Source organism: Streptomyces sp. NPDC029169 (assembly GCF_055563935.1).
In genome coordinates this window covers 57672-113303 of the sequence record NZ_JBVHXA010000001.1, presented here as the reverse complement: position 1 = coordinate 113303, position 55632 = coordinate 57672, and the positions used below count along the sequence as shown (strand labels likewise).

General features: G+C 71.9%; 52 protein-coding genes and 1 pseudogene (2 of these 53 running past the window's edge). 24 read left to right on the top strand and 29 right to left on the bottom strand.

The window, feature by feature from the left end:
• On the top strand, positions 1-509 hold the 3' portion of the coding sequence (locus ACZ4VI_RS00495) for a LysR family transcriptional regulator (protein WP_467996245.1). The gene continues 391 nt to the left of window position 1, outside the view; 509 of the gene's 900 nt are visible here — the last part of the coding sequence; the start codon falls outside the window, past its left edge; it ends in the stop codon at positions 507-509.
• A 59-nt stretch (positions 510-568) separates the two neighbouring features.
• The gene (locus ACZ4VI_RS00490; protein ID WP_467995272.1) at positions 569-1450 is read left to right on the top strand and encodes a DMT family transporter; all 882 of its coding nucleotides are present in this window, start codon (positions 569-571) and stop codon (positions 1448-1450) included.
• On the opposite strand, the gene ACZ4VI_RS00485 is transcribed toward ACZ4VI_RS00490, so the two are convergent.
• Positions 1447-2742, bottom strand: a complete 1296-nt coding sequence (locus ACZ4VI_RS00485; protein ID WP_467995270.1) for a M20 metallopeptidase family protein — start codon at positions 2740-2742, stop codon at positions 1447-1449. The genes ACZ4VI_RS00490 and ACZ4VI_RS00485 overlap by 4 nt on opposite strands.
• A gap of 151 nt (positions 2743-2893) precedes the next feature.
• On the opposite strand from ACZ4VI_RS00485, the pseudogene ACZ4VI_RS00480 reads away from it, so the two are divergent.
• Positions 2894-2998 (top strand): annotated as a pseudogene (locus ACZ4VI_RS00480) (DUF5713 family protein); the annotation flags it as partial.
• A gap of 95 nt (positions 2999-3093) precedes the next feature.
• On the opposite strand, the gene ACZ4VI_RS00475 reads toward ACZ4VI_RS00480, so the two are convergent.
• From ACZ4VI_RS00475 to ACZ4VI_RS00465, 3 genes are all read right to left on the bottom strand, one after another.
• Positions 3094-4752, bottom strand: coding sequence for an acyl-CoA dehydrogenase family protein (locus ACZ4VI_RS00475; RefSeq protein WP_467995268.1), 1659 nt, complete (start codon positions 4750-4752; stop codon positions 3094-3096).
• Positions 4736-5353 (bottom strand): TetR family transcriptional regulator, encoded by a 618-nt coding sequence (locus ACZ4VI_RS00470; RefSeq protein WP_467995266.1) that lies wholly within the window; start codon positions 5351-5353, stop codon positions 4736-4738. Before ACZ4VI_RS00470 ends, ACZ4VI_RS00475 begins: the two co-directional genes overlap by 17 nt.
• A 113-nt stretch (positions 5354-5466) precedes the next feature.
• Positions 5467-6054 carry a TMEM165/GDT1 family protein gene (locus ACZ4VI_RS00465; protein ID WP_467995265.1) on the bottom strand — a complete coding sequence of 196 codons (588 nt, stop codon included), beginning with the start codon at positions 6052-6054 and terminating at the stop codon, positions 5467-5469.
• A gap of 298 nt (positions 6055-6352) precedes the next feature.
• On the opposite strand from ACZ4VI_RS00465, the gene ACZ4VI_RS00460 reads away from it, so the two are divergent.
• The 3 genes from ACZ4VI_RS00460 (at position 6353) to ACZ4VI_RS00450 (ending at position 9814) form a co-directional block, all read left to right on the top strand.
• Positions 6353-6955 (top strand): TetR/AcrR family transcriptional regulator, encoded by a 603-nt coding sequence (locus ACZ4VI_RS00460; RefSeq protein WP_467995263.1) that lies wholly within the window; start codon positions 6353-6355, stop codon positions 6953-6955.
• Positions 6956-7032: 77 nt separating this feature from the next.
• On the top strand, positions 7033-8724 hold the full coding sequence (locus ACZ4VI_RS00455) for an MFS transporter (RefSeq protein WP_467995261.1): 1692 nt from the start codon (positions 7033-7035) through the stop codon (positions 8722-8724).
• The gene (locus ACZ4VI_RS00450; protein WP_467995260.1) at positions 8711-9814 is read left to right on the top strand and encodes a PP2C family protein-serine/threonine phosphatase; all 1104 of its coding nucleotides are present in this window, start codon (positions 8711-8713) and stop codon (positions 9812-9814) included. Before ACZ4VI_RS00455 ends, ACZ4VI_RS00450 begins: the two co-directional genes overlap by 14 nt.
• Positions 9815-9823: 9 nt before the next feature.
• Here ACZ4VI_RS00450 and ACZ4VI_RS00445 read toward each other — a convergent pair whose 3' ends face one another.
• Together ACZ4VI_RS00445 and ACZ4VI_RS00440 are read right to left on the bottom strand one after the other, a co-directional pair.
• Positions 9824-10642, bottom strand: a complete 819-nt coding sequence (locus tag ACZ4VI_RS00445; RefSeq protein WP_467995259.1) for a hypothetical protein — start codon at positions 10640-10642, stop codon at positions 9824-9826.
• Positions 10643-10889: 247 nt separating this feature from the next.
• Positions 10890-11312: a cupin domain-containing protein gene (locus tag ACZ4VI_RS00440; protein WP_467995258.1), complete on the bottom strand. Its 423-nt coding sequence runs from the start codon at positions 11310-11312 to the stop codon at positions 10890-10892.
• A gap of 52 nt (positions 11313-11364) precedes the next feature.
• Between ACZ4VI_RS00440 and ACZ4VI_RS00435 the strand changes: the two genes are divergently transcribed.
• On the top strand, positions 11365-12351 hold the full coding sequence (locus tag ACZ4VI_RS00435) for a helix-turn-helix domain-containing protein (protein WP_467995257.1): 987 nt from the start codon (positions 11365-11367) through the stop codon (positions 12349-12351).
• Positions 12352-12379: 28 nt separating this feature from the next.
• Here ACZ4VI_RS00435 and ACZ4VI_RS00430 read toward each other — a convergent pair whose 3' ends face one another.
• Positions 12380-12964: a nucleosidase gene (locus ACZ4VI_RS00430; protein WP_467995255.1), complete on the bottom strand. Its 585-nt coding sequence runs from the start codon at positions 12962-12964 to the stop codon at positions 12380-12382.
• A gap of 78 nt (positions 12965-13042) precedes the next feature.
• On the opposite strand from ACZ4VI_RS00430, the gene ACZ4VI_RS00425 reads away from it, so the two are divergent.
• Positions 13043-13246 carry a cold-shock protein gene (locus ACZ4VI_RS00425; RefSeq protein ID WP_467995254.1) on the top strand — a complete coding sequence of 68 codons (204 nt, stop codon included), beginning with the start codon at positions 13043-13045 and terminating at the stop codon, positions 13244-13246.
• A gap of 99 nt (positions 13247-13345) precedes the next feature.
• On the opposite strand, the gene ACZ4VI_RS00420 is transcribed toward ACZ4VI_RS00425, so the two are convergent.
• The gene (locus tag ACZ4VI_RS00420; RefSeq protein WP_467995252.1) at positions 13346-14494 is read right to left on the bottom strand and encodes a baeRF2 domain-containing protein; all 1149 of its coding nucleotides are present in this window, start codon (positions 14492-14494) and stop codon (positions 13346-13348) included.
• A 100-nt stretch (positions 14495-14594) separates the two neighbouring features.
• Positions 14595-14969 (bottom strand): hypothetical protein, encoded by a 375-nt coding sequence (locus ACZ4VI_RS00415; protein WP_467995250.1) that lies wholly within the window; start codon positions 14967-14969, stop codon positions 14595-14597.
• Between the two features lie 107 nt (positions 14970-15076).
• Between ACZ4VI_RS00415 and dnaK the strand changes: the two genes are divergently transcribed.
• Positions 15077-16957, top strand: coding sequence for a molecular chaperone DnaK (gene dnaK / locus ACZ4VI_RS00410; protein WP_467995248.1), 1881 nt, complete (start codon positions 15077-15079; stop codon positions 16955-16957).
• 39 nt (positions 16958-16996) lie between these two features.
• Here dnaK and ACZ4VI_RS00405 read toward each other — a convergent pair whose 3' ends face one another.
• Both ACZ4VI_RS00405 and ACZ4VI_RS00400 read right to left on the bottom strand, forming a co-directional pair.
• The gene (locus ACZ4VI_RS00405; protein WP_467995246.1) at positions 16997-18373 is read right to left on the bottom strand and encodes a vWA domain-containing protein; all 1377 of its coding nucleotides are present in this window, start codon (positions 18371-18373) and stop codon (positions 16997-16999) included.
• Positions 18370-19239 carry an AAA family ATPase gene (locus ACZ4VI_RS00400; RefSeq protein ID WP_467995245.1) on the bottom strand — a complete coding sequence of 290 codons (870 nt, stop codon included), beginning with the start codon at positions 19237-19239 and terminating at the stop codon, positions 18370-18372. Before ACZ4VI_RS00400 ends, ACZ4VI_RS00405 begins: the two co-directional genes overlap by 4 nt.
• Before the next feature lie 310 nt (positions 19240-19549).
• Between ACZ4VI_RS00400 and ACZ4VI_RS00395 the strand changes: the two genes are divergently transcribed.
• The 5 genes from ACZ4VI_RS00395 (at position 19550) to ACZ4VI_RS00375 (ending at position 23611) form a co-directional block, all read left to right on the top strand.
• Complete coding sequence (locus ACZ4VI_RS00395) at positions 19550-20746, top strand: PP2C family protein-serine/threonine phosphatase (RefSeq protein WP_467995243.1); 1197 nt, start codon at positions 19550-19552, stop codon at positions 20744-20746.
• A gap of 148 nt (positions 20747-20894) precedes the next feature.
• Positions 20895-21506 carry a hypothetical protein gene (locus tag ACZ4VI_RS00390; protein WP_467995242.1) on the top strand — a complete coding sequence of 204 codons (612 nt, stop codon included), beginning with the start codon at positions 20895-20897 and terminating at the stop codon, positions 21504-21506.
• Between the two features lie 163 nt (positions 21507-21669).
• Positions 21670-22038 carry a luciferase domain-containing protein gene (locus ACZ4VI_RS00385; RefSeq protein ID WP_467995240.1) on the top strand — a complete coding sequence of 123 codons (369 nt, stop codon included), beginning with the start codon at positions 21670-21672 and terminating at the stop codon, positions 22036-22038.
• Positions 22039-22114: 76 nt separating this feature from the next.
• Positions 22115-22999, top strand: coding sequence for a YhjD/YihY/BrkB family envelope integrity protein (locus tag ACZ4VI_RS00380; RefSeq protein ID WP_467995239.1), 885 nt, complete (start codon positions 22115-22117; stop codon positions 22997-22999).
• A 111-nt stretch (positions 23000-23110) separates the two neighbouring features.
• Positions 23111-23611 carry an NUDIX domain-containing protein gene (locus tag ACZ4VI_RS00375; RefSeq protein ID WP_467995238.1) on the top strand — a complete coding sequence of 167 codons (501 nt, stop codon included), beginning with the start codon at positions 23111-23113 and terminating at the stop codon, positions 23609-23611.
• Between the two features lie 55 nt (positions 23612-23666).
• Here ACZ4VI_RS00375 and ACZ4VI_RS00370 read toward each other — a convergent pair whose 3' ends face one another.
• Positions 23667-24185: an AMIN-like domain-containing (lipo)protein gene (locus ACZ4VI_RS00370; RefSeq protein WP_467995236.1), complete on the bottom strand. Its 519-nt coding sequence runs from the start codon at positions 24183-24185 to the stop codon at positions 23667-23669.
• A 172-nt stretch (positions 24186-24357) separates the two neighbouring features.
• On the opposite strand from ACZ4VI_RS00370, the gene ACZ4VI_RS00365 reads away from it, so the two are divergent.
• On the top strand, positions 24358-24576 hold the full coding sequence (locus ACZ4VI_RS00365) for a hypothetical protein (protein WP_467995235.1): 219 nt from the start codon (positions 24358-24360) through the stop codon (positions 24574-24576).
• A gap of 58 nt (positions 24577-24634) precedes the next feature.
• On the top strand, positions 24635-25132 hold the full coding sequence (locus ACZ4VI_RS00360) for a peptidylprolyl isomerase (protein WP_467995234.1): 498 nt from the start codon (positions 24635-24637) through the stop codon (positions 25130-25132).
• A 137-nt stretch (positions 25133-25269) separates the two neighbouring features.
• Here ACZ4VI_RS00360 and ACZ4VI_RS00355 read toward each other — a convergent pair whose 3' ends face one another.
• A complete protein-coding gene (locus ACZ4VI_RS00355) occupies positions 25270-27765 on the bottom strand; it encodes a SpoIIE family protein phosphatase (protein ID WP_467995232.1) in 2496 nt (831 codons plus the stop codon).
• A 138-nt stretch (positions 27766-27903) separates the two neighbouring features.
• Between ACZ4VI_RS00355 and ACZ4VI_RS00350 the strand changes: the two genes are divergently transcribed.
• The 4 genes from ACZ4VI_RS00350 to ACZ4VI_RS00335 all read left to right on the top strand — a co-directional run bounded on the left by ACZ4VI_RS00350 (position 27904) and on the right by ACZ4VI_RS00335 (position 30834).
• The gene (locus tag ACZ4VI_RS00350) at positions 27904-28668 is read left to right on the top strand and encodes an alpha/beta fold hydrolase (protein ID WP_467995231.1); all 765 of its coding nucleotides are present in this window, start codon (positions 27904-27906) and stop codon (positions 28666-28668) included.
• Positions 28669-28737: 69 nt separating this feature from the next.
• Positions 28738-29010, top strand: a complete 273-nt coding sequence (locus ACZ4VI_RS00345; protein ID WP_467995230.1) for a hypothetical protein — start codon at positions 28738-28740, stop codon at positions 29008-29010.
• A gap of 101 nt (positions 29011-29111) precedes the next feature.
• The gene (locus ACZ4VI_RS00340; protein WP_467995228.1) at positions 29112-30515 is read left to right on the top strand and encodes an FAD-binding oxidoreductase; all 1404 of its coding nucleotides are present in this window, start codon (positions 29112-29114) and stop codon (positions 30513-30515) included.
• A 52-nt stretch (positions 30516-30567) separates the two neighbouring features.
• Positions 30568-30834 (top strand): hypothetical protein, encoded by a 267-nt coding sequence (locus ACZ4VI_RS00335; protein ID WP_467995226.1) that lies wholly within the window; start codon positions 30568-30570, stop codon positions 30832-30834.
• Positions 30835-30904: 70 nt separating this feature from the next.
• On the opposite strand, the gene ACZ4VI_RS00330 is transcribed toward ACZ4VI_RS00335, so the two are convergent.
• On the bottom strand, positions 30905-32668 hold the full coding sequence (locus tag ACZ4VI_RS00330) for a glycoside hydrolase family 6 protein (protein ID WP_467995225.1): 1764 nt from the start codon (positions 32666-32668) through the stop codon (positions 30905-30907).
• A 15-nt stretch (positions 32669-32683) separates the two neighbouring features.
• A complete protein-coding gene (locus tag ACZ4VI_RS00325; protein ID WP_467995223.1) occupies positions 32684-34204 on the bottom strand; it encodes a cellulase family glycosylhydrolase in 1521 nt (506 codons plus the stop codon).
• 263 nt (positions 34205-34467) lie between these two features.
• Between ACZ4VI_RS00325 and ACZ4VI_RS00320 the strand changes: the two genes are divergently transcribed.
• The 4 genes from ACZ4VI_RS00320 (at position 34468) to ACZ4VI_RS00305 (ending at position 39792) form a co-directional block, all read left to right on the top strand.
• A complete protein-coding gene (locus ACZ4VI_RS00320; RefSeq protein WP_467995221.1) occupies positions 34468-37368 on the top strand; it encodes a glycoside hydrolase family 48 protein in 2901 nt (966 codons plus the stop codon).
• Positions 37369-37536: 168 nt separating this feature from the next.
• Positions 37537-38601 carry a LacI family DNA-binding transcriptional regulator gene (locus tag ACZ4VI_RS00315; protein WP_467995220.1) on the top strand — a complete coding sequence of 355 codons (1065 nt, stop codon included), beginning with the start codon at positions 37537-37539 and terminating at the stop codon, positions 38599-38601.
• Positions 38582-39112, top strand: a complete 531-nt coding sequence (locus tag ACZ4VI_RS00310; RefSeq protein WP_467995218.1) for a SigE family RNA polymerase sigma factor — start codon at positions 38582-38584, stop codon at positions 39110-39112. Before ACZ4VI_RS00315 ends, ACZ4VI_RS00310 begins: the two co-directional genes overlap by 20 nt.
• Positions 39112-39792: a hypothetical protein gene (locus ACZ4VI_RS00305; RefSeq protein WP_467995216.1), complete on the top strand. Its 681-nt coding sequence runs from the start codon at positions 39112-39114 to the stop codon at positions 39790-39792. The genes ACZ4VI_RS00310 and ACZ4VI_RS00305 overlap by 1 nt, the downstream gene beginning before the upstream one ends.
• 11 nt (positions 39793-39803) lie before the next feature.
• Here the strand turns inward: ACZ4VI_RS00305 and ACZ4VI_RS00300 are convergent, their stop codons facing one another.
• From ACZ4VI_RS00300 to xylA, 14 genes are all read right to left on the bottom strand, one after another.
• Positions 39804-40934: a right-handed parallel beta-helix repeat-containing protein gene (locus ACZ4VI_RS00300; RefSeq protein WP_467995214.1), complete on the bottom strand. Its 1131-nt coding sequence runs from the start codon at positions 40932-40934 to the stop codon at positions 39804-39806.
• A gap of 22 nt (positions 40935-40956) precedes the next feature.
• A complete protein-coding gene (locus ACZ4VI_RS00295) occupies positions 40957-42066 on the bottom strand; it encodes a pectinesterase family protein (protein WP_467995212.1) in 1110 nt (369 codons plus the stop codon).
• 105 nt (positions 42067-42171) lie between these two features.
• On the bottom strand, positions 42172-43464 hold the full coding sequence (locus ACZ4VI_RS00290) for a pectate lyase family protein (protein ID WP_467995210.1): 1293 nt from the start codon (positions 43462-43464) through the stop codon (positions 42172-42174).
• Positions 43461-44234: a rhamnogalacturonan acetylesterase gene (locus ACZ4VI_RS00285; protein ID WP_467996243.1), complete on the bottom strand. Its 774-nt coding sequence runs from the start codon at positions 44232-44234 to the stop codon at positions 43461-43463. The genes ACZ4VI_RS00290 and ACZ4VI_RS00285 overlap by 4 nt, the downstream gene beginning before the upstream one ends.
• 56 nt (positions 44235-44290) lie before the next feature.
• The gene (locus ACZ4VI_RS00280; protein ID WP_467995209.1) at positions 44291-45631 is read right to left on the bottom strand and encodes an ABC transporter substrate-binding protein; all 1341 of its coding nucleotides are present in this window, start codon (positions 45629-45631) and stop codon (positions 44291-44293) included.
• Positions 45628-47238 (bottom strand): glycoside hydrolase family 43 protein, encoded by a 1611-nt coding sequence (locus ACZ4VI_RS00275; protein WP_467996241.1) that lies wholly within the window; start codon positions 47236-47238, stop codon positions 45628-45630. The genes ACZ4VI_RS00280 and ACZ4VI_RS00275 overlap by 4 nt, the downstream gene beginning before the upstream one ends.
• Before the next feature lie 38 nt (positions 47239-47276).
• Positions 47277-48116 carry a DUF6807 domain-containing protein gene (locus tag ACZ4VI_RS00270; RefSeq protein ID WP_467995208.1) on the bottom strand — a complete coding sequence of 280 codons (840 nt, stop codon included), beginning with the start codon at positions 48114-48116 and terminating at the stop codon, positions 47277-47279.
• Positions 48113-49291: a Gfo/Idh/MocA family protein gene (locus ACZ4VI_RS00265; RefSeq protein WP_467995206.1), complete on the bottom strand. Its 1179-nt coding sequence runs from the start codon at positions 49289-49291 to the stop codon at positions 48113-48115. Before ACZ4VI_RS00265 ends, ACZ4VI_RS00270 begins: the two co-directional genes overlap by 4 nt.
• Positions 49288-50214: a carbohydrate ABC transporter permease gene (locus tag ACZ4VI_RS00260; protein ID WP_467995205.1), complete on the bottom strand. Its 927-nt coding sequence runs from the start codon at positions 50212-50214 to the stop codon at positions 49288-49290. The genes ACZ4VI_RS00265 and ACZ4VI_RS00260 overlap by 4 nt, the downstream gene beginning before the upstream one ends.
• Complete coding sequence (locus ACZ4VI_RS00255; RefSeq protein WP_467995203.1) at positions 50211-51170, bottom strand: carbohydrate ABC transporter permease; 960 nt, start codon at positions 51168-51170, stop codon at positions 50211-50213. The genes ACZ4VI_RS00260 and ACZ4VI_RS00255 overlap by 4 nt, the downstream gene beginning before the upstream one ends.
• Positions 51171-51259: 89 nt before the next feature.
• Entirely contained in the window at positions 51260-53002 is a 1743-nt protein-coding gene (araD, locus tag ACZ4VI_RS00250; RefSeq protein ID WP_467995201.1) for an L-arabinonate dehydratase, read from the bottom strand.
• Positions 52999-53907 (bottom strand): dihydrodipicolinate synthase family protein, encoded by a 909-nt coding sequence (locus ACZ4VI_RS00245; RefSeq protein WP_467995200.1) that lies wholly within the window; start codon positions 53905-53907, stop codon positions 52999-53001. Before ACZ4VI_RS00245 ends, araD begins: the two co-directional genes overlap by 4 nt.
• A gap of 4 nt (positions 53908-53911) precedes the next feature.
• Entirely contained in the window at positions 53912-54553 is a 642-nt protein-coding gene (locus ACZ4VI_RS00240; RefSeq protein WP_467995198.1) for a GntR family transcriptional regulator, read from the bottom strand.
• 156 nt (positions 54554-54709) lie between these two features.
• Positions 54710-55632, bottom strand: partial view of a xylose isomerase gene (gene xylA / locus ACZ4VI_RS00235; protein ID WP_467995195.1) — the 3' portion only. It continues 247 nt past the right edge of the window; only the last 923 of its 1170 coding nucleotides appear in the window; the start codon falls outside the window, past its right edge; the stop codon is at positions 54710-54712.

The window sequence follows — 55632 nt, the reverse complement described above, 5'->3', positions numbered from 1 at the left end:
ACGGCGGGTTCCGGCTCCTCCTCGACGGCGTACTCGACCTCCAGTTCACCGCCTTTCCCGTCCGCGAACCCGGGCTCACGACCGGCCCGGTCCTCGTCGCCGAACCCCAGGTCCTTCTCGTACCCGCCGCGCATCCCCTGGCCCGCCGGGAGGCGGTCTGCCTCGACGATCTCGCCGGCGTCCCGATGGTCACCACGGCGGGCGCCAACCCCGGTTACTGGCTGGACGCCCACTACCCCCGGCGCACCCCGTCCGGCGCCGTCATCCCGCGCGGACCGGTCGCCGCCACCTGGCAGGAGGTCCTCTCCCACGTGAGCGCGGGACGCGGAGTCTCCTCGGGTGCCGCACGGGGCGCCGACTACCACCCGCGCCCCGGCATCGCCTACGTACCGCTGCGGGACGCCCCGCGGATCGAGTACGGGCTCGTCTGGCCGACGGCCGCCGAGAACGCGCTGATCCGGGCCTTCGCCGCGGCGGTCGCCGAACAGCGCTTCGCCGAACGGCGCTGAGGCGCCGGGGCGGTGTGTCCCGGACGGCCGCGGGGAAGGGGCGCGGCTACGGTGAACCGGTGCAGCCTGCCACCGACCGCGCGACGCTCGTCGCCTTCCTGGCCGCATCGGTGCTCGCGGGCGGGAACGCGGTCGGCGTTCGCTTCAGCAACCGCGAACTCGATCCGCTGTGGGGCGCGGCCGTGCGGTTCGGTGCCGCCTCGCTGCTCCTGCTGGCCGTGATGGCCGTCCGCAGACTGGAGTTCCCGCGCGGCAGGGCGCTCGCCGGGTCGGTCCTCTTCGGCGTCCTGAACTTCGGCGTGACCTTCGCGCTCGCGTACTACGCCCTGGTCCGCATCCACGCCGGGCTCGGCCAGACGGTCCTGTCCCTCGTACCGCTCGCGACGCTGCTGCTCGCCGTGGCGCAGCGCCTCGAGCGCTTCCGGCTCATGGCCGCCGTGGGCACCGTCCTCGCCACCGCCGGGGTCGCCGTCATCTCGCGCGCACCCCTGGAGGGCGGCGTACCCGTGCTGTCCTTCCTGGCGATCCTGGGCAGCGTGCTGGCGTTCGCCCAGGCGACCGTGCTGGTGCGGCGGCTGCCGAAGGTGCACGCGGTCACGATGAACGCGGTGGGCATGACGGCCGCCTCCGTCCTGCTGTTCGCCGGCTCGCTCGCGGCCGGCGACACCTGGCGGCTGCCGGACCGCGCCGCGACCTGGTGGGCTCTGGCCTACCTGGTGGTGGCCGGCTCCGTGCTGACCTTCGTCCTCTTCCTGTTCGTGGTCCACCGCTGGGACGCGTCGCGGGCCGCGTACGTCTTCGTCATCGTGCCCATCGTCACGATCATGCTGTCCGCCTGGCTCGACGACGAACCCCTCACGGCCTCGCTGCTCATCGGCGCCCCGCTGATCCTCGTCGGCGTGTACCTCGGCGCCCTGCGCAAACCACCCGAACTGCCCTAGACAGTCAGCGCTCCGGCCAGATGGTCGTACGCCACGTGCGCGTGCAGCCGGACGCCGGTGACGAGCGTGTCGTCGTCGGCGTAGAAGTGCGGATTGTGGTTGGTGACCAGGCCGCGCCCGCCCGGCAGCGGGACCGGGTGGCCGTCCGCGTCCAGCGTGGCGTCCTGGACGCCCAGCATCACGTACAGGCCGCCGAAGCGGTTCACGAACTCGGACACGTCGTCGTAGCCGAGCGTCGCCCCGGTCTCCACCGTCCGCTCCTCGCCGACCACACGGCGGATCGTCGGAAGGCCCGCCGCGACCCACTCCGCGCTGTTGTGCACGGGCGGGACGGGCTGCAGATACTCGACCGTGGCCGTGGCGTTGTACGCCCGCGCCGTGTGCTCGGCGAGGATGGCCAGGCGGCCTTTGACCTCGGCCATGTCCGACTCGACCGCGCAGCGGACGGTGCCCCACAGGGTGACGGTCTGGCCGATGATGTTGAACCGCCCGACGTCCTCGATGTGGCCGATGGACACCGTGACCGGGTCGAACGCGGAGACCTGCCTGTAGAGCTGTCCGATGCCGGTCAGGACCGCGCCCACGGCCGGCATCGGGTCGACGCCCTGCCAGGGCGTGGAGCCGTGCGTCTGCTTGCCGGTGACCACGATCTTCACCAGCGTCGAGGCGCCGTACAGGTTGCCCACCCGGTACCCGACGTACCCCTTGGGGTAGGGCGTGACATGCATCCCGAACGTCATCGTGGGCACCGGAGCGTCGCACGCGCCCTCGTCGAGCATCGCCCGCGCCCCGCCCCGCTCGGTGACCGGCGGGCCCTCCTCGGCGGGCTGGAAGACGAACAGCACGGTCCCCGGAAGCCGTTCGCGCACGCCGGCGAGCACGGTGGCGGCGCCCATGAGCATGGCGGTGTGGCAGTCGTGACCGCAGGCGTGCGAGACGGGGAACGGGCCGCCGGCGTAGTCGGCGTCCACGACCCGCGAGGCGAAGTCCGTACCGCACAGGTCCTCGACAGGCAGCGCGTCGGTGTCCGCCCGCAGTGCCGCGACCCGCTCGCCCGGCGCGCCGCCGCGCAACACCCCCACCACGCCGTGCCCGGCGATGCCGGTACGGACCTCGTCCAGGTCCAGGGAGCGCAGATGGTCGGCGATCAGGCGCGCGGTCCCGGCCTCGCGGTTGGAGAGCTCCGGGTGCCGGTGCAGATGCCGCCGCCAGGCGACCACCTGAGCCGCCGCCTTCTCGGCGCGCCGGTCCAGCTCCCTGTGGATCGGATCGTGGATCGGATCGGTGCTCAAGGGCCACCCACTCCTGGTCGGAACGCACGTCCCTCCAGGGTGGCATCCGAACGGCGTTGTCAGTGGCTTTGTGCACGATGGACACGTCCGGTGATCACGAGGGGAAGAGGACCAGGTGACGATCACGAACGAGCAGGTGGTGGGGTACGCGACCGTCGCCCGCGAGGAGATCGCCGAGAACTTCTGGTTTGTCGCCACGGCCTACGGCTTCGCCGACGCCGACGTGGAGGAGCTGATAGCCGTCCGTGAGTGGTGACGGCTCCCGCCGGTGGACGGTGGCGCCGCCGCGGGCCGTGGCGTGGGGCGCGGACCGTGCCGGGCGCCACGGTCCGCGCGTACCGAGGGGTGGGATCAGGCCGGCGGGGCCGCAGGCTCCGGGGTGGCGCGGGCGATGATCGACGTCGTGTCCAGGCCCGGCGGCAGGGTGCCGAAGGCGATGCCCCAGTCGCTGTCCAGGCGGGAGGCGCAGAAGGCGTCGGCGACCGACGGGTGGCCGTGGCGGACGAGCAGCGAGCCCTGGAGGACCAGGGCCATGCGCTCGACCAGCCGCCGCGCGCGGTACTCGACGGCGGCGGGGTCGCCGAGGTCGCTCAGGTCCTTGCGCAGCCGCGCCGCCGCCGCGTCGAGCCGGTGGTCGGCGCCCGCCGCGAGGCCGACCTCCGCGAAGAACGCCTCGACCGCCTGCGGCTGACGCCCCATCGCCCGCAGCACGTCCAGCGCGGCCACGTTGCCCGAGCCCTCCCAGATCGAGGGCAGCGGCGACTCGCGGTAGAGCCGGGGAAGTCCCGAGTCCTCGACGTAACCGTTCCCGCCCAGGCACTCCAGCGCCTCGGCCGCGTGCGCGGGAGCCCGCTTGCACACCCAGTACTTGGTCACTGCGAGCCCGATCCGGCGCAGCAGCTCCTCGTCCGCGTCACCCGCGGCCGCCCGGTCCACCGCCCCGGCGAGCCGCAGACCGGCGATGATCGCCGCCTCCGCCTCCACCGCGAGGTCGGCCAGGACGTTCGTCATCAGCGGCTGGTCGATCAGCCGCGCCCCGAACGCGCTGCGGTACGTGGCGTGATGCACCGCCTGCACCAGACCCTGGCGCATCCCGGACGCCGAACTGACCGCGCAGTCGAGCCGGGTCATGTTCACCATCCTGATGATGGTCGCCACGCCCCGGCCCTCCTCGCCCACGAGACGGCCGAGCGCGCCCTCGTACTCGATCTCGGACGACGCGTTGGAACGGTTGCCGAGCTTGTCCTTCAAGCGCTGCAGCCGGATCGCGTTCCGCGTGCCGTCGGGCAGCACCCGGGGCACGAGGAAGCAGGACAGTCCTCCCGGCGCCTGGGCCAGGGTGAGGAACACGTCGGACATCGGCGCCGAGGTGAACCACTTGTGACCGGTGAGCGCGTAGAAGCCGTCCTCGCCGGTCGGCACCGCCCGCGTCGTGTTCGCCCGGACGTCCGAGCCGCCCTGCTTCTCGGTCATCGACATCCCGGCGATGATGCCGCGCTTCGAGGTCGGCTCACGCAGCCCGAAGTCGTAGACGGGGGAGGAGAGCAGCGGCTCGTACACCTCGGCGAGGTCGGGCTGCGCGCGGAGCGCGGGCACCGCCGCGTACGTCATCGAGATCGGGCACAGATGTCCGGGGTCGGCCTGCCCCCAGACGAACACCTTCGCCGCCCGCGCCACATGGGCGCCGGGCCGATCGTCGCGCCACGGCGCCCCGTGCAGTCCGTGCCGCACGGCGACGGTCATCAGCTCGTGCCAGTACGGGTGGAACTCGACCTCGTCGACGCGGTGGCCGTAGCGGTCGTGCGTGTGGAGCACCGGCGAGTGGCGCTCGGCGAGCCGCCCCCACTCCTGGGCCTCCTCGCCACCGGCCCGTACACCCAGTTCGCGCACCTCGGCCTCGGCCCAGCCCGCGCCCTCGCGGTGCAGCCCCTCCAGGAGGGCCGGGTCGGCGGACACGTCGTAACCGGTCAGCGGCGGGACTTGGTTGGTGACCTCATGCGTGATCGGCATCGGGAACTCCCAGGGCTCTCAGAGTGAAGGTGACCAGCTCGGATACGGTCTCGGGCCCCACCGTCCCCTCCGCCAGCGGTCCGACGAGCGCCTCCGCGCCCGCCCCGACCAGCGCAGAGGCCGTCAACGAGGCGTTCTGCGGCGGCAGTTGTCCGGACCGCACCCCCTCGGCGATCCGCTCGGCGAACACGTCGCGGAACGCCCTCCGGAAGACGAGCCGTTCGGCGTCCACGGCCGGGTCGACGGGCTCGGCGAGCAGGGCGTACGCGAGCCGCGGCGACTTCAGGGCGCGGTGGGCGAACGTCTCGATGACTGCGACGACCCGCTCGGCGGCCCCCGCGTGCCCGGGGCGGGCCGCCGCCTCGGACACGGCGGCCACCTCGCGCGAGACGACCGTCCGGAAGAGCTCCACGGCGAGCTCGGCCTTGCTGGGGAAGTGCCGGTAGACGCTGCCGGTCGCGATCCCGGCGCGCGCGGCGACGGCGGCCATCGTGCAGCCGGCGTACCCGTGCTCGGCGAGCAGCCCGAGCGCCGCGTCGACGACGGTGGCGCGCCGGCCGTCGAGCCGGGCCTGGACGGCGGGAGTGCGTCGGTAGGGCATAGAAGAAGTGAAGCAGTGATTCAGTGCTTCAACAAGGGTCCGAGAGGGTCCGGGAACGCGACAGCGCCCCCGGATCGGACCGATCCGGGGGCGCTGGGCGATGTGCCGACGTGTCAGCCGACGAAGATCTCCGTGAGCGACCAGATCGCCAGGCCCGCCATGCACAGGCCGCCGATGCGCTGGACGGTCTTCAGCGGGACGCGCTTGGCGATGAAGCGGCCGGCGACCAGGGCGAGGGCCGAGACGCTCATCAGGGCGGCGGCGGAGCCGATCGCCGTGGGCCAGGTGCCGTTGGTGGCGGCCAGGTTGGCCGTGGTGATCTGCGTCAGATCGCCCCACTCGCTGATGAAGACGGCCATGAACGCGGTCGAGTAGACCGGCCAGAAGCCCGTCACCGTCCTGCCGCCCGCCTCGTCCTGCTCGTCGTCGTCGCCCCCGCCGCGCAGCAGCATGAACGCGCCGAAGCCGAACAGCACGGCCGAGACGAGCTTGACGACCCAGTCGGGCAGCAGGCCGATGAGGCTGCCGGCGCCCACGGCAATGGCCACGTGCGTGACGAACGCGGTCGAGGTGCCGAACCAGACGTACAGCGGACGCATGCGCGTGCCCATCGCGAGGGACGCGAACATCGTCTTGTCGGGAAGCTCGGCGAGGAAGATCAGCCCGAAGGCGGTGAGGATCGCCAAGGGGTCGAGGTGCATACCGGGGGCTCTCTGCTCGGTCCGGGCCCGGGATCCGCACGGCACCACGGTGGGCGACGGGAAGAACCACTCGGCCCGGCATGACGGACCACGCCCACGGAACGCGGACATGGTGAATGCCTGGCCGAAGGTCTCGCCCGTCCGCGCTTCCGCGTGGACCCGGCCACCGGGAACCCGAGGGCTCCAGTGTGTCGACGACCGGTTCGCGGGGCTACTCCCCTTCGCTGTCGAAGAGTGTAGCGGAGCGGCTCGTCGATCTTGGTAGACACTGTCTACCGAGTGCTGGTAGACAGTGTCTATGACAGAAGAGACCGAGGCCGGACTGCGCGGCCGACTCATCGACGCAGGGGTCGAACTGGTGCACGTGGAAGGGGCGCAGGCCCTGTCCCTGCGGGAGATCGCACGGCGCGCCGGGGTCTCCCACGGGGCGCCACGCCGGTACTTCCCGACCCATCTCGATCTGCTGTCGGCCATCGCCCGCGAGGGCTTCGCGGAACTCGCGGCACGCGTCGGGGCCGCCGTGGGGGAGGAGGCGGAGGGGCGCGACGGTGCCCGTGCCCAGCTCGACGCCCTCGCCCGCGTCCATCTCGACTTCGCCCTGACCCGGCGCGGCATGTACGAGCTGATGTTCCGGCACGACCTGCTGGAGAGCGGCCGGCTCGGGCTGCGCGAGACGAGCCTGCCGCTCTTCGGCCTCCTGACCCGGCTCGTCGCCCGCGCCCGCCCCGGGGACACCCCCGAGCCGGCCGTCGCCGCCGCCGCGCTCTGGGCGAACCTGCACGGCATCGCCCAGCTCTGGGCCTGGGGCAGCCTCCAGCTCGCCGCGGGCACCGACGAGGCGGAGCCGCTGCTCCGGGCCACCCTCGACGCGCACCTCGGCCGCGATGGGCGGGCGCGGTGATACGGCGCCGGTGGGCGGGCGTGGTGGCACGGCGCCGGTGGGCGGGCGTGGTGGCACGGCGCCGACGGGCGGGCACGGTGATACGGCCGCGGTGGGCGACCCTCGCCTGCAGCGTCGTGGGCGCCGCTGTCGTGGCCCTCGACGGCACGGTGCTCACGATCGCCCAGCCCGCGCTCCAGCGCGATCTCGACGCCGACCTCGGCCAGGTCCAGTGGACCAGCACCGGGTACCTCGTCGCGGTCGCGAGCCTCCTCGTCTTCGCGGGCCGGCTCGGCGACACCTACGGGCACCGGCGGCTCTTCGCCCTCGGCACGCTCGGCTTCGCCGCCACCTCGGCCGCGATCGCCCTCGCGCCGGGGATCGGCTGGGTGATCGCCCTGCGGGTCCTCCAGGGGGTGTCGGGGGCGCTCCTCCAGCCGGCCACCCTGGGCATGCTCCGCGCGGCCTTCCCGCCCGACCGCCTGGCCATGCCGATAGCCCTGCGCATGAGCGCGATCGGCCTCGCGGCCGCCGCGGGCCCCCTGGTGGGCGGCGCCCTGGTCACGGCCTACGGCTGGCGCTCGGTCTTCGCCCTCACAGCGCTCGCGTCCCTCCCCGTCGCCCTCCTGTCCGCCGCGCTTCCGAGGCGGACGACGGGGCTGCCCGCGGGGGCGGGGGGTGGATCGGCGTGGGCCGCGAAGGCGCTGCGCGCTTCGACGTCGATCTCCGCCGTGCAGGGAGATCCACGGCAGATCCAGACCGCCTCTGACACCTCGATGACAGCCCCGCCCGCACCGAGCATCGGCCCGCCGGCCGCCTCCGCGTCGAGCGCCACCGCTTCGGCCGTCACCGGGCCCACCGCCTCCGCGTCAGGCGCCCCCGGGTCGACCGCCCCCGCGTCGCGCGGCGGTGGATCGGCCGCCACGTCCGTGCGCCCCGTGGCGAGTCCGGCAACCGCTGACTCCCGGGAGTCGCTCGATCTGCCCGGCGCCCTGCTGCTCGCCCTGACGCTCGGCTCGCTCGTCCACGTGCTCGTCGCGGTGCCGGAGGCGGGGTGGACCATGGCGAACGGCCTTGGGGTCGCCGTCGCCGTCGCGGCCGGAGCGGGATTCGGGTGGCATGAGCGGTGTACGGACCGGCCGCTCCTGCCGCCGGCCCTCCTGCGGTCACGGCCCGTCGTGGCGGGCCTCGCCGCCCTGCTCGCCGCGTCCGCCGCCCTCTTCGGCACGCTCTTCGGGGCGACGTACCACCTCCAGGACGTGCGCGGACTCGACCCCCTCACCAGCGCCCTGTGGGTGCTGCCCCTCGCCGTCCTCATGGTCGTCGCCGCGCCCGCCGCCGCTCTGCTGCAACGCCGGTTCGGCCCCCGTCGTACGACCGTCGCGGGCGGCGCCCTGCTCGCCCTGGGCGTCCTCGACGGCTCCGCGGCCGCGCTGCCGACCGGTGTCCGCTTCGCCCTCGTGGGTGCCGGGTTCGGCACGGTCATGGCGACCGCCACCGCCGTCGTCGTGCACCGGGCCTCCGTGGCCGACGCCGGAGTCGCCGGGGGACTCCAGCAGACCGCCATGAACATCGGTCCCGCGCTCGGCGTCGCCACCGCGACCCTGATGATGACGCTCGACGCGTCCGCCGGTTTCGTCCTGGCCGTCGTCGCCGCGCTCGGCGTCGCCGCCGCGCTCGGACTGCCCGGCCGCGCCGCATCCACGACCCCCGTGCCCCCCGGACACGCCCCGCCGCCGCCCCGGCCCCGCCGCCCCCGCTGCGTACGATCACGAGATGCCCTCTGGTGATCACCGCGGCCGCACGCTGACGCGGCGGCGTACGCAGATCAACATCGGCCGGGCGCTTCCGGTCCTGGTCATGGTCCTGACGGTGCTCGCCGACGTCCTCACCGCCGACGAGGAACGCTACGACCGGCTCCTGGCCGCCGCCCCCGCCCTCGCCGCCGTCACCTGGAGCGTCCGGGGCACCGTCCTCATCGGCCTGATCGCCATGGCGGTGGGCGGGCTGCTCGGGGCGAGCAGCGGTGAGCCGTTCACTCCCGACATCCTCGCCAACGAGGCGGCCCTGGCCGCGGTGACCGGGGTCGCCGCCTGGGTGAGCCGGGCCCGGCTCCGCTACGAGCGGGACCTGCGCGAGGTCACCGCCGTCGCCGAGGTCGCCCAGCGCGTCGTGCTGCGTCCCCTCCCGCCCCGGCTCGGCCGGGTCGACCTCCATCTGCTGTACGTCGCGGCCGCCGCCAAGGCCCGGATCGGCGGCGACTTCTACGAGGCCGTGCGCGTCCCCGGAGCCGTACGCCTGATGCTCGGCGACGTCCAGGGCAAGGGCCTCGGCGCCGTGGAGACCGCGTCCGTCCTGCTCGGCTCCTTCCGCGCCGCCGTCAACGACGCCCCCGACCTGGCCGCCCTCGCCGACCGCCTGGAGGAGGGCCTCAGCCGCTACGGCGCCTGGGACCCCGACTCCGACGCGGCCGAACGCTTCGCCACCGTCGTCCTCGTCGAGATCCCCGACGTCGGAGGCGTCGCACGTCTCCTCAGCTGCGGCCACCCGGCTCCCCTGCTCCAGCACGGCACCCGGGTGCGGCCCGTCCCCTTCGCCGACCCGTCGCTGCCGGTCAACCTGTCCGGCCTCCTGGACGCCCGCCATCACGTGGAGGAGGTCCCCTTCGTGGCGGGGGACCGGCTGCTGCTCTACACCGACGGGGTGAGCGAGACCCGCGACCGGGCCGGCACCTTCTACCCGCTTCAGGAGCGGCTGAGCCACTGGGTGGACGAGCCGGGCGCGCGCGTCCCCGACCTCCTCCACCGCGACCTGGACGCCTACGCCGCCCACGGCCTCGACGACGACGTGGCCGCGGTGCTCGTCGTACGGCAGCCGTAGACCCGGCCCCTACACCTCCGGAACCGACTCGTACAGCACCGTGTGGAACCGGCCCGCCGACTCCCGCCCCGCCGGGTCCGCCCCCAGCGCCCGTACCGCCTCGACCGCGAAGCGCTGCTCGGCCGCGTCGGTGAACAGCCGCTGCGGATACGTCCGCGCGGGGTCGGCCACGGTCCGCAGACCGTACTCCGCGAGACACTCGGCGATCGGCTGGTACGAAACCGTCCGCAGGACGAACGCGCTCACCCGCACCGGCCGCCGGGCCCATTCGAGGAGCGCCGCGAACGTGCGCCGGGTGAGATAGCTGCCCCCGCCCGTCAGCGTGATCAGGCCGACATCGGCCATCGCGGCCCGCAGCCGCGGACTCGGCGACGCGCCCTCCTCCAGGTTCTCCGCGAACGCGTCGTCCAGCAGCCCGACCTCCCGCGCATACCGCAGGGCGTTGCCCGCGACGTCGAGACCGATGACCGGGGCGGCGTCCGGGCGGCGCCGGGCCGCGTAGAACTCCTTGTCCCGTACGGCCAGTTCGGCGGCGGTCAGCCCGCCCACCGCCGGGTCGGTGTAGCGCTCGTACAGTTCGGCCAGCGTGACGTCGTGGTTGAGCAGGGCCGCGTTGATCCCGTACGAGCAGCACAGATCGAGCACCGTCCCGCCACCCCGCTCGGCCGCCGCCCGCCGGAACGCGGCCTGCGCCCGCTGCGGAATCTCGTACTCCAGCGGTGCGAGGCGCCGGAAGTACGCCCGTGGATCCGGCTGGTCGTAGATGTCCTCGAACCGCGCCTTGCCGACCGTCCCGCTCGTGCCGGACCCTGCCCCGGACTCGCTCATGCGTCCCGCCTTCCTCGTAGGCCCCCCGGTGCACATCCTGCGCCTAGCGCGACCCGGCGCTCACGTCCGCATCGGGGGCGCACGGGCGCACCACCCGCACCGCGGCGCGGCTTCCGGGCGGGGCCCGCCCCTCCAGGATGGTCCGGGCATCGGCCACCCGCACGGGATGCGGCGGCGGCCACGGCGCCCGTACGCACGGAGCCGCCCCTCCGAAACGTGGAAAACCGGCCCCTGTCGCAGGCGGGGCTCACGCGCCCAGCGCGTGGCCCGTCGTCGCGTCCACGTGGTCGGGGATCTCGTCGTGGCGGTCGCCGACCGTGAGGGTGCCCGTCGGTTCGAAGAGCAGGAGGGACGCGCCGGAGGGGGAGGACGGGCGGTGTTCCACGCCCTTGGGGACGGTGAAGACCGAGCCCCGGGGCAGGAGCACCGTCCGCTCCGTGCCGTCCTCGCGCAGCGCGATGTGCAGCTCGCCGTCGAGCACCAGGAAGAACTCGTCGGTGTCGTCGTGGGCGTGCCACACATGCTCGCCCGCCACTTTGGCCACGCGCACGTCGTAGTCGTTCACCCGGGTCACGATGCGCGGGCTCCACAGGTCCTCGAAGGAGGCGAGGGCCGTGGCGAGGGCGATGGGGGAGCTGGGGGCGCTGTTCACAGCGGTGTTCTGACTCATGCGGCCATCCTGGTCGCTGTCCGTCACCCGGCGTGAGTGCTAGAAATAGCATATGTCGCAAGGATCCTCGCAGCAGGGAGCGCACCGCGTCGTCGTCATCGTCGACGCCAACTCCAACCCCTTCGAACTGGGCTGTGCCATCGAGGTCTTCGGCCTGCCCCGCCCCGAGCTCGGACGCGACCTGTACGACTTCCGGCTCTGCTCACCCGAGCCCGCCACCCTGATGCGGGACGGCTTCTTCACCCTCACCGGCGTCGCCGGGCTCGAGGCGGCCGACACCGCCGACACCCTCATCGTCCCCAACCGCCCCGACGTCGAGGTCCCCCGCCGTCCCGCCGTGCTCGACGCCGTCCGCCGTGCCCACGCGCGCGGTGCCCGCCTCATCGGCTTCTGCAGCGGCGCCTTCACCCTCGCCGAGGCCGGGGTCCTCGACGGGCGCCGGGCCACCGCCCACTGGCAGTGGGCCGACTCCTTCCGGGCCCGCTTCCCCTCCGTACGCCTCGAACCGGACGTCCTCTTCGTCGACGACGGCGACATCCTGACCGCCGCCGGCAGCGCCGCCGCCCTCGACCTCGGACTCCACGTCGTCCGCCGCGACCACGGCGCCGAGGCCGCCAACACGGTCAGCCGCCGACTCGTCTTCGCCGCCCACCGGGACGGCGGACAACGGCAGTTCATCGAGCGCCCGGTCCCCGAGACCCCCGACGAGTCCCTCGCCCCGCTCCTCGCCTGGGCCCAGGAACGCCTCGGCTCCCCGCTCACCGTCACCGACCTCGCGGCCCGGGCGGCGGTGAGCCCCGCGACGCTGCACCGCCGGTTCCGCGCGCAGCTCGGCACCACCCCGCTCGCCTGGCTCACCGGAGAACGGGTGGCGCTGGCGTGCCGGCTCATCGAGCGGGGCGAGTCCCGCTTCGACGTCGTCGCCCGCGCGAGCGGGCTCGGCACCGCCGCCAACCTGCGCGCCCTGATGAACCGCGAGACCGGGCTCTCCCCGTCCGCGTACCGCCGCCGCTTCGGACCGACGGCGGCGATCTCCTAGAAGCGGTACGGCCTAGGAGCGGTACGGCCTAGGAGCGGTACGGAGTGTGCTCCGCCGCCCACTGGGCCAGCGCCCGGGCACAGTCCGCGACCGACTCCCGCCAGCTCCTGGCCGCGCCGTCGCCCGCCTCGTCGCTCACGTGCTTGACGATCCGGATCGGCACCCCGGCCCGGCCCGCGGCGGTCGCGAGGGCGTAGGCCTCCATGTCGACCAGCGGAGCGCGGGCGGCGAGCCGGGCCCGGGCCGCCTCGTCCGAGATGAAGGCGTCACCGGTGGCAAGCACCACGTCGCCGCCGTCCGGCAGGACGAGCGGATCCCCGTACGTCTCACCCGTCAGCGTCGCGAGCAGCTCCCCGTCGAGATCGTGCTGGATCACCGTGCCCACCACGTGCGTCCCCGTCCACCCCGGGCGCAGCGCCCCGGCGGTCCCGAGGTTGACGACGCCCGACGGGCGCGGGCCCCGGCCCAGGACGGTCGCGAGCGAGGTCGCCGCGTTCACCTTGCCCATGCCGGTCAGCAGGACCGGCAGATCCGTGTCCAGGAACTGCGCCTCCTCCTTGACGGCCAGGACGAGCAGGGGCCGGTCGGCGGTGATGTCTCCGATGAGTTCCATGCGGCCACGCTACCCGCCGGGACTTCCGGCCCGTGCCGAGAGACCATGGAGGTGTACGTAAGCGCCGAGGAGCACACCATGGCAACCGGAACAGTGAAGTGGTTCAACGCGGAGAAGGGCTTCGGCTTCATCGAGCAGGACGGCGGCGGCCCGGACGTGTTCGTCCATTACTCGGCCATCGCCAGTACCGGCTTCCGCGAACTCACCGAGGGACAGAAGGTCCAGTTCAGCGTCGTTCAGGGCCCGAAGGGCCCCCAGGCCGAGAACGTCACCCCGGCCTGACCGACTCCGGCCACCTGACCCCTGACCGACTCCGGGCACCCGACCGACGCCGACCGGCCCGGCCGAGGAGGCCGGGCCGGTCGGTCAGGAAGGCGCAGGTCACATCGTCCAGCGCAGTACCGCCCCGAGCCCGCCCGCCGGGCCACGCATCCCCTCGGGCACCACGAGCACGTCGCAGTCGGCCGCCGCGGCCGCCCGGAGCAGCGCGTCGTCCGCGCGCGCCTGCTCGGGCCGGGGAACGCCCATGGCACGCGCCTCGCCGCGCTGCAGGGCCACCTCGTCCACGCCCGGGCCGATCCAGACCGGACGGCTCCCGTCGGGGGCCTCCGGCGTGAGGAGCAGCGTGGCCACCTGATGGTTGCGTGCGGCGTCCACGACGGCCGGGACGCCCTCCGCGGCCTCCCCGGGGCCAGTGTCGACTGCGGCCTCGCGGTGCTCGCCCGGCTTGCCCCGCCCCCGGTGGAAGCGCTCGAGCGTCCTGCTGAGCCGTTCGTGCGTGAAGGTCTCGCAGGCCCGCGCGATCTCCCGGTCCAGCACCTCCGTCGAGGTGCCGGCGGATCGCCCGCCGCCCTCCGCCTCCACGGCCACGTCCCGGACGTGCTCGGGCAGCCGGTTGTGCACGGCCCGGCGCTCACGGGGGTCACCGGCCAGAATCAGCAGCTCCGCGCCGCTCTGTGGCCACTGCCGGCCGATCTCGGCCGCGATGATGTCGGCCGTCTCGTTCCAGCCGTTCTCGACCTTGTTCCGGTAGTGCCATTCGTACCGGTCGGCGGGGATGCTGCGATGCCCGCGACCCTGCCACTCCGTCCCGCGGGCCTCGCCCACGGGCGTGCGGCGGTTGTTCTCGCGCATCTCCAGATCGGCGCCCGTACGGTCGATGTACGCCACCAGGCAGGCGGGCGCGTCGCCACGCAGCGTGGCCAGCGGCGCCACATGGGGCAGCAGGGACCAGGTCGCCTCGCCGACGGGCGGGGGCACGGCGAGCGGCACGTCGAGGACGACCTCGGCGCCGGCGGCGAACAGGGCACGGCCCGGGGGAGCGCCGGAGACGGGCTCGTTCGCCAGCCGCTCCATCACCGCCCTGGTGGTGTACCCGTCGGCCCCGGCGTCGATGAGCTGGGCCGCGATGGCCCGCTCGCGGAGCTGCTGCACCTTCACCGCGTCCTCGGTGGCGCGCGTGGTCTCGATGTACACCGAGGCCCACGGGCCCGGCCGGGCGAAGAGAGGTTTGAGGAAGCCGAGTTCCATGATGTCCCCCAGACGCGAGGTGTGTGAGCACGGTGGAAAGGGCGATCTCCCGCGCCCGCACGGTTCGGGTGCCCCTGGGGCACCAGGTCAAACAGGGCCCTCAGGGCTCATCCAGCAGGTCCGCCGGGACGTACGGGCGCAGCTCCCGTACCGCCCGCTCCGGATCGGGGTCGGAGACGGCCAGCCGCGCGAAGGGGGCGTCCCGGCGCAGTTCCACGCAGACGACCGGTGTGCCCGGCTTGACCGCCGCGAAGTCCCGGCCGTCCGGCAGGAGACGGATTCCCACGAGGAGCCGGTCCGGGATCCACAGGCCCCGGCCGCGCCGTCCGCGCAGCGCCCGCCACCAGTCGGGTTCGACCCGCACCTCGCGCAGGGCGGTCACCGGCACCCGCACGGCCCGGCGCCGCGCGGCAAGCACCTCGCGCGGGGAAAGGCGTACGACGATGTCCGTGCCGTCCAGCGTGACCCGCGCCATGGCACCTCACCGACCGTCCACGTCGTCCGACGTACCGGGACATCTCCCTCCATGATCGGGCCGCGGATGGGTAGATGCCAGACGGGGACCGGGCTGAGGAGAGGGCCATGTCACGTGCAGTCGGAATCGACCTCGGCACGACGAACTCGGTGGTCTCCGTCCTCGAGGGCGGAGAGCCCACGGTCGTGACGAACACCGAGGGTGCCCGGACGACACCGTCCGTGGTCGCGTTCGCGAAGAAGGGCGAGGTGCTGGTCGGCGAGGTCGCCAAGCGGCAGGCGGTGACGAACGTCGAGCGCACCGCCCGGTCGGTGAAACGCCACGTCGGGGACGCACAGTGGCGCTTTCCGGAGAGCGGCGAGATCGACGGCCGCCGCTACACCGCGCAGGAGATCTCGGCGCGGGTGCTGCAGAAGCTGAAGCGCGACGCCGAGGCGTACCTCGGTGAGGACGTGACGGACGCCGTCATCACCGTCCCCGCCTACTTCAACGACAGCCAGCGCACGGCGACGAAGGAGGCCGGTGAGATCGCGGGCCTGAAGGTGCTGCGGATCATCAACGAGCCGACGTCCGCGGCCCTTGCCTACGGCCTGGACAAGGAGAACGACCACACCATCCTCGTCTTCGACCTCGGCGGCGGCACCTTCGACGTGTCCCTCCTGGAGATCGGTGAGGGGCTGGTCGAGGTGAAGGCCACCAACGGTGACACCCACCTCGGCGGTGACGACTGGGACCAGCGGATCGTGGACCACCTGGTCAAGCAGTTCAAGAACGGGTACGGGGTGGACCTGTCCAAGGACAAGATGGCTCTCCAGCGTCTCCGCGAGGCCGCCGAGAAGGCGAAGATCGAGCTGTCGGCGGCGACGGAGACGTCTATCAACCTGCCGTACGTGAGCGCGTCCGCCGAGGGTCCGCTGCACCTGGACGAGCGGCTGACGCGGGCTCAGTTCGAGCAGCTGACCGCCGATCTGCTGGATCGCTGCAAGACGCCGTTCCACCAGGCGGTACGGGACGCCAAGATCAAGGTGGCCGATGTGGACCATGTGATCCTGGTGGGCGGTTCGACGCGGATGCCCGCGGTCACCGAGCTGGTACGGGAGTTGACGGGCAAGGAACCGCACAAGGGCGTGAACCCGGACGAGGTCGTCGCGATCGGCGCCGCCCTTCAGGCCGGTGTGCTGAAGGGTGAGGTCAAGGATGTCCTGCTCCTGGACGTGACCCCGCTGTCGCTCGGTATCGAGACCAAGGGCGGCATCATGACCAAGCTGATCGAGCGCAACACGACCATCCCGACGAGGCGTTCGGAGATCTTCACGACGGCGGAGGACAACCAGCCGTCGGTGCAGATCCAGGTCTTCCAGGGTGAGCGTGAGATCGCGGCGTACAACAAGAAGCTCGGCATGTTCGAGCTGACCGGTCTGCCGCCGGCCCCGCGTGGCGTCCCGCAGATCGAGGTCGCCTTCGACATCGACGCCAACGGCATCATGCACGTGACCGCGAAGGACCTGGGCACGGGCAAGGAGCAGAAGATGACCGTCACCGGCGGCTCCTCGCTGCCGAAGGACGACATCGACCGCATGATGCGCGAGGCGGAGCAGTACGCGGACGAGGACCGCCGCCGTCGCGAGGCCGCCGAGACCCGCAACCAGGGCGAGCAGCTGGTCTACCAGACGGAGAAGTTCCTCAAGGACAACGAGGACAAGGTCCCCGGAGACGTGAAGGCGGAGGTCGAGGCCGCCGTCGGAGAGCTGAAGGAGAAGCTGAAGAGCAAGCCCGCCGACGGGGACGACACCGCGGAGATCCGTACCGCCACCGAGAAGCTCGCGGCCGTCTCCCAGAAGCTCGGCCAGGCGATGTACGCCGACGCCCAGGCCGCGCAGGCCGCCTCCGGCAGCGCCCCGAAGGGCGAGGCCAAGACCGATGAGGACGAGGTCGTGGACGCCGAGATCGTCGATGACGAGGACGAACGGAAGGGCGGCGGCGCCTGACGATCCAGCGGAGGGACGATCAGCCGAGCGAGAGCCCCCTCAGACCGGCAGGAGCCGGCCGATCAGCTCGCCGAGCTGCCGCGCGTTGCGGCACGGGTGCATGTCGACCAGCTCGGCGTAGGCGAGCGCGACCGAGTCGCCCGTCGACCACAGCGACGGCTGCTCGGGGTTGAGCCAGCGGACGCGGCGGGCCCGGTCCGCGATCAGCTGCAGTGCCGCGAGGTTCGGATCGCTCATGTTCGTCCGGGCATCGCCCAGGACGAAGACCGCGGTGCGCGGGCCGACTGCGTCGGCGTACCGCTCGGCGAACTCGCCCAGCGCGGTCCCGTAGTCGCTCTGTCCGTGCCAGCCGGTCAGCGTCGCCTCGTCCAGGATGCGGGCGCCGAGGCCCGCCGGGTCCGCCGCGCCCCGCGCGATCAGATCGGTCACCTCGTCGACCCGGTTGACGAAGGCGAACACCCGCACCCTGCTGAACTGGTCGTGCAGCGCCTGCACCAGCAGCATCGTGAAGTTCGCGAACCCCGCGACGGAGCCCGACACATCGCAGAGCAGCACGAGGTCCGGGCGCGCGGGACGACGGCGCCGCAGCACCGGCCGCATCGGTACGCCTCCGGTCGACAGCGAGCCGCGCAGCGTGCGCCGCAGATCGATCCGCCCGCGCGCGGCGTGCCGCCGCCGGGCCGCGAGGCGGGTCGCGAGCTTGCGCGCCAGCGGCCGTACGGTCGTACGCAGCTCGTCCAGCTGGGCCCGGCCGGCGAGCAGGAAGTCGACGCTGTCCGGCGTGCCCGCCACCGCGCGGCGCGCGACCCGGTCCCGGCCCTGCCGCTCGGCGACCCGCCGCCGGGCCTCCGTCCGTACCCGCTCACGGAACGCCTCGATGCGCCGCCGGATCTCGTCGTCCGTCAGCCGGTCGGTGAACTCAGGTCCTTCCCCGGCCGCAGCCCGGAGCATGGCCCGCACCCGGGCGAGCAGTGTCTCGGGCCGGAGCCGGGCGAGGGCCTGGTACGAGGACCAGCCGTCGGAGCCCGGCGCGGAACCGTAGCCACCGAGGCCGCCCACCGCCTCGCCCGCGAGCCGGGTCAGGGCCGAGCGGTCGTCGGCGGCCAGCGCGGCGGCCAGCCGCTCCCGCAGCGCCGCCGTGTCGAACTTCTCGGCGGAGGGCTCCGCATCCGGGCCGGCGGCGGTCAGCGGGAAGTACAGGTCGAAGACCCGGTCGAAGAGGGGGCGCTGCGCCTCCTTGTGGAGCAGCGTGGCGGCCAGCGCCTCCCGCATGCGCTCCCGGTCGGTGAAGCCGACCGCCTCCAGGGCGTGACCCGCGTCCACGCTCTCGCCCGTACCGATCGTGAGGCCGTGCGCGCGCAGCGCGTGCACCAGACCGGTGAGCCGGTCCGTCACCCCGGCCGGCGGCGTGGTCACACCGCGTCCAGGTCGAGCTTGGCCGCCGCCTTCTGGATGTCGTCCTGATGCTTGAGGATCACGCCCAGACTGTCGCGGACCACCGTCTCGTCCAAGGTGCCGGCGCCCAGGGCGAGGAGAGTGCGGGCCCAGTCGATGGTCTCCGCGACCGACGGCACCTTCCGCAGGTCCATCGCGCGCAGCGCGCCGACCACCCGCACCACCGACGCCGCCAGCGCCTCGTCGAGCCCCGGCACCTTCGCCGTCACGATCCGGCGCTCCAGCTCGGCCTCCGGGAAGCCGATGTGGAGGAAGAGACAGCGGCGGCGCAGCGCCTCGGACAGTTCGCGGCTCGCGTTGGAGGTGAGGACGACGAAGGGGCGCCGGGTCGCCGTGATGGTGCCGAGCTCGGGGACGGTGACCTGGAAGTCGCTGAGCACTTCGAGCAGGAGCCCCTCCACCTCGACGTCGGCCTTGTCGGTCTCGTCGATGAGCAGCACGGTCGGCTCGGCGGAGCGGATGGCGGTGAGGAGGGGGCGGGTGAGCAGGAACTCCTCGCTGAAGATGTCCGTGCGCGTCTCGTCCCAGGACTCGTCCCGGCCCGCCGTGATGCGCAGCAGCTGCTTGGCGTGGTTCCACTCGTACAGGGCCCGTGACTCGTCGACGCCCTCGTAGCACTGGAGCCGTACGAGCCGGGCGCCGGCGACCTGGGCGACAGCCTTGGCCAGCTCGGTCTTGCCCACCCCGGCCGGGCCCTCCACGAGGAGCGGCTTGCCCAGCCGGTCGGCGAGGAAGACGGTGGTCGCGACGGCGGGCGAGGCCAGGTAGCCGGCCGAGGCGAGGCGCTCCGCGACATCGTCGACGGAACTGAAGTACCCGGTCGTCATGGTTGGTCCCCCCAGGAGCCGCGGAATGTCCTACTGGCCGGTAGCCATGGTCGTACTCGATCAGCTCCCGCCGCGCTCCGCAACCGTCCGGACCGCAAGGAAAAGGCCGGCCCTCGTCCTCGCCTGGGGGAAGTCGTGAAGATCGTACGAGAGCACCGGCGCAGCGTAGCGTGGGGGCGGAAAGGTCTGGCTATGGGGTCACGGAATGTGATGGACTCCTGGTCCGGCCGGTGCGGCGCGCGGGCATGTCGCCCCGCTGGTCCAATGGGATGTGTGCGCTGCTCGGGGCCGTAGCGGCGGTGGAGGTGTCTTGTCGGAGCGAGCGGGGGAACAGGCCTCCCTGGTCGAGGAGCATGCGGCGGTCCTGGCCCGGCTGCGAGCCGCGACGGACGCGATCAAGGAGATCGGCTCGCACCCCGACGAGCAGGGCGTCTGTGCGGACCTCGCCGGGTTCCTCTGCCGGCACGGCTACGAGGCGGCCGCCGTGGACGTCCGGCCCGAGGAGGAACCGGGCTGGGTACGGATCGCGGTGGCCGGGGACCCGAAGCTGGTCGACCGCGTGGAGCCGCGCCACGACAACGGGGCGCCCCACGGCTACGAGGACATGGCCCCCGGCGGCGTCCCCGTCCGGGTCGTGTCGGTGCCCATGGAGTCGCAGGGCAGGGTCATCGGGTGCGTGAGCGCCGTCAGCGCCCGGTCCCACGCCCTCGGCGAGCACGAGACGGCCACCGTCCACGACGCGGCGCGGCTCGCCGCCGTCCACCTGGGCCACGCCCGCCGGCTCGCCGCCACCGAGCGAACTGCCTTCCACCTTCAGCAGGCCCTCGTCGCGGAGCCGGGCCGGCCGCACCCCAATCTGGAGGTCGCGGGACGCTACCTGCCCGTCGGCGCCCGGACGCTGGTGGGCGGCGACTGGTTCGAGAGCGTACGGCTCCACTTCGGCCGCAGCCTGCTCGTCGTCGGGGACGTGATGGGGCACGGTCTCGACGCCGCCGTCGACATGAACGCGTACCGCTCCGCCCTCCGCGACGTGGCCTCCACGGACCTGCCACCGCACCGCGTGCTCCGCCAGCTCGACTCCGTCATCGCCGACGACGGCGGCCTGCGGCCCGCGACCTGCCTGCTGGTCCAGGTCGACCCGGCGCGCGGCGCGGCCACCTTCGCCAGCGCCGGCCACCTCCCGCCCGTGGTCTTCGCCGCGGACGGCTCCGCCGACCTCGTCGAACTCCCCGTCGGCCCCCCGCTGGGCACCGGCGTCGGCGGCTACGAACCGGTGACCCGCACCCTCGCCCCGCTCGACACGCTCGTCCTCTTCACCGACGGCCTGGTCGAGCGGCGCGGCGAGGACATCGATGTCTCGCTCGCCCGGCTGTCCTCGCTCCGCGTGCGCCCCGGCTACGGCCTCGAGGAGCTCGTGGAGGAGGTCCTCCAGCGGCTCGACGCCCACCACGCGGAGGACGACGTCGCCGTCCTCGCCGCCCGGATCCGCGAACGTCCCACCTCGTAGCGGGTCACCCGGACGCCCCGGCCCCCTTGCCCCCCGCCCGTCCAGGCCATCGCATGGAGTCCGAGAGGCGGGTCCACCCGGGCGCCCGCCCATGGCCGGCGAGCCCGCTCAGGTGCCCGCCGGCAGGACGAAGGGACCCGCTGTGTACGTGCGCACGCTGTATGTGACAGGAGATCCGGCCAAGCTCGACGGCGCGGTCGACGCGATCTCCTCCGAAGGCCGGGCCATCGTGTCGGAGCAACCAGGATTCCGGGGTTTCGGGCTGTTCGTCGACCGAGAGCTCGGCAAGCTGCTGACGGGAACCTGGTGGGAGGACGAGAAGTCCCGCCGGGACAGTGACGAGCAGCTGCGCGAGCGGCGGGCCGCGCTGCTGGCGCCGTTCGCCCAGACCGTGGCCGTCGACAACTGGGAGGCGGCGGTCGCCCGGCCTCCGCGGTCCGTCGGACCCGGGGCGTGGTTCCGGCTGGCACGGATGGAACTCGACCCCGCCGACATGGACCTCCTGGCGGACACCTTCCGCGACATGGCACTGCCCCGACTCGAAGCCATGCGCGGCTTCGAGGGCGGATCCCTGCTCGTCGACCGCGCCAAGGGCCTGGCGAGTGTGGGCGCCATCTGGAGCGACCACGACGCGCTGGCGGCCGCACGCGCCGGCGTCGCGGCGATCAGGGGCGAGGCCACCGCGAAGGCGCGCGTGACCACGCGGAGCATCGAGGAGTTCGAGGTCGTCTTCGCCGACATCGCCCCGCCGCCTTCCTGACGGACGTGGCACTCCCCGGCGTGCACGAACGCCGTTCGGTACGAGGCTCTTTGTGAGTCCGTGCGCGCCCTGTGTCACCAGGGACGGGTCGGATTCACGCCTGTGCGGGATTCTTTTCGCCGGACGCTTGTGCAGCGCCCGTCGTCCCGGCACGCTCCTGGGTATGAACACCGCCCGGCACGCCAGTGAACGTCTGATGAGCTGGCCCTCGCTGGCCCCCGGCCGCGCCGAGTGCGGCGCCGAGCTCGGTCTGCGCACCGCGACACACGACATCGTGCACTTCCACGGCGAGCACGAGGCCGACGTCCACCTCACCCGCGCCATGATCGCGAAGCTGCGCCCGGCCCTCCTCGGGTCGAGCGCCGTGCGGCTGCGCGCCGGATCCGGCTGGGTGACGGTCCGGCTGGACATGGGATCCGACATCGACCTGCTGGCGACCCTGGTCAGCGCCGCGCTCCAGGCCTCCACCGGCCGCCCCGACACCGCACCGGACGGCTGCACCCGGACCTTCCTCACCGCCGCGCGGGGCTGAACGCGTCACACGAGCGACCCCCCGTTCGGCCGCATGCCGGAGGGGTCCCGGCGCCCGGGCGGGTACTTCCCGTGGCATGCCCCCCACTTCCGGTGCGCCCCACGACCGTGCCCCCGCCGAGCACGGCCACTGGTTCCGTCGGCTCCATCGATCCGTCCTCACCTCGGTGATCGGGCTCGCCTGGAACCGAGGACGCGAGATGGAGCTGATGCACCGGGCCATGGGCTTCGCGGCACTCAGCCTCCTCACCCTCGTCCCCCTGCTCATCGTCGTCGCCGCCGCCGACCTCGCCAGCGGCCAAGGCTTCGCCCGCTGGCTGGTCCAGGGCCTCGGCGTCGCCGAGGTGTCGCAGGAGGAGGTCGAGCAGCTCTTCGCCAAGCCGGGGGAGGCCCTGCAACGGACCACCGCCTTCGGCCTCGCCGCGCTCGCCGCGTTCGGTGTCACCTTCGGATCCGCCGTACAGACCGGTTACGAGAAGGCCTGGGACCTGCCCACCGCCCGCTGGCACACCATGTGGCGCCACGTCGTCTGGCTCGCCGTCCTGGTCGGCGCGCTCCTGGCCTTCGTCGAGGCCCCCGAGGAGCAGGAGTCGTCCACCGTCGTCACCTTCCTCGTGGCCCTCAGTGATGTCGTCGGCGCGTTCCTCTTCTTCTGGTGGTCGCAGCGCTTCCTCCTCTGCGGACGCATCCGCTGGCGCGCGCTCGCCCCAGGAGCGCTCTGCACGGCCGTGGGGCTGTTCGGGCTGCGGATCTTCTCGCAGTTCGTCTTCTCCCCGCTGATCGCCTCCAACGCGGTCACCTACGGACCGTTCGGCACCGTCCTCGTCCTGCAGTCCTGGCTCGTCGGCGTCGGGTTCGTGGTCTACGGCGCCGCCCTCGTCGGGCGCCTGATCCACGAACACCTGGTCCGGCGCCACATCGACCGGCTGCCGGCCGAGCTCCCCGGCGACGACCTCCCCTGAGGCCGGGTGTGATCACACGATCCGGTGGACGTGATCACGGGGCGCCGGACGCGGGCGCCGCGGCCGGTTGGATGGAGGTGATCCACCGGCCCGTCGAAAGAGAGCTGACCCATGGCGAACACCTGGCTGCCGCCCGCCGAGTACATCGCGACGCTGCCGAGGGCGACGGCGTACGCCTGCCTGTACTTCACCGACACCGACGGCCGGCCCTTCCAGCTGCGCGCCACCTACCGCACCGAGCTGTGGCAGTGGCCCGGCGGCAACATGGACCCCGGGGAGACCCCGTGGCAGACCGCCGTCCGTGAGTGCCACGAGGAGACCGGAATCGTCTTCCGGGGCGAGCCGCGGCTGCTCGGCACCCACTTCATCTCCGACCGGGGCGAGGAGTGGCCCGCCAACCACATCGGATTCATCTTCGACGGCGGCGTCCTGACGGACGAACAGCTCGCCGGCATCGTCCTCGACCCGGACGAGCACAGCGAGTTCCGGCTCCGCACCCTCGCCGAATGGGAGCGGGAGATGACGCCGGGGAACTTCGCCCGGCTCGTCGAGATCGACCGCGCCCGGCGCTCCGGCACGACCGTGTACGTGGAGACGGGCGTCGATCACTGAGCGGCCGGGCGGGGCCCGTCACCGGGACGTCCCCCGCCCGGCTTCCGCGCCCTGATCACCGGCAGACGACCGGATGGTTGATGTCGACCACGAGGCGCTCGGGGGAGTGCAGCGTGAAGGACTTGAAGCTGGGCTTGGTGTCGAAGGCCGCTCCGATGGTCACCACACCCTCGAAGTCGCCGGTCAGGGCGACGCCCTTGAGCATGGGCAGATAGATCTTCTGAAGCCGGGGGCCCTGGTAGACGGACCGGCCGGACTCGTCGTGTGCGGCGGCGGGGGAGAGTCTGATCTCCAGGAAGTACTTCCCGGCGAGCGGGACCCGCTCGCCCGAGCCGTCGTAATGCAGGGCGCTGGTCTGCGTCACGGTGAACGGGGGCATCGTGCCCCGGACGTCGATGACCAGCCGGTCGAAGGAGGCGTGCCCGCCCCAGCGGGCGTTGACCACGAGCGCGGTCGAGGGCGGCGTCGACGCCCGGGATCGTTCCGTGCTGGCGTCGGCGGGGATCGTGGCACCGATCCCGGCGGCCAGAAGAATGCCGGCGGCCACGGCCGCGAGGCTCTGACGGTGAATCATGACGTCCCCCAATTCCTGCTGCTCCGGGGACAGTGGTGTCACTGGAAGAGACATCCACCACAACCATACGGTTGCAGCGGATTTGATGGCAATTGGGGCGGTACGTCACCGGTGTTCTGCTCACGTGGGCCGCAGGCCGTAACCCCGGCGGCTCTCGGCAGTTGACCAGGGCATGAAGAAGCGCAGCATGCTCGCCATCGCCTCCCTCGCCGCCGGTGTCGTCACGGCCCTCGTCACCCCGCCGCCCAACGCCTCCGCGGCCGACCACGGCGCGACCGGCCCCACCGGCCTCCTGCAGAACGACAACCCCCTCGCCCCCCTCCTGGACGGGGCGGCCCCGATGGTGGCCGACGCCGTCCCCCAGGCCCCGGACACCGGCGGACTGATGTGACGCTCCGAAGAGGCAGCCCGTGTGCGCGCTGCGTGAGCGGGAATGACAGGATGTCCCCATGAGCAACAACGTGTACTTCGACATCGACATCAACGGCGAGCGCGCCGGCCGGATCGTCTTCAAGCTGTTCGACGACGTCGTCCCCAAGACGGCGAAGAACTTCCGTGAGCTCGCCACCGGCGAGCACGGCTACGGCTACGCCGGCTCCCCGTTCCACCGCGTCATCCCGCAGTTCATGCTCCAGGGTGGCGACTTCACCAAGGGCAACGGCACCGGCGGCAAGAGCATCTACGGCGAGAAGTTCGAGGACGAGAACTTCACGCTGAAGCACGACCGGCCGTTCCTGCTCTCCATGGCGAACGCGGGCCGCAACACCAACGGGTCCCAGTTCTTCATCACCACCGTCGTGACCGACTGGCTGGACGGCAAGCACGTCGTCTTCGGCGAGGTCGTCGAGGGCCAGGACCTGGTCAAGAAGATCGAGGGCCTCGGCTCCCGCTCCGGCGCCACCAGCGCCAAGATCGTCGTAGCCGAGTCCGGCGTCATCGAGGGCTGATCAGCCCCGATCCGTACGACCGCCCCCGCTGAGCACCACACGGGGGCGGTCGGCCGTTCCGGGGGCCGTTCCCGGCCCGCCATACCAGCGCCACGGGGCCGACCGGGTGACCCTGCCGCCCCGTTCAGGCCGTCCGTTCAGGCCGTCCAGCGGGCGGCGAGCAGCAGGGCGATGTCGTCCGGCCGGTCGGTGGCCTGCCGGGCGTCGCGGATCAGCCGGTCCGCCGTCTCCGTGAGCGGGATCGACCCGGTGACGGAGAAGGTACGGCGCAGCCATTCGATCCCCTCGTCGATGTCCCGGCCAGGACGCTCCACCAGGCCGTCCGTGTACAGGGCGAGAACCGCCCCCGGATCCAGGTGCAGCCGGGTCACCGGATACGTGGCGTCGGCGTCGATCCCCAGGACCAGACCGCCCGCCAGCTCCAGGACCTCCGCCGTCCCGTCCGGGTGGCGCAGCAGCGGCTGCGGATGCCCGGCCCGTACGGCCTCGGCCACCCCCGTCGCCGGGTCGAGCACCACGTAGCAGCAGCTGGCGAACTGCCCGGGGTCGAGGTCGATCAGCAGGCGGTTGGTGCCCATCAGGACTTCCTCCGGGGGATGACCGCCGAGCGCGAAGGCCCGTACCGCGCTGCGCAGCTGACCCATCGTCGCCGCCGCGGCGACACCGTGGCCCTGGACGTCGCCGCACACCAGGGCGAGCAGCCCCCGCCCCGTCTCGACCACGTCGTACCAGTCGCCCCCCACGTCCATGCCTTGTGTGCCGGGCAGATAGCGCGCCACCGTGTCGACCTGGTCCCGGACCGGCAGCCGGGCCGGGAGCAGCGCGTCCTGCAGGCCGCGGGCGAGGGCCGACTCGCTGTCGTACCGCCGCGCCCGCTCCAGGGCCTGGGCGATGAGCCCGGCCAGCGCCGTCAGGACCGTGCGCTCCTCCGGACTGAAACCACGCGGCCGGTCGAAGCCGAGGATGCACGAGCCGACCGGCCGGCCGGAGGCGATGAGCGGCAGGAAGGCCCGGGCCCCCGAGAGCGCGTCCAGCGGGAGTCCCGGATAGGCCCGGCTCATCTGCTCGATCGACTCGAAGAACAGCGGGCGGCCGGTGGTGAGCGCCTCGACACCCGGCAGGCGGGCATCGAGACCCACCCCGTCGAAGGGCTCCAGGAACCCGGGCGGGAAGCCGGTCTCCCAGGCCAGGTACAGATGGCGGTCGCTCAGCAGATAGATCGCCAGCTGCCGGCCGCCGAACGCGGGCAGCAGCTCGTCGGTCACCACCGCCGACACCTGGCGGGCCGTGACTGCCTCGGTCAGCGCGATGGCGAGCGCCACCGGCCGGTACAGCGCCGACGCCCTGTCCGCCGGGGAGCCGAGCCCGACGTCCGCCCGGGTGACGGATCCGGGCTCGTGGGCGGGATCCCCCTCCGGAAGGAGCACCAGCGTCACTCCGTCATGGCCCGGGTAGAGCGAGACCGACATCCACTCCCGCTCGGCCGAGTGGACCAGGAAGTGCACGGGCTCGTCGGAGAGCAGCGCGGCCCGCAGATGCTCCTCGTAGGTGGGCAGGGCGAACCAGGGCAGCACCTCCCACACGGCGTGCCCGGCGAGCGCGGCACGTGGGCGGCCGAGCAGCGCCTCGGTCAGATGGTTCACATACGTCACCCGGCCCAGCCGGTCGATCGCCAGAACGGCCCGTGGCAGCCGGTCGATGGCATCGGAGCCGACGAGCCCGGTGCCGAGGTCGACCAGCGAGCCCGTCAGCCGCCCCGCGCGCCCGCCGGGCACCGCGCGTGCGGAGACCTCCAGCAGGTGCAGCCCGCCGTCGGGCCCCTTGAGCCGGATCCGGCGCGCCACCTGGGAACCGGACTCCGCCGCCCGGCGGGCCATCGTCAACAGCGCGTACGAGTCCTCCGGCGCGAGGCGCGAGGTCAGCGCCTCGATGGTCCCCGGGACGGTGTCGTCGTCGCCGAGGATCGCCCGCAGCCCGTCGTCGGCCGCGACCTTGCCGGTGTCCAGATCCCACTCGAAGGTGCCGATCCGTACCGGCTTCGTGCCACCGGAGGGGAGCTGTACGCACACGGGCTCATCGGGCCACTCCACCGTCGTACCGGACTCCTGGAGGCCCGCCAGGGCCGCCCCGAGCCGCTGCGCCTCACGGGCCAGCCTGGTCCGGTCCCGGGCGTTCACCGGCACGCCGGGGCTCGGCGTGCGCAGCACCACGAGGACCCCGAACCGCTCGCGGCCGCTGACGATGGGCGCGTACAGGGAGGCGAAGGGGAACGGGAGACTGGCCACGAGCTGCGGAAACTGCCGCATGGCCTCCTCGACGTCCGCCAGGTGCACCGGCTGGCCCGAGCGGTGCACCTCCGCGACGGGGAACGGCCGGTTCGCGTGCATCCGCCACCAGGGCCGGAACAGGGAGCCGGGCAGCCCGGCGAGCACCGCCATACGGAGCAGCCCGGGTGTCCCGGAGCGCAGATAGACACCGCCCGCGTACCCGCCGACCGCCTCGATCGTCCGCAGCGTGGCCTCGGAGAGGACCAGCGGCAGCGCGTCGAGGGGCCTCCCGTCGGTGTCGACCCCCTCGGGCGGGGCCTCGGTTCCGACCGACGGGTCCTGTCCGGCCGCGCCGTGCGGGGTCACACAGTCAGCATGCTCCCGGGCCGAGGGGCCCCGCATCTCGGGCCCCGCCCGGACGGGGACACGCACCGTTGACCGAGCGGTCACGCCTCGCGACACTCGAGCGTCGGGACTTCCAGTACCTCGTGACCAGGGGGCGTGATGACGGGCCAGGTTCTTCCGTACGACGTAGAGGGCAGCGGACCCCGGCGGGCTCTCGTGCTGCACAACTGGTTCGGCGACCGTACGAGTTTCGACCCGCTGCGCGCCCACCTGAACGGCGACACCGGCACGTACGCCTTCCTCGACTGCCGCGGCTACGGCGAGGCGATCGACGCCGAGGGGGCGTTCACCATGGAGGAGGTCGCCGCCGACGCGCTCGCCGTCGCCGACGACCTCGGCTGGGACGCGTTCACGGTGATCGGCCACTCGATGGGCGGCAAGGCGGCCCAGCTGATGCTGCTCGACGCGCCGGAGCGGGTCCGCTCGCTCATTGGCATCTCACCGGTGTCGGCGGCGGGCTTCCCGATGGACGCGGCGAGCTGGGACCTCTTCGCCGGGGCGGCGGAGGAGCCGGGCAACCGACGGGTCATCATCGACACCACCACGGGCGGCCGGTACGACGACGCCTGGCTGGGCGCGCTCGTGAAGCGCTCGGTGGAACGCTCCTCGGCCACGGCCTTCCGCGCGTACCTCGACTCCTGGTCCCGGACCGACTTCCACCACCGCGTCAAGGACAACCGGACCCCCGTCCTGCTCGTCGTCGGCGCGCACGACCCGGCGCTGGGCTCCGCGGCGATGGAGGCCGGCTGGCTCCAGTGGTATCCGAACGCCCGCCTCGAAGTCCTCGCCGACGCGGGCCACTACGCCCCGGAGGAGACCCCGCGCGAGCTGGCGACGACGATCGAGGCGTTTCTCGCCGGCTGACGCCGGCCCCGCACGGGCGGTGCGCGCCCGGCCGGGCTGCGCGAGCATGGACGGGGAGAGGCAGGTGGCATGGACCCGTCCGTGATGACCGCGGTGGTCGCCGCGGCGGCGCTGGTGTGCCGCGCCGCGGTGCTCGAGATGCGCACGCCCGGTGCCGGCCGCCGAGCCTGGGCCTTCGCCACCGACCGTCGGGCGCTGCGCGCCGGAGCGGGGACGGCGCTCGCGCTCGGCGCCGTCGGATGGGCCACGGTCGGCGGCGCGGCGGTGGTGGTGTGGGCCGGCCTGGCCGGGATTCTCGTCGCCTCCCTGACGGCGGAACGGCAGCGCCCACCCGGAGAATGAGCCCGTCGGCGCCTGAGCCCGCTGGCAGGGGTGACCGGCCGGTGGGACGCTGGCAGGGAGAAGGAAGGCGATCGGGGAGGACGATCGGCGCAGGAGTGAGCATGGGTCCAGCACCCGCCGTGCGCGTGGACGAGGCAGCCTTCCGGGAGCTGGAGCGGTCCTTCTCCGGCAGGCTCGTCCGCCCCGACGATCCTGCCTACGACGAGGCCCGGCGCATCTGGAACGGGTCCATCAGCAAGTTTCCCGCCCTCATCGCGTACTGCACCGGCGTCGCCGACGTCACCGCCGCGCTGGAGAGCGCGACGCGCAGTGGACTGCCGGTCGCGGTACGGAGCGGGGGCCACAGTTTCCCCGGCCAGTCGCTGTGCGAGGGCGGCGTCGTCATCGACCTGTCCGCCATGGACGGGATCCGCGTCGACCCGGTCAACCGCACGGTCAGGGCGCAGGCCGGCGTCCTGCTCGGGGCGCTCGACCGCGAGACGCAGCACTTCGGGATGGCCGTGCCCGCCGGGATCGTGACACACACAGGCCTTGCCGGGCTCACCCTCGGCGGCGGGATCGGCTGGCTGATGCGCAAGTACGGGCTCACGGTCGACCAGTTGCTCTCCGCCGACATGGTCACGGCCGACGGCGGTTTCGTCACGGCGAGCGCGAGCCACGAGCCCGAGCTCTTCTGGGGCCTGCGCGGCGCGGGCAGCAACTTCGGCGTCGTCACCGAGTTCGAGTTCCGGCTCAATCCCGTGGGACCGATGGTGCTCGCCGGACCGATCCTCTGGCCGCTGGAAGAGGCACCGCACGTGCTGTGCTTCTACCGCGACTGGATCACCGACGTCCCCGACGAGCTGACCACCATCGTCGTCCAGCGCAAGGCCCCGCCTCTCCCGTCGATCCCGCCCGAACTGCACGGCAGGCCCGTCATCGCGGTGATCAGCTGTTACGCCGGGGACATCGAGACGGGCCAGAAGGTCCTGCGGCCGCTGCGGGAGTTCGGGACGCCGCTGCTCGACCTGTGCGCGCCCAAGCCCTATCTGCAGCACCAGTCCATGTTCGACCCGTCGTTCCGCCACGGCTGGTGGTACTACGTCCGGTCCTGCGACATCGAACGGCTCAGCGACGAGGTCATCGGCATCAGCGCGGCGCACGCCCTGCAGATCACCTCCCCGCTCTCTTCGTGCAACATCTTCCACCTGGGCGGTGCGATCGCCCGCGTGGGTGAGGACGAGACCGCGTGCAGCGGGCGGGCCGTGGGCCACACCTTCAACATCAACGGCAACTGCTTCGACGCCGAGGGCTTCGACGAGGCGCGCACCTGGGCGCGCGAGTGGTGGTCCGCGCTCGAGCCCTACCACGCCGGTGTCTACGTCAACTTCCTGATGGAGGAGGGCGCGGCCCGCGTCCAGCAGGCGTACGGGGCCGACAAGCTCCGCCGGCTTCGCGTCCTCAAGAAGGAGTACGACCCGGCCAACGTCTTCCGCTCCAACCAGAACATCACCCCGGCGGCCTGACCGGACCGCCGAGGCCGGGCGAGTGTCAGTGCCGGGTGCCATGCTGCGGGGTATGGACGAGCTGATGAGAGGGCGTGTGTACGGCGCCGACCATGACGATCCCGATCCGGGCCCACGACCCGGGCGCGTCTACCGCGAGCTGGTGGCGGGCCCCCTCGACGGTCTGCTGCTCGACGTCACCGGATGGACCGCGCGCGAGCTCGAGGAGGGGGCCGCCCTGGCCACGGAGATAGGAACCTACGGCCCGGGCGGCCACACCCGGTACGGGCCGCGGGAGGGCGACTCCGTGCACTGGGACTGGGAGGGTGACACCCGCTAGGCCCGGTCGCAGGCAGCAGCCCCCGGGCCGGCACGCCGGCCGGAAGCGGGGTTCCGGCCGGCGCGGGGTGTCACAGCGCCGGGTGGGCGTTCTTCAGGAGCTCCTGGAACTGGGCCGAGAACCACTGCCCGGCCAGCGGCGCGTCCGGCAGCGAGCCCGACATGCTGTTGCCGTTACGGACGTTGCCCGTGTACGTCGGGTCGCACATCCGGTCGAAGCCCTTGCCCTCGTCGTTCGGGATCTCCTTGCTCGCGCCGTCCGACTCGCCCGGCGGCTTCATCCACACGTACGCGTCGATGCCCGCGGCCGGGGCCGCCTGCGGCCTCTCACCCAGGCCCGCGCCCGACTGGTTGCACCAGTTGCCGAGGTGGATGCGCCGGTCGTAACGCCCGCCGTTGACGTACGTGTTGACGTCCGTGAGCGCTCCGGGTCCGGTGGGGCGCGCCGTGCCGCCCCAGCCGTTGCGGGAGGTGTCGATCAGCATGCCGAGGTTGGTGTCGAAGCCGAGCGAGACGAGCTTGGTGCGCATCGCCTGGGCATAGGACAGCTCGTCCGTGTACCGGTTCCAGTCCACCCACTTCGACTGGCGCACGGACACGCCGTTGACGGAGTCCTCGATCTTGAAGTGGTCCTCCTTCAGCGCGCTGTAGTTGGCCGTGTTGACGATGAAGCCGTGGACCTTGGAGACCGTGGAACCCTCGGCGGTCGCGGCCTGCTTGAAGAGCTCGGCCGAGGCGCCGAAGTTGTCGTCCCAGCCCAGCCAGCCGTGGTGCCCGGCGTCCACGTAGTTGTAGACGTTGGCGATCGAGCCCAGCTTGTTCAGGGCGTAGCCGACGCCCGTGATGTAGTTGCCGTTGGCCTTCATCACGTCGCAGTTGGCGGTGACCGTCGGGCGGCCGGACACGTTGGTCACCAGGTTCGGCAGGGAGTCGATCTCGACCGTGGTGACGATCCGCAGGCCCGCGTACTTCGAGTCGGCGAGGATCGCGGCGATGGGGTCGATGTACTCGGTCTTGTACCGGTCGATCTCGGTCGGGCCCAGCTCACCGTTGGAGGCGAGCGCGGCGCAGTCCCGGCCCGGCAGGTTGTAGATCACCAGCTGGACGACGAGCTCGCCGCTGCCCTTCTGCCTCAGGGCCTCGTCGAGGTGGGCGCGCAGGCCCATGCCGCCGTTCACGCCCGCGATGGCGGCGGTGCGGTCCAGCCAGACTCCGGTCGGCTGGTTCGAGACCTTGGTGCCGCCCGGCTCGGCGGCCGCCTTGGCGGACCACTCCGGGTTCACGTACACCTTGGCGCCCGCGTACGGGTTGTCGGCCTTGGTGCCGGCCGGCGGCGGAGTGGTCGGAGGCGTCGTCGGGGGAGTGGTGGGCGGCGTCGTCGGAGGAGTGGTCGGAGGGGTGGTCGGCGGCTGGGTCGCGCCGTTGCAGACGACTCCGTTGAGGGTGAACGTCGCGGGGACGGCGTTCGTCCCCGTGTGGGAACCGTTGAAGCCGAAGGAGGTCGAACCGCCTGTGGCCAGGCTCCCGTTGTACGACATGTTCTTCGCGGTCACGGCGGCGCCGGACTGGGTGATCGTGGCGTTCCAGCCCTGGGTGACCTGCTGCCCGTTCGCGTAGGACCACTCCAGGGTCCAGGAGGTCAGCGGGTCACCGGTGTTGGTGACGACGACGTTGGCCCCGAAGCCGGTGTTCCACTGGTTGGTGACCTGGTAGTCGACCCGGCAGCCGGCGGCGGCGGCCCCGGCGGTGCTCGTCATGACGGTGGCCGTGGCTCCGGTGGCCGTGATCAGGCCGAGCGCCGCCAGAAGGGCGGTACGGCTCGTTGTGCGGCTCATGGCGTGGTGTGCCTTTCAGTTCAGGGCGCGCAGATGGTCGCGCAGCCCGATGCCGAATGCGGTGGGTGTGCCGTCGTACGAAGTGATCAGGGCCGGTCCCGAGGAGCAGTTCCAGGTGTTCCAGGTCCAGCCGAGATACGACAGGGAGCGGTCGTCGAACCACTTCATGACGCGGTCGACGAACGCGTGGCCGCAGGTGTTCTCGCCGATCTCGCCCGCGACGAGGGGCACCTGGGCGGCTACCGGGGCGAGGCTGCTGTCCCAGCAGGCCTCGCTCGAGCAGGTGTTGAAGTTGTAGACGTGCCAGGCGGCGGCCAGATTGCCCGCCGGGTCGGTGGGACGGTGGGCAAGCCACTGGCTCAGGTCGTTGGAGTACGCGATGCCGGGTACGAGGACGAGGTTCCGGGCGCCCGTCGCGCGGACCGCGTCCACCAGGTCCTGCATGCCGGCGACCTCGTAGCCGATGCCGGGGCAGGTGCCGCCGTCGCGCCAGCACGTCCAGGCCTGGGCCGCGGTGGAGGTCGCCCGGTCCGGGTACGGCTCGTTGAACAGGTCGAAGACGACACGGCGGTCGTTCTTGAACGTGTCCGCGACCGAGGTCCAGAACGCCGGGGTGTACTGCGCGTTCGGCATCGGCTTCTGACAGGAGGCGTGGACGTCGGAGCAGCCCGCCGAGTTGCCGGTGTACTGCCCGTGGCTCCAGTGCAGTTCGACGACCGGGGTCATGCCGTGCGCGAGGACACGGTTCACCAGGTCCTTGACCGCGCCGACGTAGTTCGCTCCCCGGTACTCGGGCTTGATGTTGTCCAGGCCCAGCCAGCATTCCTCGTTGAGCGGGATGCGGACCGTGTTGGCCTTCCAGTCGGCGATGGCACGGATCGAGGCGTCGTCGACGGGTCCGTCCCAGATGCCGTACCCCTGGACGCACATGAACTCACCGCCGGAGCGGTTGACGCCGAGCAGGCGGCGGGTCGCGCCGTTCTGGTCGGTGAGCCGGTTGCCGGTCACGGTCAGCTCGGGCGCGCCGGAGACCGGGTCGGTCGGAGTCGGGGTGGGGGTCGGGGTCGGGGTAGGCGTTGGGGTCGGAGTCGGGGTCGGGGTCGGGGTTGGGCCCGGATCGACGTTGCACACCGTGCCGTTGAGCGTGAAGGCCGTGGGCGTGGTGTTGGTGCCCGACCAGGAGGCGAGGAAGCCGGTGGTCACGCCGGCGCCCGTACCGAGCGAACCGTTCCAGCTCTCGTTGACGACCGTGACGGCCGCCCCGGACTGGGACCACTTCCCGCCCCAGCCCTGGGTGACCTTCTGGCCGGCCGCGAAGTCGAAGCCGAGGCGCCAACTGCTCATCGCGGCACTGTTGTTGGTGATGGTGACGGCGCCCTGGAAGCCGTCGGCCCACTGGCCGACGACCGAGTACTCCACCGTGCACGGCGGTGCGGCCACTGCTCCTGAGGCCGTACCGACGACGGCGAGAGCGGTGCTCGCCATCGTGAGCGCCGCTCCCGCGAGCAGCGCCGACAGACGTGGGGGATGTCGCATGAGCGACTCCTTGCAGCGAGGGCGCGTACCTGACGACGCGCCGACTGACGGAATCGCTCCCACTGGTGGGGCCAGACCGTAGCGCCAACCGACCCCAAGCAAAAGAGGAGTTGACGAAGTTGCTCGTCGAAAAGTCTTCGATTCTTCGAACGTCTTGACGCCCTTCCGTCCCTTCTGCATTGTGGGAGCGCTCCCACTGGTTCAGAGCTTGTGCTCATGCCCTCGCACAACCCCACCTCCCGAGCCGCGAGGAGAACCACCGCATGCCTCCAGGAAGATCGCGCCGACTCCTGACCGCACTGGCCGCCGCCCTGTCGCTTCCCCTCGGCTTCACCGCGGTCGGCACGACGGCCCACGCCGCGGCGGTGCAGTGCAGCGTCGACTACAAGACCAACGACTGGGGCTCCGGCTTCACCGCCGAGCTGACCCTCACCAACCGGGCCACCACCCCGCTCGACGGCTGGACCGTGACCTACGCCTACGCCGGCGACCAGAAGCTCACGAACGGCTGGAACGGCACCTGGTCCCAGTCCGGGAAGAACGTCACGGTCGCCCACGCCGACTGGAACAGGACCGTCGCGGCCGGGGCGGCCGTCACGACCGGCGCCCAGTTCGCGTACACCGGCACCAACACCGCCCCGACCGCCTTCGCCGTCAACGGCACCCCCTGTACCGGCGCCCATCAGCCACCGCTCGCCGTGCTCACCAGCCCCGCCGCCGGAGCCGTCTTCACCCAGGGCGACCCGGTCCCGCTGGCCGCCACCGCGGCCGCCGCCGACCAGGCGACCATCAGCAAGGTCGAGTTCTACAGCGACACCACGCTGCTCGGTACCGACACCACGGCCCCGTACGCCCTCGACGCCACCGGTCTGGCCGCCGGCCCCCACTCCCTCTACGCCAAGGCGTATGACAGCATCGGCGCCTCCGCGGAGTCGGCCCCGGTCGGGATCACCGTCGCCGCGGGCCCCGCCCTCGTCGCCGCCCCGGCCCAGATCGCCGTACGCCAGGGCACCACCGGGACCTTCGACCTCAAGCTCTCCACCCAGCCGTCCGCGAACGTCACCGTGACCACCACGCGCACGTCGGGCAACACCAACCTCACGGTCTCCGCCGGCGGGACCCTCACCTTCACCCCGGCGAACTGGAACACCGCCCAGAAGGTGACCGTCGCCGCCGCGGCCACCGGAACCGGCTCGGCCGTCCTCACCGCGACCGCCCCCGGCCACACCAAGGCCGAGGTCACCGCCACCCAGCTGGCCGCCGCCTCCACCTACGACGCCCGCTTCCTCGACCTCCACGGGAAGATCACGAACCCGGCCAACGGCTACTTCTCGCCCGAGGGCGTCCCGTACCACTCCGTCGAGACCCTGATCGTCGAGGCCCCCGACCACGGGCACGAGACGACCTCGGAGGCGTACAGCTATCTGATCTGGCTCCAGGCCATGTACGGGAAGATCACCGGCGACTGGACCAAGTTCAACGGCGCGTGGGACACCATGGAGAAGTTCATGATCCCCACCCACGCCGACCAGCCCACCAACTCCACATACAACGCCTCGAAGCCCGCCACCTATGCACCCGAGCACGACCTGCCGTCCCAGTACCCGGCCCGGCTCGACGGCGGGGTCACGGCCGGCGCCGACCCGATCGCCGGCGAGCTGAAGAGCGCCTACGGCACCGACGACATCTACGGCATGCACTGGCTCCAGGACGTCGACAACGTCTACGGCTACGGCAACGAGCCCGGCACGTGCTCCACCGGACCGGCCGCGACCGGCCCCTCGTACATCAACACCTTCCAGCGCGGCCCGCAGGAGTCCGTCTGGGAGACCGTCCCTCACCCCACCTGCGACAACTTCTCCTTCGGCGGCAGGAACGGCTACCTCGATCTCTTCACCGGGGACGCCTCCTACGCCAAGCAGTGGAAGTTCACCAACGCCCCCGACGCCGACGCCCGCGCCGTCCAGGCCGCCTACTGGGCCGACATCTGGGCCAAGGAGCAGGGCAAGGGAGCCCAGGTCACCGCGACCGTCTCCAAGGCGGCCAAGATGGGCGACTACCTGCGCTACTCCATGTTCGACAAGTACTTCAAGAAGTCCGGGAACTGCGTCGGACCGACCGCCTGCCCCGCCGGCACCGGCAAGGACAGCGCCCATTACCTGATGTCCTGGTACTACGCCTGGGGCGGCGCCACCGACACCAGTGCCGGCTGGTCCTGGCGGATCGGCTCCAGCCACGCCCACGGCGGCTACCAGAACCCGCTCGCCGCCTACGCGCTCAGCGAGTACGCCCCGCTGAAGCCCAAGTCGGCGACCGGCGCGGCGGACTGGGCGACCAGCCTCGACCGGCAGCTGGAGTTCTACCGCTGGCTCCAGTCCGACGAGGGCGCCATCGCCGGCGGCGCCACCAACAGCTGGCAGGGCCGCTACGCCCAGCCCCCGGCCGGAACCCCCACCTTCCACGGCCTCTTCTACGACGAGAAGCCCGTCTACCACGACCCGGCCTCCAACCAGTGGTTCGGCTTCCAGGCCTGGTCCATGGAGCGGGTCGCCGAGTACTACGGGCAGACCGGTGACGCGGCCGCCAAGACCGTCCTGGACAAGTGGGTCGGCTGGGCGCTGTCGAAGACCACGATCAACCCCGACGGCACCTACCGCATCCCCTCCACCCTCCAGTGGTCCGGAGCGCCCGACACCTGGAACGCCGCGAACCCCGGCGCCAACGCGGGTCTGCACGTCACCGTCGCCGACTACACCGACGACGTGGGTGTGGCCGCCGCCTACGCCAAGACGCTCACCTACTACGCGGCCAAGTCCGGGCACGCCGAGGCGAAGCGGGTCGCCAAGGCCCTCCTCGACGGCATGTGGACCCACCACCAGGACCCGCTGGGCGTCGCCGTCCCGGAGACCCGCGCCGACTACAACCGGTTCGACGACCCCGTGTACGTACCGAGCAGCTGGACGGGCACCATGCCCAACGGCGACGCGGTGAACGCGAACTCCACCTTCTCCTCGATCCGCTCCTTCTACCAGGACGACCCGGCCTGGCCGAAGATCGAGGCCTATCTGGCGGGCGGCGCCGCGCCCGTCTTCACGTACCACCGGTTCTGGGCCCAGGCGGACATCGCCCTGGCCATGGGCGCGTACGCGGAGCTGCTCGAATAGCAGCGCCCCGCGGGAGGCAGCTCCGCGTACGACGAGGCCGGACGGACCCGCTTTCAGGCGGGGCCGTCCGGCCCTTCTCCGTCCCGCCGCCGCCTGTCCGCCCGCCGGCCGGGCGCGCCCTGAAGATGCGCCTGGACACGTCGCCGAACTGCCGCCTAGGGTCGGGGAATGGTCACCCTCGCCGATGTCGCCCGCCACGCAGGAGTGTCGGCCAGCACGGTCAGTTACGCGCTCAGTGGCAGACGCTCCATCTCGGCCTCCACCCGCGAGCGCATCCAGCGCACCATCGACGAGCTCGGCTACCGGCCGCACGCCGGGGCCCGCGCCCTGGCCAGCAGCCGGACACAGATCCTCGCCCTGATGATGCCGCTGCGCGTCGACCTCTACCTCCCGGTCATGATGGAGATCGCCATGGCCGTCACCACCGCGGCCCGCGCCCACGGCTACGACGTCCTGCTCCTCACCGGCGAGGAGGGACCGGACGCCGTGCGCCGCGTCGAGGGCAGCGCGCTCGCCGACGCCATGATCGTGATGGACGTGGAGCTCGACGACCCGCGTCTGCCCCTCCTGCGCCAGGCCGAACGCCCCGCCGTACTCATCGGGCTGCCGGCCGACACCACCGGACTGAGCTGCGTCGACCTGGACTTCGAGGCGGCCGGCGCCCTGTGCGTACGCCATCTCGCCGAGCTCGGCCACCGGCAGATCGCCGTCCTCGGCGAGCCGCCCGCCGTCTACGAGCGCGGGACCGGCTTCGCCGAACGCACCCTCGCGGGGCTGCGCGGCGCTGCGCACGAGTACGGCGTCGGTCTGCTCCATCGTCCCTCCGAAAGCTCCTACGCAGCCGTGACCGCCACCGTCGGCCGGATCTTCGAGGAGCGCCCCGCGACCACCGGCCTCGTCGTCCAGAACGAGGCAGCCGTCGAACCCCTCCTCGCCCTCCTGCGCCAGCAGGGCCGCGCGGTGCCCGAGGACGTCTCCGTGGTCGCCGTCTGCGCCGCCCAGGTGGCCGCACAGGCATCCGTACCGCTGACCTCCGTAGGCATTCCCGCCCAGGAGATGGGCCGCCTCGCGGTGGAACGCCTCCTCGCCCACCTCGACGGAACACAGGAACCGGGCACGGTGCTGATCACCCCGGAGCTCACCGTGCGCGCCGGCTCGGGCCCGGCCGCCGACTCCGCCCCTTCGTCCGGCGACCGCACGGAGAGGTCGCCCGGTGGTCACCGCCGCCGATGAGACGGCGGCGGAGTTCCATGAGTTCTTCGAGCGCCACTACGCCGAACTCGCCCGTCTCGCCCATCTGCTGACCGGAGAGGCGGATGTCGCCGACGACCTCGCGGCCGACGCGATGGTCGCGCTCTGGCACCGCTGGGACCGGGTGCGCCGAACGGACCACCCCGTCGCCTACGCCAGGGGCGTCGTCGCCAACCTCGTCCGGAGCCGGATCCGCGGCGCCGTGCGGGAGCGGCGCCGTGTCGCGCTGTTCTGGGACCGGCGCTCCGAGCACGTCGACGACCCGGACATACCCGTGATCGTGGACGTACGGACCGCGTTGCGTGCCCTGCCCTTCCGTAAACGTGCCTGTGTGGTCCTGCGGCACGCCTTCGACCTCTCCGAGCGGGACACCGCACTGGCCCTCGGGGTCTCGGTCGGTACGGTCAAGAGCCAGACGTCGAAGGGCATGGCGGAACTGCACCGGCTGCTCGGCCCCCGTGCCGCCTCGGAACTGCTCGGCGGGAGGAACTGATGGACGACGACCCGATCCGCCGGCAACTGCGCGAGGCGGCCGACGCGTACCAGCCCGACCGCGCCCGTGTCCTCGCCCGCGTCGAACGCGGCATCGCCGCGGGGCCGGAGCCCGCCGCCCACCGCCGGGGCTTCGCGGCCCCGTGGTCCCGGGCCCTCGTGGTGGCGTCCGCCGTGGCGGTGCTCCTGGTCGCCGGAGGCTTCGGCGCGGCCCGGCTGGCGCGTCCGGACGCCCCGCCGGCGGCCACCCCTCTGTCCGTACCGCGGGCCTGGGGCGGCATCGACCCCGGAAGCAACCGCTGGTGGGCGCAGAGCAACCTCACTCTCGACACACCCGCCCGCCTGCGCACGCTCACCGTCGAACTGCGCGTCGCCCAGACCGGCGGCGTCGCGAGCACCGGCCATTGGCGCACTCTGGACGCCGCGGACTTCGCCGTCACGGTACGGGAGGAGGGCGCGGCCCTCGTCTACCGCTGGACCCTGAAACCGGGGCGCGCGGTCCCGCCCGGGCGGCATGTGTTCGCCGCCCAGTACAACCACGCCGAGGGTGTACGCGATGCCACGCACGACGCGTTCGCCGTCACGGCGGCGGCCGGAGCCGACCGCGAACCGACCACGGTGCGAGGCGACTTCACGGTCCGGCCGGGACGTCATGGGGAGGGGCCAGATCACTCCCCATGACGCCGGTCCGGTCAGTTCATCGTCGAACCGATCGTGGTCGACCCGGTCGTGAGGAACGTCGTCGCCGGCAGCGAGCCGTCGGCCTTGCGTGCGCCGTACGCGCTGGTGGCATCGGTACTCACGAAGGTGGGTGTCGAGATCCCGGAGTCCCAGTTGTTGCCCGCGGAGACCACCGAGGAGCCCCGGTTGGCCAGGCCCGAGCCGTTGCCCACAGCGAGGTTCTTGCCGAGCCGCGCCGCGCCCGTGGCGAAGTAGTAGCCCCATTTGCCGTTGGCGTACGACGTGGTGCGGTTGATGGCGATGGCGCCCTTGTTGCTGTTCTCGGTGAATCCGTTGCCCGCGTTGTCCCAGGCCGCCGAGTTGTTGACGACATGGGCCACGACCTCGCCGTCGCCGCCCAGTTTGTAGCCGTTGCCGTCGCCCGCGAAGGCGGTGTCCGACCAGCGGTTGCGGCCGTTTCCGTACGCCCAGGTGTGCTCCACTGTCAGCGGGCTCGACCAGGACCACAGGTCGATGCCGTCGTCCGAGTTGTTGTAGAGCCGGGCGCCGGTGATCAGATTGCCGGTCCCCGAGCCGAACTTCACGGCGAGCCCGTCGGCGTTCTCGCCGTGGTTGGCGGCGTCGTAGTGCCCGTACGAGTCCAGGTTCCGGACGGTGTTGTTGTCGGTGGCGTCCCCGGTGAGCGTGAAGCCGGAGTCGCCGCCGTTGATCGTCCGGATGGAGTTCCATTCCGTGCCGGTGCAGGAGGTGCAGACGACCGCGCTGTCCGGAGAGTTCTGGAAGGTGAGGTTCGAGACCGTCCAGTAGTCGGCGGTGAGCTTGAAGATCCAGGACCCTGCGGGCAGGTTCGAGCCGTCGATCCGTACGGTCTCGGAGCCGTACGGCCGGAGCTGGATGCGACTGCTCGCCGTACCGTTGGCGGTGGACTGGAGCGTCGAGGCCGGGTAGTAGGTGCCGCCGCGGATCTGGATGACCGTACCGGGGGTGGCGTTCCTGACCGCGTCGGCGAGCGCGGTCGACGTGGAGACGACGACGGTGGCCGCATGGGCCGGGGTGGCCAGAACGCCAAGACCGGCGCAGGCGGTGAGCAGGGACAGGGACAGGGCGACGGACGTGGTGCGCGTGGTTCCGTGACGAGACATGACGTGCGGGTCCTCTCGTGGTTCAGGCGCAGACGGGAGTGGGCTTCCAGTCCCCGAGGTACGTACTCCTGGTCGCCGACTCGGCCTCGAACGGCGTGAGTTGGGGTCGGTTCTCGGGAACGGCGATCTCGGCTCCGGGGCCGGTGTTGCGGTACTCGGCGAAGCGCTGGGCCTGCCAGGGGTACGCCTCCCGCATGTTCGCGTACGGCGCCACGGCGTCGATCCCGGGACCGAGCACGCTGTCGCGCACGACGAGGGACGGCCAGGCGGTCGTGTCCGAACCGGGCACCCAGGGGCGGGCCAGCTTGTAGTAGCCGTCCGGAGCCTCGCTGGTCACCCGGGAGTGCAGGGCCAGATACCCGTACGGGTTGGCGCGGGCGGTCGAGGGGGCGAAGACGAAGCCGTGCGGGGCCGAGGCGAGATCAGGGCGCACCAGCGTACGGAAGTGACAGTGCTCGAAGACCGCGCGCGCCCGCCCGAAGACGAAGTCGACGTCTCCCTCGACGTAGCAGTGTGCGAAGTACTGACGGGCGACGGCGGCCAGGGCCATGGAGTCGGCGTACAGCGTGTCCTGATGACCGAGGAACCGGCAGTGGAAGAACGCGGACCGGTCGCCCTGCACCTTGAGCGCGACCGCCTGGGTGCCGGGGTTCCCGGGGAGGTCGGTGCGCAGGAAGTCGTTGGCGAAGGTGATCCACCGCGCGGTGAAGCCGTCCGCCTGGACGGTGGTCGTGGCCGAGCCGCTCGTGCCGTACGTGGTGCCGTCGGGGCGGGTCGTCCCGGCCGCGTTGTCGTACACGACGACGACGTCGCGGGGGTTCTCGCTCGCTCCGACCCAGGTCATGTCGGTACGGGCGAGGCTGACGGCCACGGTCTCCCGGTACGTACCCGGGGCAATGACCAGCGTCCAGCCGGGTCCGCCGGCGGCGTTCACCGCGGCCTGGACCGAGGCGTGGTCGCCGAGGCCGCCCGGGTGGACGTACAGGGTGCGCGCGGTGAGCCGGGCGGCGGGCGATCCGTACCGGCCGAACGCGCCGCCGGAGCGGGCCGCGGCAGGCGCCGCGTGCAGACCGAGGGAGAGCAGCGCTCCGGCGCTCGCGGTGAGCAGAGCACGGCGACTGGGCGGGGGCATGACAAGACTCCTTCTGTGCGGCGGAACATACGAAAGGTGAGGTGAGCGGGAGGCGGGGGCGGCGGCCGGACGGGTGGCCCCGAGGGGGGCCGCCCCCGCCTCCGGTCAGCAGAGCCGGCCCGCGCCCGCGCGGTGGTCGACCAGACCCGGCACGGCCCGCGGGTCGTCGACCCGGGTGCGCAGCGTGGGTGTCCAGCCGGCCCCGTCACGCAGGACCTCGCCGGGGAACTCCGCGTTGTGGACGGCCAGCAGGTCGACGGGCCTGCCGTTGACGAGATTGCCCGTGGTCGTGACCGGGGCGTCCTTCCACTTCTTGAGGATCTTGCCCACACCGACGCCCGCCGGCACGGTGAACGCGTTCTTCTCGGCGACGAGCTGGGACTCCAGGCCGATCCCGAGGCTGTACGCGTAACCGGACGCCGGCACCACGAAGTGGTTGTTGTACGCGTCGACCTGGCCGAAGCGGACCCGCGGCGCCCGCTCGATCACGTTCGTGAAGAGGTTGTGGTGCAGCGTGACCCGCAGCTTGCCGCGGTCGGTGGCGCCCGCGCTGTCGCTGTTGCCGATCATCAGCGTCTTGTCGTGGTCGGCGAAGACGTTCCAGGACGCCGTAACCAGGTCGGCGCCGCGCACGATGTCCAGCTCGCCGTCGTGCTGCTGGTAGATCTCGCCGTAGTACGCAGGCAGCGAACTGTCCGGGTGGGCCCCGTCGGTGAAGGTGTTGTGGTCGATCCAGACATGCGTGGAGCCGTACACGACCATGCTGTCGTACTCGGAGTTCCACGCGCCCGTCGCGCCGTCCGTCGGGTCCCACTGCGGGAAGCAGTCGAGCGGGCTCTCCACGGTCAGATTGCGGACGATGACGTTGTCGACGCCCTGGATCTGCAGGCTGCCGCCGACGATCCCGGCGTCCTTGCCGAGGCCGACGATGGTGGTGTTGGCGGGGACGTACGCCTTGATCGCCTTGCCCTGGGCCGTGGCGGAGGCCGCCCGCAGGTCCTCCTGAGGGCCGCTGACCTCGTTCTCGTAGCCCCAGACCGCCGGGTCGTAGTCGGCGAGGTACCGGTCGAAGTCGTAGCCGGGGGCCTCGAACGCCGAGCAGCCCGCGGCGGTCGCGTTCAGCGTGCCGACGACCTTGACGATCCTCGGCTCGGTGCCCGGGACGGCGAGCGCGGACCGGAACTCCTCCCAGGTGGTGACGGTGAAGACCCGGGAGGCGTCCGCCGCCGCGCCACCGCTCGTCCCCGCGCCCGCCGAGCCCCAGCCGTCCCCGGCGGGCAGCGTCCGGCGTGCGGGGTCGGACGCGGCCTGGGCGGTGGCCGGCCCCAACAGGCCGCCCGTGAGGCTCAGGACGAGGGCGGTCGCCCCCGTCAGGCACAGGTTTCTGCGTCCGCTCATGGTCGGTTCTCCTCGGGTTCGGCATCGGGCCAGGTGATCCACTCGGCGGGGATCTCCTCGTCGAGACGGCGGGTGTCGCTCGGTGCGAGCACGCGGGTGTGCAGCAGCTCGGCCGCGACCAGCCGGGCCACGGCGATGGCGCCGGGCGGGTTGAAGTGGGTGTTGTCCTGCTCGGTCGGCGTCCAGTTGAAGTACGTCTTGGTCGCCTCCGGGCCGAGCTTCTGCCACAGCGCCAGGGACAGCTCCTGGACGTCGAGCATGCCGACGCCCTCCTCCTGGGCGACCGCCCTCATGGCGGCCGGGTACTCCCCGAGGGTCCGCAGGGCCGTGCCGGCGGCGTCGAACCTGCGCCGCTCGACGGAGGTGGCGAGGACGGGCAGCGCCCCGCGCTCCCGTGCGCCGGCGACGTACCGGCGCAGATTGTCCTGGTAGGTGGACCAGGGCTCGGTGTAGCGCGTCGGGTCGGCGACCTTCTGGTCGTTGTGGCCGAACTGGATCAGCAGCAGGTCGCCGGGGAGGATCACCTCCAGGATCGCGTCCAGTCGGCCCTCGTCGAGAAAGCTCTTGGTACTGCGGCCGTTGATCGCGTGGTTGGCGACCGCGATGTCCTTGTGGAGGAAGAAGGGGAGCGCCATGCCCCACCCGGTCTCGGGCGCGGCGTCGGCGTACTTCTGGGCGGCCGTGGAGTCGCCGGCGATGTACAGCGTGCGCATACGGTGGTGTCCTCGGGAGGATCGGGGGAGGGCCGCCGCGGCGGGGGCCGCGCCCAGGGCGAGCGCGAGGCCCGCCCCGGCCGCGACCACCTGACGGCGGGTGAGTCCGGCCGTCACTTCTTCTGCGACTTCCACTCGGCCTGCGCGGTGTTGAGCTGCTCGGCCAGACCGTCCAGGAACTCCTTCGCCGTGGACTTCCCGAGCAGGACCTTCTGGAAGCCGGGCTCGTTGTCCGCCTTGGAGATGGTGTTCCAGTCGGGCAGGTAGTACGGCAGCTGCACGATGGTGGCCTTGCCGCTGAACAGCACCTCGGCGGCGAGCTTCGTCGGCTCGGCCTTCTGGATCCAGGCGTCCTGCGCAGCCTCGGTGTTGGCCGGGATGGCGCCGGCCGACTCGTTCCACTTGCTGTTCGACTGGTGCGAGGCGGCGAACTCGATGAACTTCCAGGCCGCCGCCTTGTTCTTGCTGGAGGAGAACAGCCCGAGACCGTCGACCGGGTTGGAGACCTGGACCCGGGTGCCGTCGTCCGTCGTCGGGTTGGGGATGCCGCGGAACTTCTCGGTGCCCAGGGCCTTCACATGGTCCTGGTAGGAACCCAGGTTGTGGTTCAGCATGCCGATCTCGCCGCTGTCCCACTGGGCGACCATCTTGGTGAAGTCGTTGTTGACGTCTGCCGCGGGCGTGTTCTTCTTGAAGAGACCGACGTACTTCTCCAGGGCCGCCACGTTCTTCGGGTCGTTGACCGTGGTCTTGTCGCCGTTCCAGAAGCTGGTGATGCCGCTCTGGCCGTACATGGCGTCCAGGGCCTGCGCGATGGAGCCGGCGCCGCCGCGGATGGTGTAGCCGAACCTGTTCTTGTCCTTGGCCGTCAGCTTGTCCGCCGCCGCGTAGAACTTCGACCAGGTGGTGGGCTCCTCCAGACCGGCAGCCTTGAACAGGTCGGTGCGGTAGTAGAGGACGCCGTTGCTCGCGGAGGTCGGGACGGTGAAGAGCTTCCCCTGCCCGCCGGCGCTCTTCACGCTGTCGACCATGCCCGCGTTCAGCTTGCCCTTGAGCGAGCTGCCGTCGATCCGGGAGTCGAGCGGCTCCAGGGCGTTCTGAGCGGCGATCCCGGCGAGCATCGCCGCGCCGACGCCGCCGACGTCCGGCAGACCGCCGCCCTGGATGGCCGTGTCGTACTTGGACTGCACTTCCTTCGCGGCGATACCGACGTACGTCACCTTGATGTCGGGGTTCGCCGTCTCGAAGTCCTTGATGATCTCCTTCCAGACGTCGGTGCGGACACCGCCGTTGTTGTCCCAGAAGGTGATCTCTCCCTTGCCGGACCCTTCGGTGCCCTTGTCACCTGCGGCGCCGCTGCCGTCGTCGCCGCAGGCGGTGACGGTCAGCGCGAGGACGGTGGTCAGGGCGAGGGCACTGGCGGCTCTGCGCCGCCCGCTGCGGAAGATGGTCATCGTCGGCTCTCTTCTCTCGGGTCTTCCGGGTCTTTCGGTTCACTCGGGGGGATGGCGCTCGGGGGGACAGCGCTCGGGGTGATGCGGAACGTGGTGAATTCGGCCGTACCGGCGGGGCCCGTGCCCGTCGGAGCGGCGGCGAACAGGCCGATCAGCGTGCCGACCCAGCGCCAGGGGGTGGCGGCGAAGACCTGACCGGAGCGGACCAAGCCCTCACCGGTGTCGTACGAGAAGCGGCAGCGGGCCCCCGCGCCGATCTCGATCCGCAGCCGGGCCCGGTCCTCGGGCGCGGGCCGGTCGAAGGCCGCGTCCCTCTCCCGGTCGGCCGAGACCGGAGCGAAGCGGTGCACCAGACGGCTGGTGCCGTCCGTCTGCCGCTGCAGCCCGATCCAGCTGTACGCGTCGCCGAGCACCGCGATCCCGGCGCGGGCGCCGGGCTCCTGACTGTCCAGGCGCAGGTCGACCTCGACGACACAGGGGTGGGCGGGCAGACGCTGGGTGAGGACGTGCGGCAGCCGGCGGATGTCGCCGATCTCCTCCGTACGGCCGCAGCCGAGCCGCAGACCGTCGGCGGAGTGCTGGGTCGTCCAGCCGGCGCGCGGATTGGCCGTCCACTGCCACTGCCTCCCGAACCGGCCGCCGGGGAAGTCGTCGTCGGTGGCCGGAGCGGACGGTGGCTGCGGCGGCAGCGCGGGCTTGGGGTGGACGAGGACGGGAGCGCCGTCTTCGCCGAGTACCGGCCAGCCGTCGCCGTCCCAGCGCAGGGGCTGGAGATGGACGACCCGGCCGTACGCCCCGCGCTCCTGGAAGTGCAGGAACCAGTCCTCGCCCCGCCCGGTACGGACCCAGCCGCCCTGGTGCGGCCCGTTGACGTCCGTACCGCCCTGTTCCAGGACGACCCGCTCCTCGTACGGGCCGAAGAAGGACCGGGAGCGGAACGCGCCCTGCCAGCCGGTGGCCACGCCCCCGGCGGGGGCGAAGATCCAGAACCAGCCGTCGTGCCGGTAGAGCTTGGGGCCTTCGAGGGTGAACCAGCCCGGGAGGAGATCACCGTCGACGATCGTCCTGCCCTCGTCGAAGAGTTCGGTGCCGTCGGCGCTCATCCGGTGGCCGGTGAGACGGTTGTTGACGCCCGAGCGGGACTTGGCCCAGCCGTGGACGAGGTAGGCCTCGCCCGTCGACTCGTCCCACAGGGGGCAGGCGTCGATCAGGCCCCGGCCCGCCTTCACCAGGTGCGGAGTGCTCCATTCTCCGCGTACGGAGGGGGAGTTGGTCTGCCAGATCCCGTGGTCCGGGTCGCCCCAGAAGATCCAGAACCGGCCGTCGTGGTGGCGCAGCGAGGGCGCCCACACGCCGCGGTCGTGCTGCGGTGTGGCGAAGGAGGTCTCCGGGAGCAGCCGCTCGAGGGCGTGGCCGACCAGCGTCCAGTTGACCAGGTCGCGGGAGTGCAGGATCGGCAGCCCGGGCGCCCGGCCGAAGCTGGACGCGGTGAGGTAGAAGTCCTCGCTCACCCGCACGACATCCGGGTCGGACCAGTCCGCGGCCAGGACGGGGTTACGGTACGTCCCGTTGCCCAGGTCCCCGGTCTGTACAGCCCTGGCCGGCACGTCCCCGGTCGGCCCGTTTCCCGTCCGCACGGCCCCGCTCACGCGGTCACCGCCTTGCGTACGAGCGCGGCGGCCCCGTCCCGGTCGAGCCGGCCGTCGGCGACGACGGTGACCACGCGGCGTACCAGCGTCCCACCGGCCGCGAGGACCAGCCGCTCGTCGAAGGCCAGGGAGGATCCGACCCCCGGGTACTCGGCGGCGCGCACGAACCACGGGTCGCGCCGGGTCTCCTCGGTGGCCCCGGCGAAGACCAGGGTCCAGTCCCGGCCGGCGAGAGCGACCCAGTCGGCGCGGGCGCCGTGCACGGCTCGTTCGCCCTCCGCGTCCGGGCCGAAGACGTCCGGCGCGGCGGCGGCCAGCGGTGCCCGCCAGAAGAATCCGCCGTAGGCGGCACCGGGCCGGCCGTTGGTGGCCGGGCTGCCAAAGGACAGCTCCTCGCCCGAGGCGTTGGCCAGCGAGAAGGTGAGGTCCAGCGCCCAGGCGGTGTCGTCGAGCGGGGTGGCGGCGACCGTCCGGTGCTCACGGAGCAGGACGCACTCCCCGGCGATCCAGCTCAACTCCTCCACGAAGCCGTCGGGGTCGCGGAGCTTGAACCCGTCGTGCCGCTGCATGCCGTGGTTGTCGAGCTCGGTCGGGCCCTGGTCGCGGACGAACGTACGCCCGCCCCAGAAGTTGAACCCCGCGACGTCGGGGACGGCGACCCCGGCACCCAGATGGTGCGGATGGTCCTCGGGCAGCTGCTCGGTGACCCTGACGCCGCCGAGGGTGGAGACGGGATGCAGGTAGGGGCGCGGGGAGTGACCGGGGGCGAGCTCGGGCCGCAGGACGTAGCGCGCGACCGCGCGGCCGGCGCAGCGCAGCACCGTCGTAGCGTTCATCGGGATACCGCCTTCGCGGTCAGCGGCGCCCAGGGGGCGTCGAGCTCGGAGTAGAGCCTGAGGGTGTCGGCGCTCGCGGCGACCAGGCCGCCGATGCCGTGCACCACCCGGCGCGGCGCGCTCTCGCCCGGCTCGGAGCGCCAGGCGTCCGCGGGGAGTTCCACCGGATCGGGAGCGAGCCGGACCGCCTCGACGACCCGCATGAACGCGCCGGTCGCCTCGGGCGGTACGAGCAGCTCGGTGCCGTCGGTGAGATGGGCGACCAGGTTCTCCAGCAGGTCGGTCAGCCCGTGCACGGACTCCTCCGGGCCGTGCCCGGCCCGTTGGAGCAGCACCCGGTCCTGCTTGTACCAGAAGGTGATCCGGCCCCGGGTCCCGTGCACGACCACGTACGGATCCGAGGACCTCTCCGCGCAGAGCGTCGCGGCGACGGTGACCTGGGTGCCGTGGGTGGTCAGGATCCGCACGCACGACGTGTCGTCGGACTCGATGGCGTTGGCCCGCAGCAGCTCCGTCTCGATGAACTCGACGTCCTCGGCGTGCGTGCTGCCGTCCAGCGCGAGCGCGGTCGCCACGGCGTGCGCGAGCGGATTGGTCAGGGCGCCGTCGACGACGTCGACGCCGCCGATCCGCCGCCGGCCGGCCCAGGGAACGCGCCGGAAGTACGCCTCGTCGCGGACCCAGGCCCCGGCTCCGCCGACGCCGAGGAGTTCGCCGATCGCCCCCTCCGCGATCAGCCGGCGGATCGCCGGGACGGCGTGCGAGCCGAGCGACTGGAAGCCGATCTGACAGGCCACTCCGGCCGCGGCCACCCCGTCCGCCATCCGCCGGAACTCGCCGTACGACGGAGCCGGTGGCTTCTCCAGGAGCAGATGCGCCCCGTGGCGGGCGGCGATCAGGGCCAGGTCGGTGTGCGTCTGGATGGGGGTGCAGACGACAGCGATCCGGGCACCCGTCGAGGCGAGCAGCGCACCGAAGTCGTCGGACTGCTCGGGTGAACCGAAGCCGTCCAGTTCCGTGGCGTCCAGCGGCCGCAGCTCGCAGATCCCGGCGAGCCGTACCAGGCCGAGGCGTTCGAGCCGGCGGATGTTCACCAGATGGGAGCGGCCGTGGCCGCGGGCGCCGGCCAGGACGACAGGGAGGGGTTCACGAGCGGTGTCGGGTACGGTGCTCATCCCTTCACCGCCCCCGCGCTGAAGCCGGTGACGAGCCACTTCTGGATGAAGGCGAACACGATCACCACGGGCAGAGCCGCGATCACACCGCCGGCGGCGAGCGCGCCGAGGTCCACACTGTCCGCGCCCATCAGGGTGTTGAGGCCGACCGGGATGGTCTGCTTCTCCTGGCTGCTGAGGAACATCAGCGCGAACAGGAAGTGGTTCCACGAGTGGACGAAGGCGAACGAGCCGACGGCCACCAGACCCGGGCGCAGCAACGGCAGCACCACGATGCGGAAGGCAGTGAACCGGCTGCAGCCGTCGACCCAGGCGGCCTCCTCCAGGGAGTATGGGACGTTCCTGATGAACCCGCTGATCAGGATCATCGACAGCGGTAGCTGGAAGACGGTCTCCGCGATGATGACGCTGCCCAGCGAGTTGATCATGCTGAGGTTGGCGAAGATCTGGAACAGCGGGACGAGGAGAAGGGCACCCGGGACGAACTGGGAACAGAGCAGGGCCAGCATGAAGCCCTTCTTGATCCGGAAGTCGAACCGGGCCAGCGCGTAGCCACCGGCGAGCGCGACCACCGTGGTCGTCACCAGCGTCGCCAGGCCGATAAGAAGGCTGTTCTGGAAGAAGGTGCCGAAGGCCCGCTCCGTCCACACCTTCTCGAAGTGCGCGGTCGTCATCGGCCACGGCAGCAGCGAGGTGGAGCCCGCCGGGCGGACCGCGAAGAGCAGGATCCAGTAGAAGGGGATCAGGGTGAAGAGGAGGTAGATGCCGAGCGGCACGTAGATCTGCCAGCGCGGTGCCTCGTCCCAGGCGCGCCGCCGCCTGCGGCTGCGAGTCGGAGGGGTACGGGTAGGGGGTGCGGTGTCCATGTCGGCCTCGGTGGCCGGCGCCGCCGGTGCCGTGGACATGGCGTCCTGGGCTATCACTTGCTCTCGCCTCCGAACTTGCTCAGGCGCAGATAGACCATCGAGCAGAAGAGAAGGATCACGAACGCCACCGTCGTCAGGGCGGAGGCGTAACCGAAGTTGTGGGCGTCGACACTGGTGTTGGCGATGTAGAGGGGGAGCGTGGTCGTCTCGCCCGCGGGACCGCCGCCTGTCAGGGTGTAGAGCAGGTCCACGTTGTTGAACTCCCACACCGCGCGCAGCAGGGTGGAGAGGATGATCGCGTCCTTCAGGTGCGGCAGCGTGATGTGGACGAACTGCCGTATCCGGCCCGCCCCGTCGACCTCGGCCGCCTCGTACAGATCCTTCGGTACGGACTGGAGGTCGGCGAGGATGAGGATCGCGAAGAACGGCACCCCACGCCACAGATCGGCGACGACCACCGCGGAGAAGACCGTGGACGTGTCGGACAGCCAGGACGTCCCGTACTCGCCGACGCCCATGTCGGCGAGGTAACGGGTAATACCCGTCTGCGAGTTGTAGAGCAGGACCCAGATCGCCGAGGTGAGCACCCCGGACACGGCCCACGGGGAGAAGACCAGTGCCCGGCCGAGCGCCCGGCCGACGAAGGTCTGGTTGACGATCAGGGCGAGCGCGAGGCCGAAGAGGAGCTGCAGGGTGACCTCGACGGCGACCCACTTCAGGCTGAAGGTCAGCGTTCCCCAGAAGTGCGGGTCGTCGGTGAAGATCCGGGTGAAGTTGTCGAAGCCGGCGAAGCCGTTCCGCCAGGGCTTCGTCGGGTTGTAGTGCTGCAGGCTGTAGTAGAAGACGCTGAGCACGGGGTAGGCGATGAAGCCCAGCATCAGCAGCGCGGCAGGGGCGATCAGCAGATACGGCAGACGGCGTGGCGCCGCTCCCGTGCGGCGGCGACGAGCGGGTGCCTGGGATGTCTCGGGTGTCGTGGCTGCCTTGGGCGGCGGGGTCACGGCTGTGGCCATGACGGCGGCTCCGTTCTCGGGCGCGAAGCGCTTCGCAGACGGTGTTCGAAATACCGAACAGATGGAACAGGGTGGACCGGCTCGGGGCATCAGCCCGCGTACGGATCCGGAGTCGTTCCCGGCCTGGCCAGGAACTCGAAGTCGCAACCGGTGTCGGCCTGGGAGATCTGCTCGGAGTACAGCGCGCCGTAGCCGCGCTCGTAACGCTTCGGCGGGGGAGTCCACTCGGCCCGTCGGCGCTCCCACTCCTCCTCGTCGACGTCCACATGGAGCGTGCGTGCGTCGACGTCCAGGGTGATGAGGTCGCCGGTGCGGACGAGGGCGAGCGGCCCGCCGACGTACGACTCCGGTGCCACGTGGAGCACGCAGGCGCCGTAACTCGTCCCGCTCATCCGGGCGTCGGAGATCCGGACCATGTCCCGCACACCCTGCTCAAGAAGGTGACGGGGGAGGGGCAGCATGCCGTACTCCGGCATCCCCGGACCGCCCTTGGGCCCGGAGTTGCGCAGGACAAGGACGTGGTCGCGGGTGATCCCGAGCTCCGGATCGTCGATGGTCCGCTGCATGGTGCGGTAGTCGTCGAAGACCACCGCGGGCCCGGTGTGCTTGAGCAGCTCCGGCTCGGCGGCGATGTGCTTGATCACCGCGCCGTCCGGGCACAGGTTGCCGCGCAGCACCGCGACCCCGCCCTCTTCCGTGAGCGGGCGCGAACGCTCCCTGATGACCTCGTCGTTGTGCACGAGGGCGCCGTCGAGCTGCTCCCGCAGCGTCGCGTGGGCGACCGTCGGACGGTCGAGATGGAGCAGATCCGTGAGCCGCGAGAGGAAGCCCGGCATGCCACCGGCGAAGTGGAAGTCCTCCATCAGGTACTGGCCGCCGGGGCGGAGGTTGGCGAGCACCGGTACCGTCCGCGCGATGCGGTCGAAGTCGTCCAGGGTCAGCTTCACCCCGGACCGCCCGGCCATGGCGATCAGATGGATGACCGCGTTGGTCGACCCGCCGAGCGCCAGGACGGCGGCGACCGCGTCCTCATACGCCTCACGGGTCAGGATCCGCGACAGTCGCAGGTCCTGCCGGATCAGTTCCACGATCCGCATCCCGGAGGCGGCCGCCATCCGGTCGTGGCCCGAGTCGACCGCGGGGATCGAGGAGGCGCCCGGCATCGTCACCCCGAGCGTCTCCGCCGCGGCAGTGAGGGTGGAGGCCGTGCCCATCGTCATGCAGTGGCCGGGGGAGCGGGCGAGCCCGTTCTCCAGCTCGGCCATCTCGCTGTCGCCGATCAGACCGGCCCGCCGGTCGTCCCAGTACTTCCACATGTCCGTACCGGAGCCGAGGGTCTCACCGCGCCAGTGGCCCGGCAGCATCGGCCCGGCCGGCACGAACACGGTCGGCAGGTCCACCGACGCCGCGCCCATCAGCAGCGCCGGGGTCGACTTGTCGCAGCCGCCCATCAGCACCGCGCCGTCCACCGGGTACGAGCGCAGCAGCTCCTCCGTCTCCAGGGCGAGGAGGTTGCGGTAGAGCATGGGGGTCGGCTTCTGGAAGGTCTCCGAGAGGGTGGAGACGGGGAACTCCAGCGGGAAACCGCCCGCCTGCCACACACCGCGCTTCACGGCCTGGGCGCGGTCGCGCAGATGGACATGGCACGGGTTGATGTCGGACCAGGTGTTGAGGATCGCGACGACCGGCTTGCCCAGGTGCTCCTCGGGGAGATAACCGAGCTGCCGCGTACGGGCACGGTGGCTGAACGAGCGCAGTCCCTCCGTCCCGTACCAGCGATGGCTGCGCAGCTCCTCGGGCCTGCGCCCGCCCTGGGACTCGCGCGTACTCATGCCTGCCATCCGGCGGCTATGGCGGCGACCTCGGCGCGGGCCGGCTCGGGCAGTTCGCGGCTCGGCGGGCGGATGTCCCGGCGGCACAGACCGAGCGCGGCCAGCGCCTCCTTGACGACCGTGACATTGTCCGCGCTGCCGTTCGCGGCCCGCAGCTCCTCGAAGCGGCGGATCCGCTCCCACACCTTCATCGCGGTCGGATAGTCCCCGGCCCGCAGCGCATCGCGCATCTCCAGGGACACCGAGGGCGCCACGTTGACCAGGCCCGAGGTGAAGCCGGTGGCGCCGCTCGCGAAGTACGAGGGCGCGTACGGCTCGGCAAGACCCGCCACCCAGACGAAGCGGTCCAGACCGGCGTCCCGGGCGAAGCCGGCGAAGCGCGAGGCGTCCGGGACGGCGTACTTCACCCCGATCACGTTCGGGCACAGCGAGCCGAGCTCCGCGAGCCGGGTGCCGCTCAGCCGCGGCTGCCGGATGTACGGCACGATGCCGAGCTCGGGCACGGCCTCGGCGACCGCGCGGTGGTAGTCGACCCAGCCGCCCTCGGAGACGTACGGATGCACGGGCTGATGGACCATCAGCATGCGTGCTCCGGTGTCCCGGGCGTGACGGGCGGCGGCCACGGCGGTCGGCACGTCGTGGCCGACACCGACCAGGACGACGGCGCGGTCGCCGGCCTCCTCGACGGTCAGCTCGGTGACGAGGTGGCGCTCCTCGGGGGTGAGGGCGTAGAACTCGCCGGTGTTCCCGTTCGGCGTGAGGGTGCGGACGCCACCGTCGAGCAGCCGCCGCAGCAGCGCGCGATGGGCGCTGGCGTCCACCGAACCGTCCTCCGCGAACGGCGTCACCGGGATCGCCACCACATCGGCGAGCGCGGCCTTCTCGGTCTCGAAATCCCTGGTCACTCGGTCACTCACCGTCTTCGGGGAAGGCACGCTCGACGAACGAGGCGATGTGGTCGTACACGGCGAGGCCGGTCGCGGCGGAGTCGCCGGCCAGCGCGAGCCGCAGGATCTCCTCGTGCTCGGCCGCCTCGCGCTCCCAGGAGGGCGTCGAGGCCCAAGCGACGGTCGACACCAGGGCGGCCTGGTCGCGGACCTCGTCCAGCATCCGGCCGAGCAGGGGATTTCCGCAGGGCAGATAGAGGGCGCGGTGGAAGTCTCGGTTGGCCAGGGAGCGTTCGGCCTGGTCCTCGGCGGTCGCGGCCCGCCGGAGCGCGTCCCGCGCCTCGTCGAGCGGCGAACCGGCGACGACGGTACGGCGCACGGCCTCCGGTTCAAGAAGCAGCCGTACGTCGTAGACGGCCCGGGCCATGTCGGCGTCCACCATCCGTACCGTCACGCCCTTGTACTGGCTCATCACCACGAGGCCGCTGCCGGCGAGCGTCTTGAGGGCCTCGCGCACCGGGGTCTTCGACACCCCGAAACGGGCGGCGAGCTCGGTCTCCACCAAGGCCTGGCCTGGAGTGAGACCGCCGGTCAGGATGTCGTGTTTGATCGCCTCCAGGACGTACTGGGTGCGGGACGGGATGGGACTGGGGGCGAAGGCCATGACGCACTCTCAGATCTCGTGTATCGCGTCTCATATATGACGTACGAAGTGCAACGCGGTTGAAGCTAAGGGTGCGTTGATGTTTCGTCAATGCTTCGCGCACGATTCCTGGAAAGCGCTTGCTGGCCTCCGTCCCCTCGGTGATCCTTGATCCTGTCAGCGGACGGCGAGCAGGTGCTCCAGGGCGAGCTGGTCAAGCCGCTCGAAGGCCATCGACCGCTCGGCCGCCGCCGTCACGTCGAAGTCCTCGAACGCGCCGGTGTCCGCGAGCAGGCCGGCGAGGCCGTCGGGAGCTGTGGGGGCGGCGAGTTCGGGCAGCCGGGAGGCGGCCAGCGCCTCCTGGACCTCGGGATCCGCGCGGAAGGCGGCGGCACGCTCCTTCAGGATCAGGTAGTTGCGCATGCAGTTCTTCGCGGACTCCCACACCCCGTCGAAGCCGTCCGTGCGCACCGGCTTGAAGTCGAAGTGCCGCGGCCCCTCGTATCCCGCCGTCTCCAGCAGGTCCACCAGCCAGAACGCCTGGCGCAGGTCCCCGGCCCCGAAGCGGAAGTCCTGGTCGTACTTGATGCCCGACTGGCCGTTGAGGTCGATGTGGAAGAGCTTGCCGGCCCAGAGTGCCTGCGCGATGCCGTGCGGGAAGTTCAGCCCGGCCATCTGCTCGTGGCCCGTCTCCGGGTTCACGCCTACGAGCTCGGGCCGCTCCAGGCGCTCGATGAAGGCCAGCGCGTGGCCGATCGTCGGCAGCAGGATGTCGCCGCGCGGCTCGTTCGGCTTGGGCTCGATGGCGAAGCGCAGGTCGTAGCCCTGCTCGGTGACGTACTGGCCGAGCAGGTCGAAGGCCTCCTTCATCCGGTCGAGGGCCACCTGGACGTCCTTCGCCGCGCCCGACTCGGCGCCCTCGCGGCCGCCCCAGGCGACGTAGGTGGTGGCGCCGAGCTCGACAGCGAGGTCGATGTTCCGGATCGTCTTGCGCAGGGCGTAACGGCGCACGTCACGGTCGTTGGCGGTGAACCCGCCGTCCTTGAAGACGGGGTGGGTGAAGAGATTCGTCGTGGCCATCGGCACCTTCAGGCCGGTGC

What these genes read in the sequence shown, in the direction of transcription:
- ACZ4VI_RS00475 (WP_467995268.1), bottom strand. Translation starts at nt 4,752, where the DNA reads ATGCCGATCACGCATGAGGTCACCAACCAAGTCCCGCCGCTGACCGGT.
- ACZ4VI_RS00470 (WP_467995266.1), bottom strand. Translation starts at nt 5,353, where the DNA reads ATGCCCTACCGACGCACTCCCGCCGTCCAGGCCCGGCTCGACGGCCGG.
- ACZ4VI_RS00465 (WP_467995265.1), bottom strand. Translation starts at nt 6,054, where the DNA reads ATGCACCTCGACCCCTTGGCGATCCTCACCGCCTTCGGGCTGATCTTC.
- ACZ4VI_RS00460 (WP_467995263.1), top strand. Translation starts at nt 6,353, where the DNA reads ATGACAGAAGAGACCGAGGCCGGACTGCGCGGCCGACTCATCGACGCA.
- ACZ4VI_RS00450 (WP_467995260.1), top strand. Translation starts at nt 8,711, where the DNA reads ATGCCCTCTGGTGATCACCGCGGCCGCACGCTGACGCGGCGGCGTACG.
- ACZ4VI_RS00445 (WP_467995259.1), bottom strand. Translation starts at nt 10,642, where the DNA reads ATGAGCGAGTCCGGGGCAGGGTCCGGCACGAGCGGGACGGTCGGCAAG.
- ACZ4VI_RS00440 (WP_467995258.1), bottom strand. Translation starts at nt 11,312, where the DNA reads ATGAGTCAGAACACCGCTGTGAACAGCGCCCCCAGCTCCCCCATCGCC.
- ACZ4VI_RS00435 (WP_467995257.1), top strand. Translation starts at nt 11,365, where the DNA reads ATGTCGCAAGGATCCTCGCAGCAGGGAGCGCACCGCGTCGTCGTCATC.
- ACZ4VI_RS00430 (WP_467995255.1), bottom strand. Translation starts at nt 12,964, where the DNA reads ATGGAACTCATCGGAGACATCACCGCCGACCGGCCCCTGCTCGTCCTG.
- ACZ4VI_RS00425 (WP_467995254.1), top strand. Translation starts at nt 13,043, where the DNA reads ATGGCAACCGGAACAGTGAAGTGGTTCAACGCGGAGAAGGGCTTCGGC.
- ACZ4VI_RS00420 (WP_467995252.1), bottom strand. Translation starts at nt 14,494, where the DNA reads ATGGAACTCGGCTTCCTCAAACCTCTCTTCGCCCGGCCGGGCCCGTGG.
- ACZ4VI_RS00415 (WP_467995250.1), bottom strand. Translation starts at nt 14,969, where the DNA reads ATGGCGCGGGTCACGCTGGACGGCACGGACATCGTCGTACGCCTTTCC.
- dnaK (WP_467995248.1), top strand. Translation starts at nt 15,077, where the DNA reads ATGTCACGTGCAGTCGGAATCGACCTCGGCACGACGAACTCGGTGGTC.
- ACZ4VI_RS00400 (WP_467995245.1), bottom strand. Translation starts at nt 19,239, where the DNA reads ATGACGACCGGGTACTTCAGTTCCGTCGACGATGTCGCGGAGCGCCTC.
- ACZ4VI_RS00385 (WP_467995240.1), top strand. Translation starts at nt 21,670, where the DNA reads ATGAACACCGCCCGGCACGCCAGTGAACGTCTGATGAGCTGGCCCTCG.
- ACZ4VI_RS00380 (WP_467995239.1), top strand. Translation starts at nt 22,115, where the DNA reads ATGCCCCCCACTTCCGGTGCGCCCCACGACCGTGCCCCCGCCGAGCAC.
- ACZ4VI_RS00375 (WP_467995238.1), top strand. Translation starts at nt 23,111, where the DNA reads ATGGCGAACACCTGGCTGCCGCCCGCCGAGTACATCGCGACGCTGCCG.
- ACZ4VI_RS00370 (WP_467995236.1), bottom strand. Translation starts at nt 24,185, where the DNA reads ATGATTCACCGTCAGAGCCTCGCGGCCGTGGCCGCCGGCATTCTTCTG.
- ACZ4VI_RS00365 (WP_467995235.1), top strand. Translation starts at nt 24,358, where the DNA reads ATGAAGAAGCGCAGCATGCTCGCCATCGCCTCCCTCGCCGCCGGTGTC.
- ACZ4VI_RS00360 (WP_467995234.1), top strand. Translation starts at nt 24,635, where the DNA reads ATGAGCAACAACGTGTACTTCGACATCGACATCAACGGCGAGCGCGCC.
- ACZ4VI_RS00350 (WP_467995231.1), top strand. Translation starts at nt 27,904, where the DNA reads ATGACGGGCCAGGTTCTTCCGTACGACGTAGAGGGCAGCGGACCCCGG.
- ACZ4VI_RS00345 (WP_467995230.1), top strand. Translation starts at nt 28,738, where the DNA reads ATGGACCCGTCCGTGATGACCGCGGTGGTCGCCGCGGCGGCGCTGGTG.
- ACZ4VI_RS00340 (WP_467995228.1), top strand. Translation starts at nt 29,112, where the DNA reads ATGGGTCCAGCACCCGCCGTGCGCGTGGACGAGGCAGCCTTCCGGGAG.
- ACZ4VI_RS00335 (WP_467995226.1), top strand. Translation starts at nt 30,568, where the DNA reads ATGGACGAGCTGATGAGAGGGCGTGTGTACGGCGCCGACCATGACGAT.
- ACZ4VI_RS00330 (WP_467995225.1), bottom strand. Translation starts at nt 32,668, where the DNA reads ATGAGCCGCACAACGAGCCGTACCGCCCTTCTGGCGGCGCTCGGCCTG.
- ACZ4VI_RS00325 (WP_467995223.1), bottom strand. Translation starts at nt 34,204, where the DNA reads ATGCGACATCCCCCACGTCTGTCGGCGCTGCTCGCGGGAGCGGCGCTC.
- ACZ4VI_RS00320 (WP_467995221.1), top strand. Translation starts at nt 34,468, where the DNA reads ATGCCTCCAGGAAGATCGCGCCGACTCCTGACCGCACTGGCCGCCGCC.
- ACZ4VI_RS00315 (WP_467995220.1), top strand. Translation starts at nt 37,537, where the DNA reads ATGGTCACCCTCGCCGATGTCGCCCGCCACGCAGGAGTGTCGGCCAGC.
- ACZ4VI_RS00305 (WP_467995216.1), top strand. Translation starts at nt 39,112, where the DNA reads ATGGACGACGACCCGATCCGCCGGCAACTGCGCGAGGCGGCCGACGCG.
- ACZ4VI_RS00300 (WP_467995214.1), bottom strand. Translation starts at nt 40,934, where the DNA reads ATGTCTCGTCACGGAACCACGCGCACCACGTCCGTCGCCCTGTCCCTG.
- ACZ4VI_RS00295 (WP_467995212.1), bottom strand. Translation starts at nt 42,066, where the DNA reads ATGCCCCCGCCCAGTCGCCGTGCTCTGCTCACCGCGAGCGCCGGAGCG.
- ACZ4VI_RS00290 (WP_467995210.1), bottom strand. Translation starts at nt 43,464, where the DNA reads ATGAGCGGACGCAGAAACCTGTGCCTGACGGGGGCGACCGCCCTCGTC.
- ACZ4VI_RS00280 (WP_467995209.1), bottom strand. Translation starts at nt 45,631, where the DNA reads ATGACCATCTTCCGCAGCGGGCGGCGCAGAGCCGCCAGTGCCCTCGCC.
- ACZ4VI_RS00270 (WP_467995208.1), bottom strand. Translation starts at nt 48,116, where the DNA reads ATGAACGCTACGACGGTGCTGCGCTGCGCCGGCCGCGCGGTCGCGCGC.
- ACZ4VI_RS00265 (WP_467995206.1), bottom strand. Translation starts at nt 49,291, where the DNA reads ATGAGCACCGTACCCGACACCGCTCGTGAACCCCTCCCTGTCGTCCTG.
- ACZ4VI_RS00255 (WP_467995203.1), bottom strand. Translation starts at nt 51,170, where the DNA reads ATGGCCACAGCCGTGACCCCGCCGCCCAAGGCAGCCACGACACCCGAG.
- araD (WP_467995201.1), bottom strand. Translation starts at nt 53,002, where the DNA reads ATGAGTACGCGCGAGTCCCAGGGCGGGCGCAGGCCCGAGGAGCTGCGC.
- ACZ4VI_RS00240 (WP_467995198.1), bottom strand. Translation starts at nt 54,553, where the DNA reads ATGGCCTTCGCCCCCAGTCCCATCCCGTCCCGCACCCAGTACGTCCTG.